The 55,602-nt window shown below is 65.3% G+C and carries 55 protein-coding genes (2 of these 55 only partly in view); 41 read left to right on the top strand and 14 right to left on the bottom strand.

The features are described 5' to 3' along the window. From OWC48_RS08905 to OWC48_RS08925, 5 genes are all read left to right on the top strand, one after another. On the top strand, window positions 1–2,039 hold the 3' portion of the coding sequence (locus OWC48_RS08905; protein ID WP_282519648.1) for an exopolysaccharide transport family protein. It extends 115 nt beyond the left edge of the window; the window shows 2,039 of its 2,154 coding nt (coding positions 116–2,154); its start codon lies beyond the left edge, outside the window; the stop codon is at window positions 2,037–2,039. Window positions 2,040–2,178: 139 nt separating this feature from the next. Beyond that, window positions 2,179–2,337: a hypothetical protein gene (locus OWC48_RS08910; RefSeq protein ID WP_166104648.1), complete on the top strand. Its 159-nt coding sequence runs from the start codon at window positions 2,179–2,181 to the stop codon at window positions 2,335–2,337. Window positions 2,338–2,513: 176 nt separating this feature from the next. Further along, window positions 2,514–2,837 (top strand): hypothetical protein, encoded by a 324-nt coding sequence (locus tag OWC48_RS08915; RefSeq protein WP_282519649.1) that lies wholly within the window; start codon window positions 2,514–2,516, stop codon window positions 2,835–2,837. Window positions 2,838–2,956: 119 nt separating this feature from the next. After that, window positions 2,957–4,276, top strand: a complete 1,320-nt coding sequence (locus OWC48_RS08920; RefSeq protein WP_282519650.1) for an aminotransferase class V-fold PLP-dependent enzyme — start codon at window positions 2,957–2,959, stop codon at window positions 4,274–4,276. 216 nt (window positions 4,277–4,492) lie between these two features. Continuing rightward, window positions 4,493–4,882, top strand: a complete 390-nt coding sequence (locus tag OWC48_RS08925; protein WP_282519651.1) for a hypothetical protein — start codon at window positions 4,493–4,495, stop codon at window positions 4,880–4,882. Window positions 4,883–4,922: 40 nt separating this feature from the next. Here OWC48_RS08925 and OWC48_RS08930 read toward each other — a convergent pair whose 3' ends face one another. Both OWC48_RS08930 and OWC48_RS08935 read right to left on the bottom strand, forming a co-directional pair. Next, entirely contained in the window at window positions 4,923–5,945 is a 1,023-nt protein-coding gene (locus OWC48_RS08930) for an LLM class flavin-dependent oxidoreductase (RefSeq protein WP_282519652.1), read from the bottom strand. 30 nt (window positions 5,946–5,975) lie between these two features. Then, the gene (locus tag OWC48_RS08935; RefSeq protein ID WP_282519653.1) at window positions 5,976–6,905 is read right to left on the bottom strand and encodes a LysR family transcriptional regulator; all 930 of its coding nucleotides are present in this window, start codon (window positions 6,903–6,905) and stop codon (window positions 5,976–5,978) included. A 119-nt stretch (window positions 6,906–7,024) separates the two neighbouring features. Here OWC48_RS08935 and styA point away from each other — a divergent pair, with 119 nt between their 5' ends. Beyond that, entirely contained in the window at window positions 7,025–8,275 is a 1,251-nt protein-coding gene (gene styA / locus OWC48_RS08940) for a styrene monooxygenase subunit StyA (protein ID WP_282519654.1), read from the top strand. 6 nt (window positions 8,276–8,281) lie between these two features. Beyond that, entirely contained in the window at window positions 8,282–8,785 is a 504-nt protein-coding gene (styB, locus tag OWC48_RS08945) for a styrene monooxygenase NADH-dependent flavin reductase subunit StyB (protein WP_282519655.1), read from the top strand. Window positions 8,786–8,796: 11 nt separating this feature from the next. Here styB and OWC48_RS08950 read toward each other — a convergent pair whose 3' ends face one another. After that, window positions 8,797–9,510, bottom strand: a complete 714-nt coding sequence (locus OWC48_RS08950) for a class I SAM-dependent methyltransferase (protein ID WP_282519656.1) — start codon at window positions 9,508–9,510, stop codon at window positions 8,797–8,799. Beyond that, the gene (locus OWC48_RS08955; protein ID WP_282519657.1) at window positions 9,507–9,965 is read right to left on the bottom strand and encodes an Rrf2 family transcriptional regulator; all 459 of its coding nucleotides are present in this window, start codon (window positions 9,963–9,965) and stop codon (window positions 9,507–9,509) included. The genes OWC48_RS08950 and OWC48_RS08955 overlap by 4 nt, the downstream gene beginning before the upstream one ends. Before the next feature lie 250 nt (window positions 9,966–10,215). On the opposite strand from OWC48_RS08955, the gene OWC48_RS47120 reads away from it, so the two are divergent. Further along, complete coding sequence (locus tag OWC48_RS47120) at window positions 10,216–10,299, top strand: hypothetical protein (protein ID WP_368860656.1); 84 nt, start codon at window positions 10,216–10,218, stop codon at window positions 10,297–10,299. A gap of 379 nt (window positions 10,300–10,678) precedes the next feature. Continuing rightward, complete coding sequence (locus tag OWC48_RS08960; protein WP_282519658.1) at window positions 10,679–10,972, top strand: DUF718 domain-containing protein; 294 nt, start codon at window positions 10,679–10,681, stop codon at window positions 10,970–10,972. 18 nt (window positions 10,973–10,990) lie between these two features. On the opposite strand, the gene OWC48_RS08965 is transcribed toward OWC48_RS08960, so the two are convergent. Then, entirely contained in the window at window positions 10,991–13,012 is a 2,022-nt protein-coding gene (locus tag OWC48_RS08965; RefSeq protein ID WP_282519659.1) for a YgiQ family radical SAM protein, read from the bottom strand. A gap of 308 nt (window positions 13,013–13,320) precedes the next feature. Here OWC48_RS08965 and OWC48_RS08970 point away from each other — a divergent pair, with 308 nt between their 5' ends. Continuing rightward, window positions 13,321–14,244, top strand: coding sequence for a DMT family transporter (locus OWC48_RS08970; RefSeq protein ID WP_282519660.1), 924 nt, complete (start codon window positions 13,321–13,323; stop codon window positions 14,242–14,244). 190 nt (window positions 14,245–14,434) lie between these two features. Next, complete coding sequence (locus OWC48_RS08975) at window positions 14,435–14,575, top strand: hypothetical protein (protein ID WP_282519661.1); 141 nt, start codon at window positions 14,435–14,437, stop codon at window positions 14,573–14,575. Between the two features lie 6 nt (window positions 14,576–14,581). Here the strand turns inward: OWC48_RS08975 and OWC48_RS08980 are convergent, their stop codons facing one another. Continuing rightward, entirely contained in the window at window positions 14,582–15,277 is a 696-nt protein-coding gene (locus OWC48_RS08980) for a GntR family transcriptional regulator (protein WP_282519662.1), read from the bottom strand. An 8-nt stretch (window positions 15,278–15,285) separates the two neighbouring features. After that, window positions 15,286–16,698, bottom strand: a complete 1,413-nt coding sequence (locus tag OWC48_RS08985; RefSeq protein WP_282519663.1) for an FAD-binding oxidoreductase — start codon at window positions 16,696–16,698, stop codon at window positions 15,286–15,288. A 178-nt stretch (window positions 16,699–16,876) separates the two neighbouring features. On the opposite strand from OWC48_RS08985, the gene OWC48_RS08990 reads away from it, so the two are divergent. From OWC48_RS08990 to OWC48_RS09025, 8 genes are all read left to right on the top strand, one after another. Continuing rightward, window positions 16,877–17,761, top strand: coding sequence for a dihydrodipicolinate synthase family protein (locus OWC48_RS08990; RefSeq protein WP_282519664.1), 885 nt, complete (start codon window positions 16,877–16,879; stop codon window positions 17,759–17,761). A 202-nt stretch (window positions 17,762–17,963) separates the two neighbouring features. Continuing rightward, complete coding sequence (locus OWC48_RS08995) at window positions 17,964–20,294, top strand: TonB-dependent siderophore receptor (RefSeq protein ID WP_282519665.1); 2,331 nt, start codon at window positions 17,964–17,966, stop codon at window positions 20,292–20,294. Window positions 20,295–20,357: 63 nt separating this feature from the next. After that, window positions 20,358–21,539 carry a PepSY domain-containing protein gene (locus OWC48_RS09000; RefSeq protein ID WP_282519666.1) on the top strand — a complete coding sequence of 394 codons (1,182 nt, stop codon included), beginning with the start codon at window positions 20,358–20,360 and terminating at the stop codon, window positions 21,537–21,539. 73 nt (window positions 21,540–21,612) lie between these two features. Further along, on the top strand, window positions 21,613–22,845 hold the full coding sequence (locus OWC48_RS09005; protein ID WP_282519667.1) for a rhodanese-like domain-containing protein: 1,233 nt from the start codon (window positions 21,613–21,615) through the stop codon (window positions 22,843–22,845). A 120-nt stretch (window positions 22,846–22,965) separates the two neighbouring features. Beyond that, the gene (gene serA, locus OWC48_RS09010) at window positions 22,966–24,210 is read left to right on the top strand and encodes a phosphoglycerate dehydrogenase (protein WP_282519668.1); all 1,245 of its coding nucleotides are present in this window, start codon (window positions 22,966–22,968) and stop codon (window positions 24,208–24,210) included. A 109-nt stretch (window positions 24,211–24,319) separates the two neighbouring features. Then, window positions 24,320–25,339 (top strand): patatin-like phospholipase family protein, encoded by a 1,020-nt coding sequence (locus OWC48_RS09015; RefSeq protein ID WP_282519669.1) that lies wholly within the window; start codon window positions 24,320–24,322, stop codon window positions 25,337–25,339. Window positions 25,340–25,342: 3 nt separating this feature from the next. Then, window positions 25,343–26,797, top strand: a complete 1,455-nt coding sequence (locus OWC48_RS09020; protein ID WP_282519670.1) for a GntP family permease — start codon at window positions 25,343–25,345, stop codon at window positions 26,795–26,797. A gap of 98 nt (window positions 26,798–26,895) precedes the next feature. Continuing rightward, entirely contained in the window at window positions 26,896–28,557 is a 1,662-nt protein-coding gene (locus tag OWC48_RS09025; protein WP_282519671.1) for a tannase/feruloyl esterase family alpha/beta hydrolase, read from the top strand. A 153-nt stretch (window positions 28,558–28,710) separates the two neighbouring features. Here the strand turns inward: OWC48_RS09025 and OWC48_RS09030 are convergent, their stop codons facing one another. Next, a complete protein-coding gene (locus OWC48_RS09030) occupies window positions 28,711–30,324 on the bottom strand; it encodes a DHA2 family efflux MFS transporter permease subunit (protein WP_282519672.1) in 1,614 nt (537 codons plus the stop codon). Beyond that, window positions 30,272–31,531 (bottom strand): HlyD family secretion protein, encoded by a 1,260-nt coding sequence (locus tag OWC48_RS09035; protein ID WP_282519673.1) that lies wholly within the window; start codon window positions 31,529–31,531, stop codon window positions 30,272–30,274. The genes OWC48_RS09030 and OWC48_RS09035 overlap by 53 nt, the downstream gene beginning before the upstream one ends. A 91-nt stretch (window positions 31,532–31,622) precedes the next feature. Between OWC48_RS09035 and OWC48_RS09040 the strand changes: the two genes are divergently transcribed. From OWC48_RS09040 to OWC48_RS09070, 7 genes are all read left to right on the top strand, one after another. Next, window positions 31,623–32,276, top strand: coding sequence for a TetR/AcrR family transcriptional regulator (locus OWC48_RS09040; protein ID WP_282519674.1), 654 nt, complete (start codon window positions 31,623–31,625; stop codon window positions 32,274–32,276). 45 nt (window positions 32,277–32,321) lie between these two features. Further along, window positions 32,322–32,771 carry a MarR family winged helix-turn-helix transcriptional regulator gene (locus OWC48_RS09045; RefSeq protein ID WP_282519675.1) on the top strand — a complete coding sequence of 150 codons (450 nt, stop codon included), beginning with the start codon at window positions 32,322–32,324 and terminating at the stop codon, window positions 32,769–32,771. Between the two features lie 10 nt (window positions 32,772–32,781). Then, on the top strand, window positions 32,782–33,552 hold the full coding sequence (locus OWC48_RS09050) for an enoyl-CoA hydratase (protein WP_282519676.1): 771 nt from the start codon (window positions 32,782–32,784) through the stop codon (window positions 33,550–33,552). 121 nt (window positions 33,553–33,673) lie between these two features. Then, complete coding sequence (locus OWC48_RS09055) at window positions 33,674–35,755, top strand: methyl-accepting chemotaxis protein (RefSeq protein ID WP_282519677.1); 2,082 nt, start codon at window positions 33,674–33,676, stop codon at window positions 35,753–35,755. A 117-nt stretch (window positions 35,756–35,872) separates the two neighbouring features. Continuing rightward, window positions 35,873–36,811 carry a dihydrodipicolinate synthase family protein gene (locus OWC48_RS09060; protein WP_282519678.1) on the top strand — a complete coding sequence of 313 codons (939 nt, stop codon included), beginning with the start codon at window positions 35,873–35,875 and terminating at the stop codon, window positions 36,809–36,811. A gap of 397 nt (window positions 36,812–37,208) precedes the next feature. After that, window positions 37,209–38,609: a selenium-binding protein SBP56-related protein gene (locus OWC48_RS09065; protein WP_282519679.1), complete on the top strand. Its 1,401-nt coding sequence runs from the start codon at window positions 37,209–37,211 to the stop codon at window positions 38,607–38,609. Between the two features lie 83 nt (window positions 38,610–38,692). Continuing rightward, window positions 38,693–39,301, top strand: coding sequence for a hypothetical protein (locus OWC48_RS09070; protein ID WP_282520073.1), 609 nt, complete (start codon window positions 38,693–38,695; stop codon window positions 39,299–39,301). A 3-nt stretch (window positions 39,302–39,304) separates the two neighbouring features. Here OWC48_RS09070 and OWC48_RS09075 read toward each other — a convergent pair whose 3' ends face one another. From OWC48_RS09075 to OWC48_RS09085, 3 genes are read right to left on the bottom strand one after another with little or no spacing between them, the layout of a single operon-like run. Then, a complete protein-coding gene (locus OWC48_RS09075; protein WP_282519680.1) occupies window positions 39,305–40,003 on the bottom strand; it encodes a DUF1045 domain-containing protein in 699 nt (232 codons plus the stop codon). 18 nt (window positions 40,004–40,021) lie between these two features. Then, the gene (locus OWC48_RS09080; protein ID WP_282519681.1) at window positions 40,022–41,215 is read right to left on the bottom strand and encodes an alpha-D-ribose 1-methylphosphonate 5-triphosphate diphosphatase; all 1,194 of its coding nucleotides are present in this window, start codon (window positions 41,213–41,215) and stop codon (window positions 40,022–40,024) included. Then, window positions 41,212–41,883, bottom strand: a complete 672-nt coding sequence (locus OWC48_RS09085; RefSeq protein WP_282519682.1) for a chloramphenicol acetyltransferase — start codon at window positions 41,881–41,883, stop codon at window positions 41,212–41,214. The genes OWC48_RS09080 and OWC48_RS09085 overlap by 4 nt, the downstream gene beginning before the upstream one ends. Before the next feature lie 174 nt (window positions 41,884–42,057). Here OWC48_RS09085 and phnC point away from each other — a divergent pair, with 174 nt between their 5' ends. The 4 genes from phnC to phnE (OWC48_RS09105) all read left to right on the top strand — a co-directional run bounded on the left by phnC (window position 42,058) and on the right by phnE (OWC48_RS09105) (window position 45,668). After that, complete coding sequence (gene phnC / locus OWC48_RS09090; RefSeq protein ID WP_282519683.1) at window positions 42,058–42,867, top strand: phosphonate ABC transporter ATP-binding protein; 810 nt, start codon at window positions 42,058–42,060, stop codon at window positions 42,865–42,867. A 59-nt stretch (window positions 42,868–42,926) separates the two neighbouring features. Further along, the gene (phnD, locus tag OWC48_RS09095) at window positions 42,927–43,862 is read left to right on the top strand and encodes a phosphonate ABC transporter substrate-binding protein (protein WP_282519684.1); all 936 of its coding nucleotides are present in this window, start codon (window positions 42,927–42,929) and stop codon (window positions 43,860–43,862) included. A gap of 76 nt (window positions 43,863–43,938) precedes the next feature. Then, the gene (gene phnE, locus OWC48_RS09100; RefSeq protein WP_282519685.1) at window positions 43,939–44,823 is read left to right on the top strand and encodes a phosphonate ABC transporter, permease protein PhnE; all 885 of its coding nucleotides are present in this window, start codon (window positions 43,939–43,941) and stop codon (window positions 44,821–44,823) included. Then, window positions 44,820–45,668, top strand: a complete 849-nt coding sequence (gene phnE, locus OWC48_RS09105) for a phosphonate ABC transporter, permease protein PhnE (RefSeq protein ID WP_282519686.1) — start codon at window positions 44,820–44,822, stop codon at window positions 45,666–45,668. Before phnE (OWC48_RS09100) ends, phnE (OWC48_RS09105) begins: the two co-directional genes overlap by 4 nt. A gap of 122 nt (window positions 45,669–45,790) precedes the next feature. On the opposite strand, the gene phnF is transcribed toward phnE (OWC48_RS09105), so the two are convergent. Then, window positions 45,791–46,522, bottom strand: a complete 732-nt coding sequence (phnF, locus tag OWC48_RS09110) for a phosphonate metabolism transcriptional regulator PhnF (RefSeq protein ID WP_282519687.1) — start codon at window positions 46,520–46,522, stop codon at window positions 45,791–45,793. A 120-nt stretch (window positions 46,523–46,642) separates the two neighbouring features. On the opposite strand from phnF, the gene phnG reads away from it, so the two are divergent. From phnG to OWC48_RS09155, 9 genes are read left to right on the top strand one after another with little or no spacing between them, the layout of a single operon-like run. Continuing rightward, a complete protein-coding gene (gene phnG / locus OWC48_RS09115; RefSeq protein WP_014491455.1) occupies window positions 46,643–47,107 on the top strand; it encodes a phosphonate C-P lyase system protein PhnG in 465 nt (154 codons plus the stop codon). Window positions 47,108–47,111: 4 nt separating this feature from the next. Continuing rightward, entirely contained in the window at window positions 47,112–47,720 is a 609-nt protein-coding gene (phnH, locus tag OWC48_RS09120; RefSeq protein WP_282519688.1) for a phosphonate C-P lyase system protein PhnH, read from the top strand. Window positions 47,721–47,724: 4 nt separating this feature from the next. After that, window positions 47,725–48,828: a carbon-phosphorus lyase complex subunit PhnI gene (locus OWC48_RS09125; RefSeq protein ID WP_282519689.1), complete on the top strand. Its 1,104-nt coding sequence runs from the start codon at window positions 47,725–47,727 to the stop codon at window positions 48,826–48,828. Then, window positions 48,825–49,721, top strand: a complete 897-nt coding sequence (locus OWC48_RS09130; protein ID WP_282519690.1) for an alpha-D-ribose 1-methylphosphonate 5-phosphate C-P-lyase PhnJ — start codon at window positions 48,825–48,827, stop codon at window positions 49,719–49,721. The genes OWC48_RS09125 and OWC48_RS09130 overlap by 4 nt, the downstream gene beginning before the upstream one ends. Continuing rightward, window positions 49,714–50,508 (top strand): phosphonate C-P lyase system protein PhnK, encoded by a 795-nt coding sequence (gene phnK, locus OWC48_RS09135; RefSeq protein ID WP_282519691.1) that lies wholly within the window; start codon window positions 49,714–49,716, stop codon window positions 50,506–50,508. Before OWC48_RS09130 ends, phnK begins: the two co-directional genes overlap by 8 nt. 22 nt (window positions 50,509–50,530) lie before the next feature. After that, the gene (gene phnL / locus OWC48_RS09140) at window positions 50,531–51,229 is read left to right on the top strand and encodes a phosphonate C-P lyase system protein PhnL (RefSeq protein ID WP_282520074.1); all 699 of its coding nucleotides are present in this window, start codon (window positions 50,531–50,533) and stop codon (window positions 51,227–51,229) included. An 11-nt stretch (window positions 51,230–51,240) separates the two neighbouring features. Further along, entirely contained in the window at window positions 51,241–52,398 is a 1,158-nt protein-coding gene (locus OWC48_RS09145; RefSeq protein ID WP_282519692.1) for an alpha-D-ribose 1-methylphosphonate 5-triphosphate diphosphatase, read from the top strand. Continuing rightward, complete coding sequence (phnN, locus tag OWC48_RS09150; protein WP_282519693.1) at window positions 52,395–52,991, top strand: phosphonate metabolism protein/1,5-bisphosphokinase (PRPP-forming) PhnN; 597 nt, start codon at window positions 52,395–52,397, stop codon at window positions 52,989–52,991. Before OWC48_RS09145 ends, phnN begins: the two co-directional genes overlap by 4 nt. A gap of 22 nt (window positions 52,992–53,013) precedes the next feature. Further along, a complete protein-coding gene (locus OWC48_RS09155) occupies window positions 53,014–53,625 on the top strand; it encodes a pyridoxamine 5'-phosphate oxidase family protein (protein ID WP_282519694.1) in 612 nt (203 codons plus the stop codon). Between the two features lie 177 nt (window positions 53,626–53,802). Here the strand turns inward: OWC48_RS09155 and OWC48_RS09160 are convergent, their stop codons facing one another. Beyond that, on the bottom strand, window positions 53,803–54,534 hold the full coding sequence (locus tag OWC48_RS09160; protein ID WP_282519695.1) for an SDR family NAD(P)-dependent oxidoreductase: 732 nt from the start codon (window positions 54,532–54,534) through the stop codon (window positions 53,803–53,805). 392 nt (window positions 54,535–54,926) lie between these two features. On the opposite strand from OWC48_RS09160, the gene OWC48_RS09165 reads away from it, so the two are divergent. Together OWC48_RS09165 and OWC48_RS09170 are read left to right on the top strand one after the other, a co-directional pair. Beyond that, window positions 54,927–55,148: a hypothetical protein gene (locus OWC48_RS09165; protein ID WP_282519696.1), complete on the top strand. Its 222-nt coding sequence runs from the start codon at window positions 54,927–54,929 to the stop codon at window positions 55,146–55,148. Between the two features lie 22 nt (window positions 55,149–55,170). Beyond that, window positions 55,171–55,602: the start of a sulfonate ABC transporter substrate-binding protein gene (locus OWC48_RS09170; protein ID WP_038957690.1), read on the top strand. It continues 522 nt past the right edge of the window; only the first 432 of its 954 coding nucleotides appear in the window; it begins with the start codon at window positions 55,171–55,173; its stop codon lies beyond the right edge, outside the window.

Raw genomic sequence — 55,602 nt, forward strand, 5'->3', positions numbered from 1 at the left:
TCAAGGGATCGCTGACCGTCACCGGTGCGCTCTCCTTCCTGCGCGAGAATGGCCGGCGCATCCTGACGCTGGCGCTGGCGCTGTTCGCCCTGGGCGTCATTGCCCTGATGGTCTTGCCGGTCCGGTATGCCGCGACAGCCCTGGTCGTCCTCGATCCCCGCGAGCTGCGCGTCACCTCGGAGCAGGACGTGCTGCCGGGCATCGGCCAGGATGCCGCGGCACTTCAGAGCCAGATCGAGATCGCCAAATCGGACGGCTTTCTCCGGCCCCTGATCGAGCAGCTCAAGATCGCCGACGACCCGGACATCGCGGGCGGTTACACCGACATGACGCGCCTGCTCGAAAAATTCCGCAACCGTCTCGATATCTCGCGCCGCGGGCTGACCTACGTCATTGCGATTTCATTCACCTCGAACAATGCGGAACGGGCTGCGCATTACGCCAATGCCATCGCCGAGGCGTTCGTCACGAGCCAAGGCCGTGTCCGCACCGAGGCGACGGACGAGGCGGCCGACTGGCTCAAGGACCGGCTGAAGGCATTGAACGAGCGCCTGCGCGCATCGGAAGATGCGGTTGCCGCCTTCAGGTTCGAGCACAAGATCCTCAATGCCGGCAAGGATTCCACGACCCAGCAATTGCGGGTGACCGACCTCAACCAGCAGGTCTCCGCCGCTCGCGCGCGCACCGAGGAAGCGAGGGCGCGTTACGAGCAGGTGCAGCGCGATCTCAAGGCCAATGTCGAAGGTCCGGTGAAGCAGGACCTCCTGAGCATGCTGCGCGCGCAGCGCTCGACCCTGAACGATCAGATCGCGCAGAAGAAAGCGGTGTACGGCGACCGCCATCCCGACCTCGCGATCTCCTACAGCCAGCTGGCTGACATCAACAGGCAGATCGAGGTCGAGCGGAAGAAGAACATCGACACGGCGAAGTCCGAATATGAGGCTCAGCTGGAGCAGCAAACCGCGCTGGAAAAGCAGCTCAGGACGGTCGAGACCCAGATGCTGGTCGACGGCCAGGCGCTCGTGAAGCTGCAGGAGCTGCAGCGCGACGCCGATGCCAACAAGAACATCTACGAGCAGTTCCTGTCGCGGTTCAAGACGACCAGCGAGCAGCGCCAGCTGCAGAGCTCCCAGACCAAGATCGCCTCGCTCGCCATTCCGCCGATGCGCTCGACGCGTCCGCCCCTCGCCTTGTTGCTCGCGGCGCTCGCGATCGGCTCGATCCTGACCTCGACGGCCGCCGTTGCGGCGATGGGAAACATGTCCGACAGGCCCGCGCCTGCCGAGGCTCCTGCTCAAGCTCCTGCGCGTGCGGAAGCGGCGGACGTACCCGATCGGCAAGTCCAGCGTCCGGCTCCGGCCGCGCGCCAGCCCGAGGCGATGCCGAACCTGCCTGTCTGGGCCCGCATTCCCGATCTGGGGCTTGGCGCCGTGGCCACCACTGTGTGGCAAAGGCCGATCACTGCCTCGGCCGAGCTCGATCTCGGCGCATATCTGCGTCCGCTTCTCGAGCGGATCGATCGCGCGCCGGTGCGTGGCTGCAAGGTCGCCCTCGTGCTGTCGGTCGGCAAAGGTGCCGGCGGCAACACCGTTGCGCGCTCGCTCAATCGCGCGGCGGTGAATCGGGGCATGATGAGCGTGCTGATCCGGCTCCAGCCGGAATTCGCCGGTCACCAGCCTCCTGTGACCGAATGGCAGGACGGCTCGACCACGGCAGGGCTGCAGTCGATCGACGAGCTGCTGAGCGCCGGCAGAAAAGCCGACGCGCGGCTAGAAGACGATATTCGTTCGGAATTCGATCTGATCGTCGTCCATGCGAGCAATCTCGCCCTGCAGCCCGACGCCATCGCGCTGGCCGCGCACGCGGATCTGATCATCCCGGTGGTGCGCGCCGGCGAGCTCGGTTCGGCGGCGATGCGGCGGGTCACCGCTGCGCTGTCGAGGTATGGCACCGTGCCGACCGGTCTCGTCGTCAATCACGCGCCGGCGGGTTCGGTGGCGCCTCACCCTGAGGGCAGCGCGTTAAGCAGGGCGGTTTGACGATGACGACCGGTGGCAAGGCTGCGGCTCGTGCCTGAGGCGCAGCAAGCGCACCTGTAATCTGCTTCACACGCGAACGCGCCGAATGACGCTAGATGAACCAGGGCCCGCCTCCGCGCGGCCTGGTTCGGAGCTGGCGATGATGGCTGCACTGGCAAAGGCGATATCCCGCGCGACGAGAACCAACGTTGATGTCGAAACCGTAAAGGTGCTCGTGATTTTCTCGGGCGCGGGCTTGCTGCTCTCTCTCGTGGCCGCGATGATCTACGGACAGGCCCTCAACGCCGCTTTGTTCTAAGATCGCGCGAGTCGGCTCCCTTACGACCCGAAGCAGGTCCTTATCCCCGGGAGCCCGCCCGAAGCGGGCGTCTCGAAGAATCGGCCTTGCATTCGAGCCGTCATTGACGCCGTGAGGCGGCGACCGCAGGATGCAGCGTCTCCAATGCGCGACTATCTCGGCTCGGGATTGCGGCGATGACCTGTCAAGCTCACTCCGTAACGCTGGTGCTCATTGCCCGAATACCGCCTGAGGGTATCGAGGCCTTCCGCGCCTACGAGGATGCCGTCTTGCCGCTACTCGCTGCGTTCAACGGGCGTGTGGAGCGTCGTCTTCGAAATCCGGATGGCACGATCGAGGTGCACATCGTCAGCTTCGCATCCGATGCGGACTTCCAGGACTATCGCAATGATCCCCGGCGCCTTGCGCAAGCCGGGTTGCTGGAAAAGTCGTCCGCGAAGCTGGAATTGCTTTCGATGGCGGACGTCTCGGAATGGCCGGTGACATCGGCGCAGGGATGATCGACGGCGCAATGACCGGGATGTAACCGGGCGCGCCGGGCATCATCGAACTGTCATCGCTTCGTCATGCGCGCTCTATGGATCGCTGCTCCCTTCGCCGCGCATCGTGGGGGGCTGATATGCATCTGAATGAGACAACGTCGTCCGACCGCCGGTCGATCCTGAAGGGCCTCGCGGCCGCAGCCGTGACGTCCCTGGCGGCACCGGCCATGGCAGCCGACGGGCTGCCGGCACAGCCGACCGGAGCGGCGGCCGCCATCGCCACCGACAATGCCTATTGGACGGCGGTGAGGGGGCTCTATGCCGTGACGCCGGATGTCGTCAATCTGGAGAACGGCTTCTGGGGCATCATGGCCGAGCCGGTGAGGCGCGAGTTCATTCGCCAGACCGACATGGTCAACTATCAGAACACCTACTACGCGCGGCAGCGCGCGGGTGCGGATTTCGAGGCCGTGCGCATCAAGGTGGCCCAAGCGATCGGCGCGGCGCCCGAGGAGATCGCGCTCACCCGCGGCGCGACCGAAGCGCTGCAGCTGCTGATCGGCGGCTACAACAAGCTGAAGCCCGGCGACAGCGTGCTCTACGCCGACCTCGATTACGATTCGATGCAGTACGCGATGAACGCGCTTAAGGCGCGTCGCGGTGTCGACGTGGTCAGGTTCGATGTGCCGGAGCCGGCCACCCGCCAGGCCGTGCTCGACGCCTATGCCCGTGCCCTCGAGGCGAATCCCAAGACCAGGCTTCTCCTGCTCACCCATGTCAGCCATCGCACCGGCCTCGTCATGCCGGTCGCCGAGATCGCCCGCATGGCCAGGGCCAAGGGCATCGACACCATCGTCGACGCCGCCCATTCCTGGGGACAGATCGACTTCAGGGTGGGCGAGCTCGACGTCGATTTCGTCGGCTTCAACCTGCACAAATGGATCGGCGCGCCGCTCGGCGTGGGCTTCCTCTACATCAGGAAGGATCGCCTCGCCGACATCGATCGCGACATGGGCGACGAGGATTTTGCGGAGACCGATATCCGCTCGCGGGTGCACACCGGCACGGTCAATTTCGCGACGGTGCTGACGGTGCCCGCGGCCGTTACGCTCCATCAGCAGATCGGCGCCGCGGCAAAGCAAGCCCGCCTCCGCTATTTGCGTGATTACTGGGTGAGCCGCGCCCGCGGATTCAAGGACATCGAGATCCTGACGCCGGATGAGGTCGGCTCATATGGCGCGATCACGTCCTTCCGTCTCGCCGGCAAGACCAGCAAGGCGGACAACGAGGCGATCGTCGTGAAGCTGAGGGACAGCCACAAGGTCATGACGGTGCGCCGGACCGGCGTCGCCAAGGGCCAATGCATCCGTGTGACGCCGGCGCTCTTTACCGACGAGGCCGATCTCGACCGCCTCGTCGAGGCGCTCGCCGTCGTCACCGGTACCAAGACGGGGTAGGCCCGGGCGCGGGACTGACATCGCCACGAATTCGCGGGACTTCATCCTCTGCGCATCTGACCAATGTCAGATGCGGGGCGTCCACGAGCCCCGGCCGCCCCATTTTATCGGCCCACGGTCTGGTTTATCTCTGTCACTCCGGTGCCCTGCGCAAGGAGGAGACGCGTGCTCGACTATATTCTCAGATTCGTGACGCTCGGATCGATCATCGTTGGCTTGGCCGCGATCTATGCGGCGCTACACACCAACAATCGGCGTCTGGGCGCGGACATCTTCCTTCGATATTCCGACCGGGTTTCCGACCTGCGACGACGCCTTCCGGTCGCGGCATTCCTCGAGCGAGGGGCTGCCGGCGACATTGAGATCACACCGGAAGAGCGCCGGGCGGTACACGAGATCATTCACGCGATCTTCGAGCTCTACGAACTCAAGGTGCATGGCTTCTTTCCGCCGGCGATCTGGAAGATCAGGGAGCCCGATATCGAACGGCTGCTCTCGCTGCCGGTCTTTCAGCAGGAACTCGCAGGCCTGGAGGGCCGATATACGAGACATCCGCGTCTGACAGCCTGGCTTGAGAAGATCAGGGGTCAGCAAGAGACCGCCTGACTTGCGCAGTGAATCGGTCGCAGTGAATCGGTTGGTGGTCTCACCGCCAGCCAAGCGCCGGCGCGACGTGCTTCAAGATCGCCTCGATCGCATGCGCGCAATAGTCGACGCCGAGCTGGTTCGGAATCGTCAGCAGCAGCGTGTCGGCCTCGGCGATTGCCTCATCCTGCTTGAGCTGCTCGATCAACGCTTCCGGCTCAGCGGCATAGGAGCGGCCGAAGATCGCGCGCGTTTGCGGGTCGATGAAGCCGATCTGGTCTTCGCCGCCGCGCTCCCCGCCGAAATAGGCGCGGTCGCGATCATTCATCAGCGCGAAGATGCTGCGGCTGACCGACACGCGGGGCTCGCGGGTGTGGCCGGCTTCCTTCCATGCGGCGCGATAGGTGCGGATCTGGGCGGCCTGCTGCACATGAAAAGCTTCGCCGGTCTCGTCGTTCTTCAGCGTCGAGCTCTGCAGATTCATGCCGAGCTTTGCCGCCCACACTGCGGTCGCGTTCGAGCCGGCGCCCCACCAGATCCGTTCGCGCAAGCCCTGCGCATGCGGCTCGAGCCGCAGCAGTCCCGGCGGATTGGGAAACATCGGCTGCGGATTGGGCTCGGCAAAACCTTCGCCGCGCAACAGGTCCAGGAAGACCTCCGCGTGGCGCCGGCCCATGTCGGCATCGCTCTGGCCGTCGGCCGGGCGATAACCAAAGTAGCGCCAGCCGTCGATCACCTGCTCCGGCGAGCCGCGGCTGATGCCGAGCTGGAGCCTCCCGCCGGCGATGAGATCGGCGCTGCCTGCATCCTCGATCATGTAGAGCGGGTTCTCGTAGCGCATGTCGATCACGGCCGTGCCGATTTCGATTGTGCTGGTTTTTGCGCCGACGGCGGCGAGCAGCGGGAAGGGCGAGGCCAGCTGGCGCGCGAAGTGATGCACGCGGAAATAGGCGCCGTCCGCGCCGAGCTGTTCCGCCGCGACGGCCAGCTCGATGGATTGCAGCAGCGTGTCCGCCGCCGAGCGGGTCTGCGACTGCGGCGAGGGCGTCCAGTGTCCGAAGGACAGAAATCCGATCTTTTTCATGGGCGTCATTTAATGATGGCAGGGGCGGCGTCAACCGCCTGCGCCGGCGGCGGGGGTATGCGACGGGGCTGGCGTGAAATGCTCGGCGCGGTCAACCAGGAGATCCAGAAAGCTTCGCGCGCGCAGCGACATCCACTGCGTCTCCGGATAGACCGCATGCAGGGGCAGCGCGGCGATGGTGTAGTCCGGAAGCACATGCTCGAGCTCGCCGCTGCGAAGACCCTCCGCGGCATTCCATTCGGGCAGGATCGCGATGCCGAGATGCTGCATCGTCGCCTCCTGCATCGCATCGGCGTCGTCGACATGAATGGGTCCGTTGATCGATGCGACGTGACGACCATGCTCGGATTCGAAGGCCCATTGGTGCGCCGGCGACATCCGTGAATAGACGATGCACTGGTGCGAGCCGAGATCGTCAGGCGTCCGCGGCAGCGGGCGGCCGTGCAGATAGGTGGGTGTCGCGACCAGATGGCGCTGCACGGTCCCGAGCCGGCGGGCGACCAGCGTGCTCGGCTCCAGGTTTCCTATGCGCAGCGCCAGCTCGATGCCTTCTTCCACCAGATTGACGAACCGCTCGCTGAAGCGGATGTCGACCCGCACTTCCGGGTAATTCCGAACGTACTCGGCGATGACAGGCATCATGTAGCGCCGTCCGAACGACGACGGCACGCCGATCCGGAGCGTGCCGGTGGGGCGGGGTGCGGCCTGCTCGACACTCGACCGCGCCATGTCGAAGCTGTCGAGGATCTGCCGCGCGAGATCGTAGATCCGGTGCGCCTCGGCCGTCGGCTTCAGTGTGCGCGTCGTGCGCGAAAACAGCTGCGTGCCGAATTCGCTTTCAAGCATCGCAATGCGCTTGCTGATCGCGGGCTGGCCGATCCCGAGCTCCTTGGCCGCAGCCGAGAAGCTGCCGCCCTCCAGGGCGCGAACGAAAGCGCGCAGGCAATCGATCCGGTCCATAATTCATTCCTGTTTGGAATAAATTATATCCCATTTATTCCGTAGTGCGCAATCCGGAGGGCCGTTAGGCTCCCTCAAAACAAGCCATCACAGGGCAAGGAAACAGGGGAGGAGACCACGTGGCACGCAACATCGGAATCGTCGGCGCCGGCATCGCCGGCCTGCATCTCGCGCTCTACCTGCAGAAACATGGCGTGGACGCCACTGTTATCACCGACCGGCCGCCCGAGGACTATCGCGACATCCGCCTGCTTAACACCGTCGCGCATCACCATGTGACGATCGCGCGCGAGGACTATCTCGGCGTCAATCACTGGAGCGATCCGAAGGACCATTATTACTACCACGACCATTTCTTCAATTTTCCGCAGCCGCTGAGCTTTCGCGGCGATTTCTCGAAGCCGAGCCGCGCCGTCGACTACCGGATCTATCTTCCTGCCCTGATGCAGGATTTTGTCAGCCGCGGTGGCAAGATCGAATACCGCCGCATCGAAGAGCGCGACATCCGTCCGCTGGTCGCCCGTTTCGATCTCCTGGTCGTCTCGACCGGCAAGGGTCCGCTGGGCCAGCTCTTCACTTACCGGCCGGAGCACACGCCCTATTCGCAGCCGCAACGGCGGCTGTGCGTCGGGCTTTACACCGGCGTGCGGCAGCCCGATCCCATGAACGTCACGCTCTCGGTGTCTCCAGGACATGGCGAGATGATCGTGATCCCGACCATTACGTTCGGCGGTGTCGCCAACGCACTGCTGATGGAGAACGTGCCGGGCGGCGACATGGAGGAACTGGCCACGCTCAGCTACGACGACAACCCGAAGCACTTCTTGAAGGTGCTGCTGGGCAAGCTCGAGAAGCATCACCCGACGACCTACGACCGCATCGACACCGCGCGGTTCGATCTCGCGCAGCCGCAGGACCTGCTGCAAGGCGGCGTGGTCCCGACGGTGCGCAACACTGTGGTCGAGTTCGACGACGGCAAATGCGCGATTGCGCTCGGCGACGTCCATGCGATCGTCGATCCCATGATGGGCCAGGGCGCCAATATCGCATCCTATGCGGCCTTCGTGCTCGGCGAGGAGATCGTCAACGCGGACGCGCTCGACGTACGCCTCTGCGAGAAGGTCGAGCTGAAACGACAGGATCGCGTGCTGGCGGCCTCGCGCTGGACCAATGTGATGCTGCAGCCGCCGACGGAAGCGCTGGGCATGCTGATCGGCGCGATGAGCCAGAACCCGGCGCTGGCCAACGAGTTCACCGAGAATTTCAACTACCCGGACCGGCAGTGGGATCGCATCTGCACGCCGCAGCGCATCCAGGCCTGGATCGAACGCATGTCGGCGCCATCAGAGCCGGTCAGGGCGATTGCGTGAGGACCGATGCGAGTGGGGACTGACATCCAGCGCGCCAATCCGGCGTCGTTCCGCGAAGCCGCGTCGCGCTTTGCGACCGGCGTCGCGGTGCTGACCGCGCTGGACGAGCACGGCCGGGTCTGCGGCATGACCGCGAACAGCTTTGTCACCGTCAGCCTGTCCCCGCCGACCGTGCTGGTGTCGGTCATGCCGGGACGCATGCACCGGGCGATCTCGGCGACAGGACGCTATTGCGTCAACGTCCTGCCCGAGCATGGCCGGGACCTGTCGCGGCACTTCGCGAGCCAGCCGAACACCGGCGCGGCGCCGGATTACGACATCGTCGACGGCCTGCCGCGCCTGTCCAGCTGCATGGCCTGGTTCGCCTGCGAGGTCACACGCCACGTCGATGTCAGCGACCACACGCTGATCATCGCCGAAGTCTCGAACTGCGACTACCACGACACCACGCCGCTGGTGTTCTTCTCAAGCCGGTATCATCTCGGGCCGGGCGTGCCGGTGGATCGGTGAGGGGGCGGGCCTCAGGCGTAGGCCACCCAGCCGCGGAACGTGAAGCCGGTGTAGAACAGGGTTGGGTCGGAGAAGCCTGCGTCGCGCAAGATTGCTTCGTCTCGCGCTGGCGCCAGGATGCTCAATTGCCCGTCGACCGCTTTGCGGGCGGCAGCAGCCTTATCGGGCTCGAGTCCAGATGCGGCGAGAAAGGCAGAATACCGCGAGAGCCAAAGCGGCCGTTCATCGTCGTCACCTGGGATGCTGAAATGGGCCGCAACGAACGCCGCGCCTGGCTTGAGGCGGCGGCGGATTTCGGACGCCATTCGCAGCCGTTCCTCGACATCGACGAAGTGCAGGGTCAACAGGCACGTCGCGCCGTCGAATGGCCCCTCTGGCGCAACGTCAATATAGCCCTGATGCAGATGCGCGCGCGACGCGAGCGGGCCCAGCGTCTGCTTCGCGAGATTCAGCATCGCCGCGGACGGGTCCACGCCATCAAAGGTCCAGCGCGGCTGCGCTTGCGCAAAGGCATTCAGCTCCAGGCCGCCGCCGGCGCCAAGAACGAGTATTCGCGCATCTTCACGCGCGCGCTCGCCCAAGAGGATCGCCGCCATGGACAGCATCGAATTGTAGCCGGGAACGAACCGTGGCGGCCCTTCGGTGTACTTCGCCACCATCTGCGGATCGGAGAACGCGTTTTGAATGTCGGTCACGATGTTGTCCTGCTGAATAGAGTTCATCATGCGTGATGGGCGCTCATGCCTTGAAGCTTTCGGGATCCGAGGCGTTTGCGCAGATCGTCACCCAGCATCGCCAGCGTCACCTCGCCCAAGCGCGACAGCAGCAGTGCCTCTGCATCGTCAAAGGCCTGATCGAGCGCCGCATTGACGGCTTGCTCGACAAGGCAGCCCGGCGCCTCCGTCCTATTGCCCATGGCCAGAAGCGAGGGGCTGCCGAGCGCGGCGTAGACATCGCGCAGCGTCACCTTCGAAAGATCGCAAGCCAGCGTCCAGCCACCGCCGTGCCCCTTCTCGGACCGGACGTAATTGAGGTCCCGCAGGCCCGCCATGATGCGGCGGATCACCACCGGGTTGGTGTCCATGGCCTTCGCCAGGGTCTCTGAGGTGAAGGGGCCAGGCTGCTGCGCCATGTGCAGCAGGACGTGGAGAACCCCTGATAATCGGCTGTCTCGTTTCATGTAACTTCTTATGTTACATGATGGCGCCGAGGTCAACTGGTTTTGGTGCGTGCTGTTCCGATCTCACGAAGTCCGAGTATTCTACGATTTTCCCGCGCGACCGTCGAAATTCTGGCGATCGTTGCCAAATCGGAGGCTGAGTCATGCCTCACACAGGTCGGAGATCCGGAGTGAAAGAGGTCCCGCTCTCCGTGATCAAGGATGATCTGTCCCGCTATCTCCGTGAGGCCCAGAGACGCAGGAGATTGTCATCACGCGTCACGGCAAGCCGGCAGGCGTGTTGATTGGATTCGAGCCGGAGGAAAGATTGGTTCGAATACCGCTTGGAGCATGATCCTCGCTTCCTGCAGCGCGTCGAACAGGCGCGGAACAGCCTGCGCGCGGGACGCGGCGTGAAGCTTGAGGATATCGATACGGAGTAGCGCTGGGGGCTTGCCGACGCCATGCGCCGATGATGCCATTATGCTCCAGTTTTGCCCGACGGGTCAAGCTATTTTCTGTTTTTCGGAAATTTCGTGCGAGAGCAACCAACCCAGACGTGACGGCGATTCAACCCGCCGTCGTTGCGCTTTAAGCCTTTGATTTCGCTATCGCCGGCTACTGTGCATGGGGTTGTTTTCGACTTTTTTTGTTTTGGGGTGCAAAAATATCTGTCCGAACCCGACTTGGTCCGGCGCTCGCCTTTTCATCAATCCATTTTCGGGAGGCGCATCATGCAAGTCTATAACGTGGTGAAGTTCAAGGTGAAGGCCGGTGAGGAAGCCGCCTTCCTTGATGCGCATCGGGACGGCAAGGCCAAATGGCCGGGTCTCGAACACGGCGTCATCATCAAGACCGGCGAGCAGACATTCTGCCTCATCGGCACGTGGGCCAGTCAGGACGCGCTGGTTGACGCGCGATCGGCGATGATCAAGACGCTCGACAGTTTCAGGTCGGTGCTCGAGGACCAGGGCAACGGGCGCGGCGTGACGGATGCCGTGTCCGGGGCGGTGGTGCTCGCAATGTAGCAGGCGGCTGGCCGCCTGCTACTTCATCACCCGCAAGCCCTTGGTCGTGAAGCGCTGCGTCTTGCCGCCGGGACGGAGCGGGCGCCTGGTGCCGGCGGCCTTGCCGGTGCCGGGCGGCTGGTGCGCGGGCACGAGCTGGTCGGGGCGGGAGCCGATCAGATCGGCGCGGCCCATTTCCTTCAGCGCCTCGCGCAGCACCGGCCAATTGTCGGGGTCGTGGTAGCGCAGGAACGCCTTGTGCAGGCGGCGCTGGCGCAGCCCCTTGATGGCCTCGACCTTGTCGCTGCCGCCGCGTCGCACGCCGCGCAGCGGGTTGACGCCGGTGTGGTACATCGCGGTTGCGGTTGCCATCGGCGAGGGCAGGAAGGTCTGCACCTGATCGGCGCGGTAGCGGTTCTTCTTGAGCCAGAGCGCGAGGTTCATCATGTCCTCGTCGGTCGTGCCCGGATGCGCCGCGATGAAGTACGGGATCAGGTAATATTTCTTGCCGGCCTGCTCGGCCGCGGCGTCGAACATCCGCTTGAACTGGTTGTAGGCGCCGATGCCGGGCTTCATCATCTTGTCGAGCGGACCGCGCTCGGTATGTTCGGGCGCGATCTTCAAATAGCCGCCGACGTGATGGGTGACCAGCTCCTTGATGTATTCGGGGCTCTCGACCGCGAGGTCGTAGCGCACGCCGGAGGCGACCATCACCTTCTTGATGCCCTTGGTCTCGCGCACCTTGCGATACAGCCGGATCAGGTCGTCATGCGAGGTGTTGAGGTTCGGGCAGATCTCCGGGAAGACGCAGGACGGCCGCCGGCACGCGGCCTCGACCTTCGGGTCCTTGCACGCCATCCGGTACATGTTGGCGGTGGGGCCGCCGATGTCGGAGATCACGCCGGTGAAGCCCGGCGTCTTGTCGCGGATTTTTTCGATCTCGCGCAGGATCGATCCTTCAGAGCGGTTCTGGATGATGCGGCCTTCGTGCTCGGTGATCGAGCAGAAGGTGCAGCCGCCAAAGCAGCCGCGCATGATCGTCACCGAGAACTTGATCATGTCCCAGGCGGAGATTTTGGCCTCGCCGTAGGACGGATGCGGCGCACGCGCGTAGGGCAGGTCGTAGACCGCGTCCATCTCGTCGCTGGTCAGCGGGATCGGCGGCGGGTTGAGCCAGAGATCGCGATCGCCGTGACGCTGCACCAGCGGCCGTGCATTGCCGGGATTGCTCTCCCGATGCAGCACGCGTGACGCGCGCGCATAGGCTTCCTTGTCCTGCTCGACTTGCTCCAGCGCCGGCAGCCGGATGACGGTCGCACCCTTCTGGCGCGTTGCGCCCTCGTCGGCGGAATCGAGATCGTCGGCGTGCAGCTCGGAATAGTCCTCGGGCACGCGGCGGAACAGCGCGACGCCCCTGATGTCGCTGAGCTCGCGCGGCGCTTCGCCGGCGGCAAGACGGTTGGCCACCTCGACGACGGCGCGCTCGGCATTGCCGTAAAGCAAGAGGTCGGCCTTGGCGTCGGCCAGCACCGAGCGGCGCACCTTGTCGGACCAGTAATCGTAATGCGCGATCCGGCGCAGCGACGCCTCGATGCCGCCGAGCACGATCGGCACGTCCTTGAACGCCTCGCGGCAGCGCTGGGCGTAGACGACGGTGCAGCGGTCCGGCCGCTTGCCGCCTTCGCCGCCGGCCGTATAGGCGTCGTCATGGCGCAGGCGGCGGTCCGCGGTGTAGCGGTTCACCATCGAATCCATGTTGCCGCCGGTGATGCCAAAGAACACCTTTGGCTTGCCCAGCGTCTTGAACGGCTCGGCCGAATGCCAGTCGGGCTGCGAGATGATGCCGACCCGAAAGCCCTGTGCCTCCAGCAGCCGCCCGATGATGGCCATGCCAAAGCTCGGATGGTCGACATAGGCATCGCCCGTCACCAGCACGATGTCGCAGGCGTCCCAGCCGAGCGCATCCATCTCGGCGCGGCTCATGGGAAGGAACGGCGCCGGCTTGCGCGGGCGCGCCTGCGCCATCAGGGGCTTTTCGGCGGTCATGATCTGGGTGTCCATGGCGCACAGGCATAGGACTCCGGCGGCGCAAATTCAACCGACGGACACGTGAAGATTCGCGGTTCCGCCAGGAGCAATCCGGCCCGCGTGAGCGCGTTAACCGTTTGCGAGCCCCTGCCGGACGTCGGCAGTCGTGGCCGGTTCGCGGCCATGCCGGCGGACCATCCGTACGGCGTCCTCGACGAGGCGGAGATTGGTCGCCGTCGAGCCCAGCACCGCCGCCCGGAACGGTGCGCGTGCCGCATATGCATATGAGCGATCCCTCTTCCGGGTTCTCACCGGGGCCGACATCGGATATCCGATTGCCCATGGGCAAGGAAACTTCTGACGGCGCGGCGCCGTCCACCGAGGCCTGGCTCGGTGCGGTTGCGCTGATCGGCTTCATCCTGGTGGCGACCGCGCAGGCCTCAAATCAGATTCTGGCGCGCGGGCTTGCGGGGTCGGTCCCGCCCTTCGCGCTCGCCTTCTTCCGCTGGAGCATCGTTGCCATCGGGCTCGCGCCGATCGCATTCGCCGAAATCCGCGCCGGCCGCGTGCCACTTGGCAAGAACATCTGGCCGATCCTCGCCGCCGGCTTCATGGGCATGTTCCTCTGCGGCGGCCCGGTCTATGCCGCGGGCATCTCGACGACGGCGATCCACATCGCGTTGATCATGGCGCTGTCGCCGATCACGGTGCTGATGATCTCTGCGGTGCTCGGCATCGAGCATGTCGGCCCGCTGCAATGGCTCGGCACAGCGCTTGCGCTCGCCGGCGCCTTGCTCATCATCTCCGGCGGTCATCCGGAGACCTTGTTCGCACTGGAGACGGCAGCGGGCGATGGCCTGGTCGTGATCGCGATGCTCGGCTGGTCCGGCTACACGCTGCTGCAATCGCGCGCGGCGCCCAAGGCGTCGCTGCTGGCGCGCATGAGCCTGTTCGCAGGCGCCGGCGCGCTGTTCTCGCTGCCGCAGGCGCTGATCGAGATGTGGACCACGCCGGCGCAGGTCTTCAGCACGAAAGCGGTGTCGGCTTATGTCTTCGCCGGGATCGTTCCCGGGCTGCTCGCCTATGCCGGCTTTGCCTGGCTCGGCGGCAAATTCGGTTCGGTCCGAACCTCGCTCGTGCTTTATCTCGGACCGATCGCGAGCGCCCTGCTGTCGTTCGCAATTCTCGGTGAGCCGCCAAAACTGATCCATCTGTTCGGCGGTGTGCTGATCCTCGGTGGGGTCTGGGCGAGCCTGCGCAAATAGTTCCATCGCTCGGAGTTGTGGTTCATTCGCAGGAACCAACGGCCTCCGCGAACATTCTGATCAAGGGACCGGTGCGAGCCATGCTCGCGCGCGACCCGACCATCCCGGCGCCAGTGCCGTAACCGGATTTTGCCTCGACGCTTCGTTTCGGGGCGATGGGGGACTTGTGAGTACGGTCATAGAGAACTTGTTGTCACGGAAGCAGAAGCTTGTGGAACAGCTCGAGAAGGCGCAGTCGGTCGACGATCGCGACAAGATCGAGCACCAGCTCGAACAGATCAACACCGCGCTGGATTTTCTGGACAGGCCGGGATCGAGAGACGCGCGGTAGAAGCGCTCAGTCCGGCTTCAGCGCCTCCACTTTCAAGGCCTCCACTTTCAAGGCCTTGGCGTAGACCAGGCCGGAATTGGTGATGTGCGTCGTCATCAGCGCTTCGAAGGCGGCGAACTCGCCGCGCGCGAACAGATCGAGCAGCTTGCGATGCTCGTCGAACGACGAGCGGGTGCGCACGTCGATCGGCGACGTCAGATTGGTGCGCAGCGCGGCGACGCGGCCCGAGACGAGCTGGTAGGATTCGATGAGATAGCGGTTGCCGCAATGCGCAAACAACCCTTCGTGAAAGCTCGCATCGGCGCGGCCATAGGCGATGTTGTCCTTTGCCGCGATCGCCGGCTCCATCGCCGCGATTGCCTCGCTCATCGTCGCAATTGCGCCGTCGCGATCGTGACGGAACGCGAGCTCGGCGGCCTTGGGCTCGAGCGCGATCCGGAAGGTGCAGAGCGCAGTGATGTCCTCCGCGCTCGGCGTGAACACGAAGCTGCCGACCTGCGGCCGGATCACGACCAGGCCCTGCGCCTGCAACTGGCCCATCGCCTCGCGCACCGGCGTGCGGCTGACACCGAAGGAATTCGCCACCATCTCCTCGGAGATGGCGGCGCCGAGCGCGAACTCGCCGTCGATGATGGCCTGGCGCAGCCGCAGCACCACCCGCTGCGACAGCGATTTCGGCGTATCGAGCTTGAGCGATCGCATCTGCTGTCTCAGATCACCTTGCCGGGATTGAGCAGGTGATCGGGATCGAGCGCGGCCTTCAGCGTCCGCATCAATGCGATCTCGGCTTCGCTCCGGGCGTGGCCCAGCCACTTCTTCTTCAGCGTGCCGATGCCATGCTCGGCGGAGACGCTGCCGCCCAGCTCGCGCACCAGGCCGTAGATGATCGCGTCCATCTCTTCCTTCGGCTGCTGCTCGACGGAAAGACCGGTGACCCAGGACACGAGATGCAGATTGCCGTCGCCGATATGGCCGTAATAGACGCTCTCGCACCCCTTGATGCCGGAGGCCAACGCGGCCTTGCAGCGTGTGACGAACTCGTCCATCCGCGCCACCGCAAGCCCGATGTCGTAGGAGATGTGCGGACCCAGCACCTGGCCGAACTCGGCGCAGATGTCGCGCACGCGCCAGAACGCCTGCGTCTGCGCCAGCGATTGCGCCACGGCGGCATCCGCGAGCAGCCCGCGCTCCATCAGCTCTTCGAGCCAGGCCTGGAAACGCGGTGCATCCAGGCTCTCGTCGGTGCCTTGGGCCTCGACGAGCACGTAGAGACCGTGGCCTGCGGCGACCGGCGGCTTCACCCCGGCGCGCGTCGTGATCACGTCCCAATAGTCCGGCCACATCACTTCGAACGCCGACAGCAGCGGGCCGAGCCCGCTGCGCGCGGCATCGAGCAGGGCGATCACCGCGGCATAGTCCTTCAGCGCGCACAGCGCCGCCATGGTCGAGCGCGGTTTCGGGAACAGGCGCAACACCACGCGGGTGATGATGCCGAGCGTACCTTCGGAGCCGATGAAGAGATGCTTGAGGTCATAGCCGGCGTTGTTCTTCATCAGCTTGTTGAGGCTGGTGATGACGGTGCCGTCGGGCAGCACCACCTCCAGGCCGAGCACCAGTTCGCGCGTCATTCCGTAGCGGATCACGCGGTTGCCGCCGGCATTGGTGGAGAGATTGCCGCCGATCGCGCAGGAGCCGCGCGAGCCGAGATCGAGCGGAAAGAAGAAACCGGCTTCGTCCGCAGCCTTCTGGATCGTCTCCAGCGGCGTGCCCGATTTCACCGTCATCGTCATTGACGCCCGATCGATCTCCTCGATGCCGGTCATGCGCTCGAGCGAGATCGCGACCCAGCCTGCGTCGGGTGAAGCGCCGCGGCACAGCCCGGTCAATCCGCCCTGCGGCACGAAGGGCAGCCGCGCCTGCCGGCAGGTCGCAAGCGCATCCGCAACGCCTTGCGCATCGACCGGTCGGATCACCGCAAGCGGCGTTTGCGGCAGGCTCGCGCTCCAGTCGTTGCAATTGCGTGCGGGCACGTCGGTGCCGATCAGCACGGCGGCCGCGCCGAGCTTGTCGCGCAGGGCGCCAAGCAACTGATCGGGACGCTCAATGGGGCTCACCATGTTCATGCGAGACCTCCTCGGATCTGGCTGCGTCTCATGCGCGCCATGACGGTGGAAAGGATTTGCGTCCGTCTTGTATGTAAGGTACAACATAAAAAGTAAAGCAAAAACAAGGCTCGGAAGGCCTCCTAAGATCGTTCGAGATCAGGGGCTTAGTCCGGGACCGCAGCTAATGGGTGGTGAGATGACGGAGGTAATTCGCGGGTTCTGGGTGGCGTCGGTGACGCCGCTGGCGACTGATGGCAGCGTGGACTCCGCCAAGCTCGCCGCTCACGCCAGGCAGCTTTTCAGCAAGGGCGTCGATGGTGTCGTGCTGTTCGGCACCACTGGCGAGGGCACCTCCTTCAACGTCACTGAGCGTGTCGCGACCATCGAGGCCGTGCTCAAGGCCGGCGTCGCGCCCGAGCGGATCGGCATCGGCGGCGGCTTTCCCGCCATCACCGACAGCATCGCACTGACGCGCGCCGTGCTCGGCCTCGGCTTGCGTCACGTGCTGTATCTGCCGCCCTATTTCGACCGTGGTGTCACGCCCGAAGGCATCGAGGATGCTTTTGCCGCCATCATCGACGGCGTCGCCGACGATCGCCTGCGCGCTTCGCTCTATCACATCCCGCAGGTCTCCGGCGTTGCGATCCCGACCAGTGTCGCGGCGAACCTGCGCAAGCGTTACGGCAAGGTGGTTGCGGGCCTGAAGGACTCCAGCGGCGACTTCAAGCAGTTCCAGGCATTCCGTACTGCTGCTCCCGATCTCGCCATCACTGTCGGCAACGAAGCCGACATCACCCGCGCGATCGCCGCCGGCGGCGCCGGCACCATCTGCGGCATGGCCAACGTCCTGCCCGAACTGGTCAAGGGCATGGTTGACGGCAAGGATGTCGAGGCGCGCATGCAAGCTGCGCTCGATGTCGTGCTGAACACGCCGTCGTTCCTCGCGACGCTGAAGGCAATCCTCGCCGCACAGACGGGCGACGCCGGCTGGCTGCGCGTGCGCCCGCCGTACCGTGCCTCATCCGATGGTGCGGCGCTCAAGCGAAAGATTGACGAGCTGATTGCTCCTGCCATCGCGTGAGATGTAAAGCCTTCGTGACACGTTGCCGCGAATTCGCGTGCAGCGTGTTGCGATCGCTGCGACATCAATGGGTGATTGCCGTTCGGTGCGCTGATGCGCTTAGAACGATTCAACACTAGAGCGATTCAAGCTCGCCTACGGTTCTCTTCGATCCCGCCGACTGTTACAGGCGCACACTTCAATGTTCTTGACTTGAAGTGGAATGAAAGTGCGTGCCCCCGTGGATGGCCAGCGCGTCAGCGGCCATCGTCATCGTGCCGGCAAGAGCCGTGCAGGTCTTCTCCTCGGCGCAGCGGTGCTGCTCGTCGAATCCCCCTCGAACACGACGAGTGCGCTGGCGCAATCGGCGTTGCCACCAGTGACAGTGGAAGCGCCGGTGCAGCGACCGAAACCGGCGCGCGCGTCGGGACAGTCTCTACGCCGCGCGCAAGCCGCGGCACGCCAGCGCAATGCCACGGTCGCCCCCGCAGGACCGACGCTCGCGGAGCGCGCCGCCGCGGAGGGCGCAGCGCAACAGGCTGCCAAGCTCGGCTACCGCGCGATGCCGAGCTCGACCACGCTGCGCAGCGGCGCCTCGCCGCTCGATACCTCGCAGACCGTCAACGTCGTGCCTGAACAGGTCTTGAAGGACCAGCTCCCGCGCAACATCGACGACGCGTTGATCAACATCAGCGGGATCACCCAGACCAACACGCTCGCGGGAACGCAGGACGCCGTGATCCGCCGCGGCTTCGGCGACAACCGCGACGGTTCGATCATGCGCAACGGCATGCCGCTGGTGCAGGGCCGCAGCCTCAATGCCGCGGTCGAGAGCGTCGAGGTGCTGAAGGGACCGGCCTCGCTGCTCTACGGCATCATGGATCCCGGCGGCATCGTCAACACCATCAGCAAGCGGCCGGAGCTGTACCAGCACGGCTCGGTTACGCTGCTCGGCTCAACCTACGCGAACAATCGCAACGGCGCCGACGGTACGCTCGACATCACCGGTCCGATTGGTGACCAGGGCCTTGCCTATCGCTTCGTCGGCTATGGCGTCAGTGAGGACTATTGGCGCAACTTCGGCCGCCATCGGGAAATGCTGGTGAACCCGTCGCTAGCCTGGTACGGCGACACCACGACGGTTCAACTCACCTACGAGCACCGCGAGTTCATCACTCCGTTTGACCGGGGCACTGCCTTCGTCAAAGGCGCTCCGCTGGCGATCCCGAAGACGCGCCGGCTCGACGAGCCGTTCAACAACATGTGGGGGACCTCCGACCTGGTGCAGGCCTCGGTCGAGCAGAAGCTGGACGACAATTGGAAGGTCACGGCGGCCTACAGCTACAACACCGAGACCTTCAGCGCCAATCAGCTTCGCATCACCGGCGTCAATGCCACGACCGGCGTCGAGACCCGCAGCAACGACGGCACCCGCAACTCGCTGAGCAACGCCAGTTACGGCACCTCCTATCTGCAGGGTGACGTCTGGGTGGGCGGCTTCCGCAACGAGATCTTGTTCGGCGGCGAGGCGCTATATCGCACGATCGATCGCCACGATCTGATTCGCCAGGCGACCCCGAGCTTCAATTTCTACAACCCGGTCTACGGGCTGGTCGTGCCGGGCACGACGGTTTCGCCAGTGGACAGCGAGCAGACCGACAAGCTCGGCACCCGCGGCTTCTTCGCCCAGGACACGTTCCATCTGACCAACTGGCTGTCCGTGGTCGGCGGCGTACGCTGGATGGAATACGAGCAGCTCGCCGGAAAGGGCCGCCCGAACTTCATCACGAACACCAATTTGGCGGGCGACAAGGTGTTGCCGCTCGGCGGGGTCATTTTCAAGCTGAACGAGCAGCTCTCGTACTACGTGAGCTATACGCAATCGCTGAAGCCGACATCGGTCATCGCGGCGTTCACCACCGGCTTCGTCGTGGACTCCACCATCGCGCCCGAAGAGGGAACGCAATGGGAGACCGGCCTGAAGTTCGATGTCAACAAGCGGCTGTCGGGCACCCTGGCGGTCTACGACATCGAAAAGAAGAACGTGCTGGTGCTGGACGATATCGGTGGCGGCAAGTCGGCGGCGCGCACGTCGGGCGCAGCCAGGTCGCGCGGCGTGGAATTGGACGTGACCGGCAAGCTGAGCGATCAATGGAGTATGATCGGAAGTTACGGCTATACCGACGCACGGCTGATCAACGATCCCGTTGTCGGCAACGCCAAGCTGTTCAACGCCGCCATGAACACGGCTTCGCTCTATCTCGTCTACGATTTCGGCGATGCACTCCCCGGACGTCTGCGGCTCGGCGGCGGCGCGCACTATGTCGGCGACCGCCCGGGCGATGCAGCCAACACGTTCTTCATGCCGGCCTATACCGTGGCGGACATCTTCGCGACCTACGACACGAGAATCGACAACCTGCCGGTGACCTATCAGTTCAACGTCAAGAACGTGTTCGACAAGCTCTACTATACCTCCAGCACCGGCAACGCTTTGAACGTCGCGATCGGCGATGCGCGCCGGGTGTCGCTGTCGGCGACGGTGAAGTTCTAGCGATGGCTGAGCGGCACACCCGCGCAGATCCACTGATCTCGCTGATCAAGAAGGCCGGCTTCGATGCGTAGGGTGGGGCATCATATCAAGGTCGCTCTGCACCAGATTCACTCGATCGCGGGCCTCGTGCTCGCGCTGCTGCTGGCCCTGATCGCGCTGACCGGCGCGATCATGAGCTTTGAGGACGAGATCGGCGATCATCTCAACGCCGGCCTCATGCAGGTCGCGCCGCGCCAGGCACCGGCGTTGATGCCGGACGAACTGGTGGCTCGGCTGAAGGCGGGGCAGGACCTCGGCAGGGTCTCGGCCGTCACGCTGTCGAGCGATCCGGCCGCGGCGGTGCGTGTCCGCTTCGCGCGCGACGAGCAGGGCGCGCGGCCGACATCGCTCTATGTCGATCCCTACGATGCGCACGTGCTGGGTGCGCCGCGTGGCGAGGAGTTCTTCGCGACCGTGCGCAGGCTGCATCGATGGCTGCTGATCCCCGGCGACGCCAAGGGCTGGGGACGCCAGATCACCGGCATCGCCGCGCTCGGCCTGATCGTCATGCTCATCTCGGGCCTCGTGCTGCGCTGGCCGCGCCGCGCCGGCAGCGTGAAGATGTGGCTGAAACCCAATCTCGGGCTCAGCGGGCGTGGACTGCACCGTTCGCTGCACGCGGTGATCGGAACCTGGGTGCTGCCGGTCTATCTGGTGATGACGCTGACCGGGCTGTGGTACTCATTTGACTGGTACAAGGACGGGGTGGTCTGGCTGCTGTCGCGTCCGCATGTTGCCGCCGCGAAGATGCAGCCAAAGCAGCCGCGCGCCGCAGGGCGTTCCGAGCCGGTTCAGGCGGTCGGATTTGATCCTGCGTGGGCGACGCTCCAGCGCGAGGAGGGCGATCGTTTCGCCAAAGCGCTGCTGACGCTGCCAACTGGTCCGGGCACGGTCATCCGGATCCGGTCGTGGGCGAAGGACACGACGCTCGATACCACACGTGACGAATTCCGCGTGGATGCCGTCACCGGTCAGATCGTCTCGGCGGAGCGCTACGCCGACAAGACGTTTGGCGAGAAGATCATCGCGAACGTGCTCGACATCCATCGCGGCGCGTTCCTGGGTTGGCCCGGCAAGCTCGCCTTCATGATTGCAGCAGCGTTGATGCCGCTGTTCTCGGTCACCGGCATTTTGCTTTATCTGTCGCGCCGCAGGCTGCGGCGCCCCGCGCAGCCGCCGCTCGGGCGGCTGGTTCCGGGCGAGTGAGCGGCCGCGAAGGCTAGCCAAGCGCGCGACAATCGTTCAAAAGCCCTTGGCCGTACTTGCCAGGGTTCACGCCATGAAGCTCCCCACCGTCACCCCCGCCGATATCCGCCGCGCGCTGCTGCTCCGCGAGGAGATCGCGCTGCTCGATCTCAGGCACGAGGCCGGCTTCGCCACCGGGCATCCGCTGTTCGCCGCCAACATGGCCGCGGACCGGATCGCGATCGAAGCCGAGGTGAGGCTGCCGCGCAAGGACGTCGCAATCGTGCTCTATGATGACGGCGAGGGGCTTGTTGAGGCCGGCGCCGAGCGGCTTGCCGCGCTCGGCTACACCAATGTCAGTGCGCTCGAAGGCGGACTGAAGGCCTGGCGTGCGGCGGGCTATCAGGTGTTCGAGGACGTCAATTCCTATTCGAAAGCGTTCGGCGAGCTGGTCGAGGCGCGGCGGCACACGCCGTCGTTCAGCGCCGACGAGGTGGCAGAGCTCATCGCGGACAAGGCCAACATCGCGATCCTCGATGTTCGCCGCTTCGACGAATATGCGACCATGAACATCCCGGGCTCGGTCAGCGTGCCTGGCGCTGAGCTGGTGCTGCGGGCAGGGCAGGCCGCGCCCGACCCTGAAACCACCATCATCGTCAATTGCGCCGGGCGCACGCGCTCGATCATCGGCACGCAGTCGCTGATCAATGCCGGCGTGCCCAACAAGGTGCGGGCGCTGCGCAACGGCACGATCGGCTGGACGCTGGCGCGGCACACGCTCGATCACGGCGCCGGCCGGCGTGGCGCGATCGGGCCGTTCGAGGGCGGCCCGGCCAATGCGCGCGACGTCGCCTATCGCGCCGGTGTTCGCCATATCGGCGCGAACGAGGCGAAGGCGCTCGCAGCGCAGACCGATCGCACGCTCTATCGTTTCGACGTGCGCGACGCAGAAGAGTATGCGGCTGGCCATCTCCGCGGCTTCCGGCATTATCCCGGCGGCCAGCTGGTCCAGGAAACCGACATGGCCGCGCCCGTGCGCGGCGCGCGCATCCTCCTGACCGACGACAAGGGCGTACGTGCCGACATGACGGCATCCTGGCTCGCGCAGATGGGCTGGGAGGTCTACGTCCTCGAAGGCGGTTACAATGGTGAGCTCGAGGTCGGCCCGCCGCGCGTGCTGCCCAAGCCCGACCCGGCGCATCGTTACCGCCGGCCCTACGAAGGCACTGACGTCGCCGAGCGCGCGATGCAGGCCTATCTCGACTGGGAATACGGTCTCGTCGAGCAACTCCGGCTCGACGGCACGCACGGGTTTTACGTCATTTGACCGGGCGGCCACCGTAAACGCTTACCGCCCCGCCATCTTCTCCCCATATCCAAACCCTATTGTGCTGCATCTCCCCCGCGGTCTATGAGCTGCGGCAAAGCTGTGACCTACGGAGATTCCATGCCAGCCCCAGGCCAAAGCCCCGAGCGGAACGCGAAGGCGCTGTTGCTCGAAGGCGTCAATGACAGCGCTGTCGACCTGTTCCGGAGCGCGGGCTTCGCCAATGTCGAGCGATTGACCAAGGCGCTGGACGGCGAAGACCTGCGGCGCGCGCTGAAGGGCGTGTCGCTGCTCGGCATCCGCTCGCGCACCCAGATCACCGATGAGGTGCTCGCGGCCGCCGACGGGCTTCTCGCGGTCGGCTGCTTCAGCGTAGGCACCAACCAGGTCGACCTCCTGGCGGCGCGCAAGCGCGGCATTCCCGTGTTCAACTCGCCGTTCTCCAACACCCGCAGCGTCGCCGAGCTCGTGATCGGCGAGATCGTGATGCTGCTGCGTCAGATCTTTCCGCGCTCGGTGTCCGCCCATGAAGGCGGCTGGGACAAGTCCGCTGCCGGCAGCCGCGAGGTGCGTGGCCGCACCCTCGGCATCGTGGGCTATGGCAATATCGGCTCGCAGCTTTCGACCCTTGCTGAAGCCATGGGCATGCGCGTGATCTATTACGATCGCACCGACAAGCTCCGACACGGCAATACCGAGCCGGTCGAGAAGCTCGAAGAGCTGCTGACGCAGAGCGACGTCGTCAGCCTGCACGTGCCGGAAACGCCGGAGACATCAGGCATGATCGGCGAGAAGGAGCTGCGCGCGATGAAGCCGGGCTCATTCTTCATCAACAACAGCCGCGGTACCGTGGTCGATCTCGATGCGCTCGCAGGCGCCTTGCGCGACGGTCACATCGCGGGCGCTGCGATCGACGTGTTCCCGGTTGAGCCGTCCTCGAACGCGGAACGATTCAAGAGCCCGGTGCAGGGCCTCAACAACGTCATCCTCACCCCGCATGTCGGCGGCTCGACCGAGGAGGCGCAGGAGCGCATCGGCGGCGAGGTCGCGCGCAAGCTGGTCGACTATTTCATCACGGGATCGACCATGGGCGCGGTGAACTTCCCGGAGGTGCAGCTGCACTTACGTCCCGCCGGCGCGCGCTTCAGCCATGTCCATCGCAACGTGCCGGGCATGCTGCGGCGGCTGAACGAGGTCTTCCTCCAGCGCGACATCAACATTGTCGCGCAATATCTGGAGACCGCCGGCGACCTCGGTTACGTCGTGCTCGACGCCGATCTCGGGGGTGAGGATTCGGCCGCGCTGCTTGCGCAGATCCGGGCGCTCGAGGGCACGGTTGGCGCACGGCTGGTATTCGAGCACTAGAACGCTCCACGTTCCGGTTGCAATCTGTAGCCACGGCTCTCTACACTGCTGTCATCTTCGGGTACTAAAAAGCACGTCGAATTTGAGCTTCAGTTGCGTGGGTGCCGCCATGGAACGGGACGCCGTACTAATCGATCTCGCGCTTCAAGGTGGCGGTTCGCACGGCGCCTTCACCTGGGGCGTGCTCGACCGTCTGCTGGAAGAGAAGTGGCTCACCATCGCCGCGATCTCCGGCACCTCCGCGGGCGCGATGAACGCGGCTGTGCTCGCAGACGGATGGATCGCGGGTGGCGCCGAGGGCGCGCGCGACGCGCTCGAAAAATACTGGCACCGCGTCTCGAAGGCTGCCGCCTTCAGCCCGCTCCAGCGCTCGCCGCTCGATCGCCTGATGGGGCGCTGGACGCTCGATACGTCGCCAGCCTACATCCTCACCGATTTGATGTCGCGGGTGCTCTCGCCCTATGATCTCAATCCGACCGGCTACAATCCGCTGCGCGCGGTGCTGGCCGAGAGCATCGATTTCGAACGCCTCGCGCGCTCGCCGATCCAGCTGTTCATCACCGCGACGCGGGTGCGCACCGGGCGCGGCCGCATCTTCCGAAATGCCGAGATCACGGCGGACGTGCTGCTGGCGTCGGCCTGCCTGCCGACCATGTTCCGTGCGATCGACATCGACGGCGAACCCTATTGGGACGGCGGCTTCGCCGGCAACCCCACGATCACGCCGCTCATTCGCGAAAGCGATGCGCACGACACGATCCTGGTGCAGATCAATCCGACCGAAACGCTCGAGGAGCCGCGGACGGCTGCGGAGATTCTCAATCGATTGAACGAGATTTCGTTCAATTCGCCCCTGATGAAGGAATTGCGCATGATCGCGCTGCTGCGCCAGGCGGCCGACCCCGGCAGCGGCGAGGGCGCGCGCTGGGCAAAGATGCGGACCCACCGCGTCAAGAGCGACATGCTGGCGAAGTTCGGCGCGTCATCCAAGCTCAACGCCGAATGGGAGTTCGTCTCGATGCTGCGCGCCGAGGGGCGCCTGGCGGCCGAGACCTTTCTCGACGAGCACGGCGCGGATATCGGCCAGCGCTCGACCGCCGATCTCGACGTCCTGCTGTCGGAGTGCTGAGACATGGGTCTTCTCGGCCTCCTCGTCGGGCTCGCCCTGCTCGTCCTGTTCGCTTTTCGCGGCTGGAGCGTGCTTCTGCTGGCGCCGTTCGCAGCGCTCGTTGCCGCGTTGTTCGGCGGCGAGCCGCTGCTTGCGAACCTGACCCAGGTGTTCATGGTGCATGCGGCGGGATTTCTGGCGCAGTTCTTCCCGATCTTCCTGCTTGGCGCGGTCTTCGGCAAGCTGATGGACGATAGCGGCGCGGTCACGTCGGTCGCCGCCTTCATGGCGGAGCGCCTCGGCGAGCGTCGCGTGATCCTGGCGGTGGTGCTCGCCGGTGCCGCGGTGACCTATGGCGGCGTCAGTCTGTTCGTTGCGTTTTTCGTCATCGTTCCCATGGCCCGTTCGTTGTTTCGCGCGGCTTCGATCCCGCGTCGCCTGATCCCGGCTGCGATCGTGCTGGGGACGTCGACCTTCACCATGTCGGCCTTGCCGGGCACGCCGTCGATCCAGAATGCGATCCCGATGCCGTTCTTCGGCACGACGCCGTTCGCAGCGCCGGGCCTCGGCATCATCGCCTCCCTCATCATGCTCGTGACAGGGTTGTGGTGGCTGCACCGCGCCGAAGCCGCGGCGCGCCGCGCTGGAGAAGGTTATGGCGACGATATCGAGGGCGCGACCGAGCGCGCCGCCGCCGACGAGCTCGTGCGCGAGCGCGCCACGACCGCGCGCGAGTTCGATCCGGCGGAGCTCCAGCACGGTCAGCGCAGCGAGCGGCCGTCGCCCGTGTGGAGTGCGATCGCGCCGCTGATCGTCGTCGTCATCGTGAATCTGGTGATGTCGCTCATGGTGCTGCCGCGACTCGATGTCAGCTATCTCGCCGAGCAGCGTTTTGGTGAAACGACGCTCGCGGCGGTCGCGGGCGTGTGGTCGGTCGCGGTCGCGCTGACTGCGGCCATCGTCACGACCATCGCGCTGAACCGGGCTCGCTTGCCGGCGCTTCGCCGCACCATGGACGCCGGGGCCAATGCATCCGTCCTGCCTGCGTTCAGCGTGGCGAGCCTCGTCGGATTCGGTGCGGTTGTCGCCTCGCTGCCGGCGTTCACGATCGTGCGCGACTGGGTGCTTGCGATCGAAGGCGGACCGCTGGTCTCGCTGGCGGTTGCGACCAACATCCTGGCCGCGCTGACCGGGTCGGCGTCAGGCGGCCTGACCATTGCGCTGGACGCTCTCGGCCAGACCTATGTCGAGCTCGCCGCGCGCACCGGCATCGCCCCTGCGCTGATGCACCGCGTGGCGGTGATCGGCTCGGGGACGCTCGACATCCTGCCGCACAATGGCGCGGTGGTCAGCCTGCTTGCGATCTGCGGCCTGACGCATCGCGACAGCTATTTCGACATCGTGATGGTCGGCATCGTGACGTCGCTGCTGGCGCTGGTCGCCGTGATCGCATTGGGCAGCGCGCTGGGATCGTTCTGAGCAGAATGCGAACGTAAGCGATTGACGGAACGGCGAAGGTTGCATTCAATGCGGCCAACTGACCAAATCCAATAAACAGCGAACGCCGGGTGGAAACGATGACGCGAAAGAGAGCGAAGCTCTGTGCATGGCTCGTGGGTGCGATAGCCGCCATGAGCGCGAGCAGCACGTTCGCCGCGACGCTGGCGGAGGATGCGGATACGGTCTGCAAAGGGCTCATCGGCGGCGCCGATGCCGTGAAGATCGATTCCGCGACATTGCTGGCACCGTCACCTCTCGCGGTCGCCGAACGCGGGCCGACGCCGTCGGGGCGCGTCACGCCCGCCAATCCCGCCTTTTGCAAGGTGCTCGGCCATATCGACCCCATTGATCCCAAGGCGCCGCCGATCAAGTTTCAGGTCAACCTTCCCGTCGAATGGAACGGGCGCTCCGTCCAGTATGGCGGCGGCGGCTTCAACGGCGTGCTGATCACCGGCCTTGGGCTGCCGCCGGCCTATCCGTTTGACAAGCCGTCGCCGCTGACGCGCGGTTTTGTCACCTACGGCACCGATTCCGGCCATGAGTCCAAGCCGGGCGAGCCGCCGCAGGTCTTCGCACTCAACGACGAAGCCTTCGAGAATTTCGCTCACCGCGCCTACAAGAAGGTGCGCGACGCTTCTGTCGCGCTGATGGAGCGCGCCTACGGCAAGAAGCCGGAAAAAACATACTTCATGGGCTCGTCCGAGGGCGGGCGCGAAGGCCTGACCATGGCTCAGCGCTACCCCGACGATTTCGACGGCATCTTCGCCCGCGTGCCCGTGATCAACTGGGTCGGCCTGCAGCATGCCGGTACGCGCTCGGGCCTTGTGACCATGGGCGAGGGCTGGATCAATCCGGCGCAGGTCAAGCTCTTTGCCGGTGCGGTGCGGTCGGCCTGCGACAAGGCCGACGGCTCCGATAACACGCTGGTGCACGATCCCGTGGCCTGCAAGGCGGCGTTCAAGGTCGAGACGTTGCGCTGCGAGGCCGGCAAGACGGGCGACCAGTGCCTCACCGAGGCGCAGATGAAGGCCGTGAACACGCTGCACGCGACCTACAAATTCCCGTTTCCGCTCGCCAATGACCTCGATGACTATCCGGGCTGGGGCGTCTCGGGCGAGGACACGCCGGCGATCGGTCCGACCGGCGGTTGGTCCGCGTGGTGGCTCGGCAGCGCGCCGCCGGCGCAGCCGCCCGCACCCAACAACGGCATCGCTTGGATCTACGGCGCCGGCGGCATTCAATATGTGTTCGCCCGCGATCCCAAGCTCGACGTCAGCACCTACAAGGTGGAGGACCACAAGGCGCGGCTGATCGAGGTCTCGAGCCTGATGGATTCGACCGACCCCGATCTCAGCCGTTTTCGCGGCCGCGGCGGCCGGCTGATCGTGCTCGAGCACATGGCCGACTATGCCCAGAGCCCCTATGCCGGCATCCGCTATTTCGAGAGCGTCGAGCGCAAGCTCGGCAAGGCCGAGACGGCGGAATTCGCGCGGCTCTACACCGCGCCCGGCGTCGACCATGTCGGCTCCGGCGCGCCGGCCAATGTCGACATGCTGAGCGCGTTGGTGGATTGGGTCGAGAAGGGCAACGCGCCCGGCGATCTCGAAGTCAGCGAGCAGAAGGTCGAGGCGCCGTCGTTTGCCGTGTTGCGCGCAATGCCGCTGTGCCGCTGGCCATCCTGGCCGCGTTACAAGAGCGGCCCGGTGGCGGAGGCGGCGAGCTTCACCTGCGCGCCGTGAGGCGGCTCTTCACCTCTCCCGCTTGCGGGGAGAGGTCGGATCGCTCTTGCGATCCGGGTGAGGGGGTACAGGTCCCTCGACGATCTCACGTGTGGAGAGAGGCCCCTCACCCCGACCTCTCCCCGTAAGAACGGGGAGAGGGGGAAGAAGAGCCTAATGCGCCGGCCCACCGGCCGCCTTCACGCGCTGGGTCAGCACCACCGCGATCGCGGCGATCACCAGCACGATACCGATCACCGCAAACGCATCGGAATAGCCCATCACCAGCGCCTGGCGTTTCACCGTCTTGCCGAGCGCGATGATGGCCTGCTCGCGCGCGGCGTGGGGGTCGGGCACGCCGTGGGCCATGAAGTAATCCGTCATCTGCGCGATGCGGGTGCGGACTTCCTCGCGGCCGAGCGTGACCGACTGGCCGATGATGTTGGAGTGGAACTGCTCGCGCTTGGTGATGATGGTCGCGAGCGTCGCCGTGCCGATCGCGCCGCCGAGATTGCGGAACATGTTGCTGATGCCGGAGGCCGCGGCCGCGTCCTGCGGCGCGATGCCGCCGGTCAACACCGAGGTCAGCGGCGTCAGCACCATGGCCTGTCCCACGGCACGCACGATGTTCGGAATCCAGAGCTGGTCGCCGGCATAGTCCGGCGACATCGCCGTGTTCATGAAACAACTATAGGCGAAGATCAGAAGGCCGGTGATGGCGATGTAGCGCGTGTCGAAGCGCTGCATCAGCTTCGGGATCAGCGGGATCAGCACGAGCTGCGGAAGGCCGGTCCAGGCCAACACGTTGCCGATCTGCTCGGCATTGTAGCCTTGGGCCTGGCCGAGATAGGCGGGCAGGATATAGACCGAGCCGAACAGCGCGAAGCCGACCATCGTCATCGCAACGGTGCCAAAGCCGAAATTGCGCTGCGTCAGGAGGCGCAGCCGGATCAGCGGCTTTTCGATCGTGAGCTCGATCGTGACGAACAGCGTCAGGCTGACGGCCGCAATCACGGCGAGCTTGACGATGAAGGGCGAGGAGAACCAGTCGTCCTTGTTGCCTTCTTCCAGCACGGCCTGCAGTGCCGACAGCCCGATCGCCATGGTGAAGATGCCGGCCCAGTCGCCTTCCTTCAACAGACCGAGCTGCATCTTCTGCTTCTCCAGCGTCAGATAGAGCGCCGCGACCATCACCGCTGTCGGGATCACGTTGACGAAGAAGATGGTACGCCAGCCGTAGTTCTCCGTGAGATAGCCGCCGATGGTCGGGCCGATCGCCGGGGCAAAGGTGACTGACAGCGCGAAGATCGCGAGCCCCACCGGTTGCTGCGGCTTCGGCAGCTTGGTCAGCACCAGCGTGAACGCCATCGGGATCAGCACGCCGCCGGCAAAGCCCTGCAGGCCGCGCATCGCGATCATCGACGGCAAATCATGGGTGAAGGCACAGGCGACCGAGAACGCGGCGAACAGCGTCGCGCTCGCCAGCATGTAGCGGCGGAACGAGAACACGCGGCTCAAAAAATCAGTCAGCGGGATCACGATGATCTCGCCGATCAGATACGACGTCGAGATCCAGGAGCCGTTGTCGGCGCCGGTGCCGATGCCGCCCTCGATGTTGGCCAGCGAGGCATTGGTGATCTGGATGTTCAGGATCGCCATGAACGAGCCGATCATGGCGGCGAGCACGGCGATCCAGATCGCGGCACTCGCGCGGTTGGGGTCGGCTATCGCCGGATCAGGCGTCGCGACCGGTGTTGCTGGCGTCGAAAGTGAGAGGCTGTTTGACATGGCACGACCCTCCGGAAACGAGCTTCGCCTTTACGTTTGTCTTGGGCGTCACGGCCGCATTCGCGGTCGGCGCGGTCGAACGTGTTGCAATGGTCGGGATCACGGACATGCCGGGCCGCAGCGCGATCGCAGAGTGCGTTTCGGCATCGAGCGCGATCTTGACGGGGATGCGCTGCACCACCTTGGTGAAATTGCCGGTGGCGTTGTCGGGCGGCAGTAGCGCGAATTCCTGGCCGCTGGCCGGCGCGATGGAATCGACGTGACCGTGAACGACCTGACCGGGGAAGGTGTCGACCTCGATATCGACGGCCTGGCCGGCCTGCACGTGGGTCAGCTGCGTCTCCTTGAAATTGGCGACCACATAGGCGCCCTCGGCCGGCACGATCGCCATCAGCTGCGTGCCCGCCTGCACGAACTGGCCGACGCGCAAGGAGCGGTTGCCGACCACGCCGTCGATCGGGGAGACGATCGTGGTGTAGCCGAGATTGAGCTCGGCCTGACGCTGGAGTGCGGCCGCGCGTGCGGCGGCGGCCCTGGCTTGCAATATCTCGGCGTTGAGGAGATCGACCTGCTTCAAGGCGGAGGTGAGATTGGCGATATCGCGCTGGATTGCCGCGTCTGCGCCGGCGTCGCGCGCTTGCGCCTGCTGCGCGTTCTGCACGCTGCCGAAACCCGTTGCCGCAAGATCGGTGTAGCGCTTGTTCTCCTGCTTGGCGAAAACCTTCGCGGCAGTGTCGACATCGATGGTCGCTCTTGCCGCCGCGATCACGGCCTCTTGGACCTCGAGCTGCGCTTGCTTGCTTGTCACCGTCGCATTCGCTGCGGCGACATCGGCCTTGGCCTGGTCGAGCGCGACGCGGAAGTCGCGGTCGTCGATCCTGGCGAGCACCTGGCCGGCCTTCACATGCTCGTTATCGCCGACCAGGACGCGGTCGAGGTAGCCGCTGACCTTCGGCGCGATCGTGGTGTTGTCGGCCTTCACATAGGCGTCATCGGTGGAGACGAGGTACTGCCCGACGGTCCAGTAATCGTAGCCGTACCAGCTCGCGCCGGCCAGCGCGACGATCGCGGCACCCATCAGCAACAGCTTGCGGAGATTGAGCTTTTGCCGGCGGACGCCGGTCGGTGCGGTGGGCAGCACGCCCTCCGGCACGGTCGCTGGAATAGCGGTTTGGGTCGCAGCAGATGGGGTGGTGTGGACGGACATGGCCGGCTCCCCTGAATTAGGAAACTTGACGATTTCCAAAATGAGACTAGCTTTGGAATTGTCAATGGAATGACAGGCGTCATTTAAAAGCATGGCTCAGGCAAAACCCTCAGGTGAATGCCGCCCCCGCGGGCGGCCACAACTGCGCAGCGACGAGGAGACGAGGCGGATCGTCTTCGACGCCGCGCGCCACGCCTTCGCCGTCGACGGCTATGCCGCGACCAGCACCGAAGAGCTGGCACGCCGCGCCGGCATCTCGACCAAGACGCTCTATCGCCTGTTTCCGGGCAAGGCCGCGCTGTTCGAGGCGATGTGCGCGGACAGGCTCGAGCGGCTGCTCTCCGCCGTCGATCTGCAAGGAAGCGACGAGGTCGATATCGAGACGGGCCTGCGTGCCGCGTTGCTGGCCTGCGCCGATCTCGCGCTCGATCCCGAGGTCGTGGCGCTGCAGCGCATGGTGCTGCAGGAATCCGCCGCGTTCCCCGAGCTCGCCGCCAACTTCTACAACAACGGCATTTCCCGCACCGTGAAGGCGCTTGCCGGCTGGCTGCGCGTCCAGGTCAAGCGCAAGCGCATCGCCATCGACGATGCGGAGGAAGTTGCCGGCATGCTGATCGGCATGGTCGCATCGGCGCCGCAGCGCGCGGCGATCTATGGCGGCATGCCGCTGCCGTCACGCAAGCAGATCGAGCGCCGCGTGCAGACCTGCGCGGTCCTGTTCCTCGATGGCTGCCGCGCCGCGTAGCGGTCTCCCTTTGACAATCCGGTTCGGCTCGGTTATCTATTTCGCATGCGAAATAAAGAAGCCGCAGCGAGGCATCATCGGCTTATTTACCTCCTGAACGTCGCACAGCGCCGCTTGCAGCGCTGGATGGCGGCGCAGCCGCAGAACGAGGTCACGCCGGCACAGGCGGGGCTGTTGTTCATCCTCGGCAAGCAGGACGGCGTCCTGATGGGCGAGGCAGGCGCTGCGCTCGACATGGGGCCGGCCGGCATCTCAGGCCTCGTCGATCGCAGTGCTGCGGCGAGGCTGGTCGAGCGGCGGGCCGATCGTGAGGACGGTCGGGCCTGGCGCGTATGGCTGACGCCGAAGGGGCGCACCGTGCTGGCGCAGGCGAAGACCGATGCGGCGCAGATCAACGCGGCGCTGACGGACGGATTTACCGGCGCGGAGATCGACATCGTCGCGCGCTGGCTGACCAGCATTCAGACGAAGTTTCCAAGAGACCCAGAGGAATAAGGAGAGAGCAATGACCGAGCACGTCCGGATCGAGAACAACAACGGAATTCTCACCCTCACGCTGGCGCGTCCCGACAAGAAGAATGCGCTGACGGATGCGATGTACGGCAAGCTCGCCGACACCATCGAATCCGCCGAGTTCGATCCGTCCGCCCGCGTGATCCTGATCCGCGGCGAGGGCGATATGTTCACCGCCGGCAACGATGTGGGCGAATTCGCCGCCGTCGCAGCCGGCAAGTCCGAAGGCAGCCGCAACGTCGTGCGCTTCATCCAGTCGCTGGCGCGCTGCACCCGGCCGCTGGTCGCCGCTGTGCAGGGCCGCGCCGTCGGCGTCGGCACCACGATGCTGCTGCATTGCGACCTCGTCGTGCTCGCCGACAACGCGCAATTGTCGACGCCCTTCGTCAGCCTCGCGCTGGTGCCGGAGGCCGCCTCCAGCCTGCTGATGCCGGCACGCATCGGCTATGCCCGCGCCTACGAGATGTTCGCGCTGGGCGAGACCGTACCGGCCAGGTCGGCGCTGGAATGGGGCCTTGCCAACCGCGTGGTGCCGCTCGGCAAGCTCGATGCCGAGGCGCTTGCGCTCGCCCAGCGTCTTGCCCGCCAGCCGGCCGGCGCGCTCACGGCCACCAAGAAGCTGATGCGCAATGGCGAGGCTCTGGTCGCGCAGATGCAGGCCGAAGGCGAGCAATTTGCCCAGCGCCTGCGCACGGCGGAAGCGCGTGAGGCCTTCACCGCTTTCGCCGAGCGCCGGCCGCCGGATTTCACCAAGGTCGCCTGATTTCGCTAGTCTTAAAGCGCTTACAGACCGGGCACTCCCGGCAATTTGACTAAAACCTTAACCGATCCTTGGCATGTCGCAATGCAGGGTGGCCGGCAATACAATGCAGGCCCCCTGACTCATGGCAATGTTTAAGAAATCGGTAAGCTCGCTTCTTCTGACCTTGATGGCTCTGCTTGCGGCCGGTGCGCTGGCCTCTACGGCGATCCAGATGTTCGGAGCGTTCGGTCGCTACAGCGACAGTCTCGAGACGGCGCGGCTCGCCGCTGCCGACAAGGCGATCTTCCATGGCGTGCTCGCGTTGCGCAACAATCGTGGCGATGCCCAGAGCGCCATCCTTGGCGAGGACGATCCCAAGGCAAAACTCGCCGAAGCCGAAAAGGCCGAGCAGGGCGGCTATGAAGGGATCAGCGCTGCACTCTCGACCGTCGATTTCGCACGCCGCGACGAGCTCGCCGGCACGCTGAAGCAGCGCTGGAACGAAGCCGCGCCGCAATTCCAGCTGTTCTACGACGAGGCCAAGCTTCCGCGCGCCGAGCGCAAGATGGAGCGAACCAATTCCTGGTACGACGCCGTCACCAAGGTCATCGATACGGCGAACCTCGCCTCCACCGCGGTGTCGAACCGCGCCTGGATGAACGATCCCTACATCGCCCGCATGATTCAGGTCCGCCGCTTCGCCTGGCAGGTGCGCGACCGTTATGGGGTCCATTGTTCGTCGCTTCGATCGAACATCAACAGCAGCAAGCCGCTCGACGACGCCCAGAAGCGGTCGGTGGCGCAATGGGACGGCACGATCGCCTCCGGCTGGGCGGGCATGGCCGAGTTGCTGGCTGCGCCCGACGTGACGGCGGAGCTGGTGACGGCAGCGTCGGACGCGAAGACCAAGACCGATGGCGTCCTGAAGCAGATCGGCGATCTCACCAAGAATCTCGACGGCAGCGGCAAGCCCGCGATGCCCGCGTCGGAGTGGAACACGCTGTGCCAGTCGCCGTTCCCGCTCATTGTCGGGGTCGCGACCAAAGCGCTGGATCAGTCGATCGCGCGTGCCGAGGCCGTGCAGGCCAAGGCCCTCACCAATCTCATCGTGCAGTCGCTCGCGTTTCTGCTCGCGCTCGCCGTGACCCTCGCCGGCGTGTACGTGGTGCGCAATCGCCTGATGCGCCCGGTCCGCGCCATCCTCGACGCCATCGCGCGAATCGGCGCCCGCGATTACGCGACGCCGGTGCCGCAGTCGAAATATCCGGACGAGTTCGGGACCATGGCTGCCGCGCTCGAGAGCCTGCGCGAGAGCGCGGCGACCGCCGAGCGGCTGGGCCAGGAACGCGAATCGCAGCAGGCGCTGCAACTCGCCCGTTCCGGTACCGTGGACGACGCGTGCCGCAGCTTCGACGACACCGTGCAGGCGGTGATCCACAGCGTCGCTGCATCGACGAGGGACCTCGATGCCACCGCGACCGATGTGCGCACGCTGGTTTCGGAATCGACCAGCCAGACCGCGGCAGTCTCGTCCGCGGCCGAGCAGGCCACCAACAATCTCGAGACCATCGCGGCCGCGACCGAGGAACTCTCCGCATCCGTCGGCGAAATCTCCGCACAGGTGCAGTTGAGCGCCCGCGAGGCGCGCGAGGCCGTTTCGCAGGCCGAGCGGACCAACGCGACGGTCGAGATCCTCGATCAGACCGCGAGCCGGATCGGCGAGGTCGTGAAGATGATCAACGCCATCGCCGGTCAGACCAATCTCCTGGCGTTGAATGCGACCATCGAAGCGGCGCGAGCGGGCGAGGCCGGCCGTGGCTTTGCCGTGGTCGCCGGCGAGGTCAAGAGCCTCGCCGCGCAGACCGCAACCGCAACCGAAGAAATCTCGCGCCAGGTCGAGGAGATCCAGGGCGCGACGGGCCAGGCCGTGACCGCCATCCGCTCGATCGGGGGCGCCATCAGCGGCATCGACGAGAAGATGACGGCGATCGCAGCCGCCGTCGAGGAGCAGCGCGCGGCCACCACCGAGATCTCGCGCAACTTCCAGCAGGCAGCCCAGGGCACCCGCGAGGTCACCGACACCATCGGCAGCGTCGCCAGGCTCAACCAGGAAACCGGCAATGCCGGCACGGTGCTGTCCGAATCCGTGAAGAAGATGTCGGGCGATGCCGATCGTCTTCGCGTCGCGGTCGAGGGCTTTTTAGGGGCCGTGAAGACCGCATAACTTCGATCGTCATCCGTCTAGGCGTCGTGCGAACGGCATTGCCGCCGCTTCACGCGGCGGGTACATCTGTGCGGCTGCGGGAGCGCAGCAACAGACGTATCAAGGATGGAGAGTTCGATGCCGGCCACCCCACACAACGCCCAGCGCCCCTATCGCGGCGTGTTCCCGGTCGCGCCCACCATCTTCGACGAGCGCGGCGAGCTCGACCTCGAGGGCCAGCGCCGCTGCATCGATTTCATGATCGATGCGGGCTCGAATGGTCTCTGCATCCTCGCCAATTTCTCCGAGCAGTTCGTGCTCACCGATGCCGAGCGCGAAACCGTGATGCATGCGGTGCTGGAGCACGTCGCGGGCCGGGTTCCCGTGATCGTCACCACGACGCATTTCAGCTCCGCCGTCTGCGCCGCGCGCAGCCAGCAGGCCGAGGCGGCGGGGGCCGCCATGGTCATGGTGATGCCGCCCTATCACGGCGCGACCTTCCGCGTGCCCGAGAAAGGCATCGTCGAATTCTTCAAGGTGCTCTCTGGCGCGATCAACATTCCGATCATGATCCAGGACGCGCCTGTCGCCGGAACGCCGCTGTCGGTCGAGCTGCTCGCGCGGCTGGCGCGCGACTTCGCCAACATCCGCTATTTCAAGATCGAGGTGCCGGGCGCGGCGGCAAAGCTGCGCGGCCTGATCGAGGCGGGCGGCAAGGATATCGAGGGACCGTGGGACGGCGAGGAAGCCATCACGCTGCTCGCCGATCTCGACGCCGGCGCCACCGGCGCGATGACGGGCGGCGGCTATCCCGACGGCATCCGCCAGATCGTCGATCCCTATTTCGCCGGCAAGCGCGAGGAGGCAAAGGCCGCCTATGAGCGCTGGCTGCCGCTGATCAACTATGAAAACCGCCAATGCGGCCTGATCGCCTGCAAGGCCATGATGCAGGCCGGCGGCGTGATCAAATCGGACGCCGTGCGCCATCCGCTCCAGCAGCTGCACCCGGCGACGCGGGCTGGGCTGCTGGAGCTCGCGAAGGAGCGGGATGCGCTGGCGTTGCGGTGGGGGAAGTAGCGGGCCACTTGCTCCACTGTCGTCATTGCGAGGCGCGAAGCGACGAAGCAATCCAGAATGTGTCCGCGGAGACAGTCTGGATTGCTTCGCTCCGCTCGCAATGACGGAAACTTGTTGGAGCAATCGCCTTTCCCGACGTCGTCCCGGCCCCCGGTGTGCAATTGCGCACTAGGCCGGGAGGACACCGAGCCTGATCCCGCCGGCTTCCATCGGCTGAAGGCGTCGAATTGGCGCGGTTGGGGCGGTTTCCCGCGGTCCGGCGATGACATATTGTACGCTCCTTGCACGCTCGCCGACTGGGTTCGCGGAGCTTCTCAAGACGTCGCTGAGCGGCTCTTCATTATGCCGCTATTCCGAGCCAGGTTGGAGCGAGCCGACGAAACAGGGAGGCAGTGCCATGACGATGAGGCCGGATCCCACCTTTCACGCATCGCCCAAGCTGGCGATGGAAGCGCCTGCAGAGAACTTTGCCTACACGCTGCTGCTCAGTCCGGATTTCTCAAAGCCGGATGCTCTCGCGGTCATCGACGTCAAGCCGGGATCGCCGATCTACAGCCAAATCGTCCACACGGTGACGATGCCCAACAAGGGCGATGAGTTTCATCACTTCGGCTGGAATGCCTGCTCCTCCGCCTTGTCGCCGCTCGCCGGACATGCCTTCATCGAGCGGCGCTATCTCATCATCCCCGGAATACGCTCGTCGCGGATCTACATCATCGATACCAAGCCCGATCCGACCAAAGCCAAAATCCACAAGATCATCGAGCCCGAGGAAATCTTCAAAAAGACCGGCTACTCGCGGCCGCATACTATCCATTGCGGGCCGGACGGCATCTATGTGAGCACGCTGGGCGGCGGCGGCAAGGACGGCACTAACGGGCCTCCAGGCGTCTTCATCATGGATTGCGAGACGTTCGAGGTCCTTGGACGATGGGAGATCGACCGCGGTCCGCAGACACTGCACTATGATTTCTGGTGGAACCTGCCGCGCGACTACATGGTGACGAGCGAATGGGCGTTGCCGCCGCAGTTCGAGAACGGGATCGTCGCGGAAGATCTGCTGGCGAACAAATATGGCCATCGTCTCCACTTCTGGGATCTCCGCGCCCGTCGCAACGTGCAGACCATCGACCTCGGCGCCAATCATCAGATGGCGCTGGAGGTGCGGCCCGCGCACGATCCGGTTCGCGAATACGGCTTCGTTGGCGTTGTGGTCGACACCACCAACCTCGAAGCATCGATCTGGACCTGGTGGCGCGAAGGCGGAAAATTCCATGCGGAGAAGACGGCGACGATCCCGCCCGAGCCCGCGCCAAAGGAGAAGCTCCCGCCGCTGCTGCAGGGATTTGGCGCCGTGCCGCCGCTGGTGACCGACATCGACCTGTCGATGGATGACCGGTTTCTCTATGTCTCGTGCTGGGGCACGGGTGAAATGCGCCAGTACGATGTGAGTGACCCGCGAAAGCCGAAGCTTGCCGGCTCGGTTCACATCGGCGGCATCGCGCGCCGCACCCCCCATCCGAACGGCAAGGCATTTGCGGCCGGTCCGCAGATGGTCGAGATCAGCCGCGACGGCAAGCGCGTGTACTGGACCAATTCGCTGTATTCCACCTGGGATGACCAATTCTATCCCGATGGAGTTCCGGGCGTGGAAGTCATGGCCAATGTCGGTCGCGACGGCGGCCTCGAACTCGCCAAGGACTATTTCGTGAGCTTCCCCGACGGATATCGTGCGCACCAGATCAGGCTGGAGGGCGGCGATTGTTCGACGGACTCCTTTTGCTACCCGTCGGCCTAGACTGGCAGCACGGGAGTTGGCCGCTCGGCTGGCTGTGGCTCGCTCTTGTCGCGAGCGGTCTCTATCACGGCGTCAATCCGGGAATGGGATGGCCGCTCGCCGTGTCGGCCGGCCTCATGGACAAGAGCCCGCGCGCGCTGTTCCGCGCGTTGTGGGCTCTGGCGGCCGGTCATCTCCTGGCAACATTTCTCGTGCTGCTGCCATTCGCGTTGCTGCTCGTGCTGGCCGAGTGGCAGCGTTCGATCCAGCTCGGTGCGAGCCTTCTCGTCATCGGCTTCGGCGTCTATCGGCTGGTCGAGCGGCGCCATCCGCGCACGCTGGCACGAATTCCGCCCACGCAATTGGCGCTCTGGTCATTCGCCGTTGCCATTGCTCACGGCGCGGCCTTGATGCTCGTGCCGATCTATCTCGGGCTCTGCCAGGCGTTCGAGCTCGATGCCGGCCATGAGGCGGCGGGCGCGCTGATGAAGGCAAGTCTTCTGAAGACAAGTCTCGGGATGGCGGTGCTGGTGTCCCTGGTGCACGTTGTCGCCATGGTCAGTGCCGGCGGATGTCTGGCATGGCTGGTCTACCGCTATCTGGGATTGAGGTTCGTTGCGCGAAGCTGGTTCAATCTGGATGCAATCTGGGCGACCAGCCTCATTCTGGTTGGCGTCGTGGCGCTCGCCTTTAATCTCGCGAGCTGGCGCTGAGGCCTACTTCGCCAACGCCCACTCGCCGACAAAGCGGAAGCGCGCCCTGGCATCATTCTGCTTGAACAGCGCGATCCGGTCGACCAACAGCGTATCGAGGCCGAGCGTCGCAAACCTCGCGCGCAGCATCTCCAGGATCGGCCCGCGCCGTTCCGCATCCAGCCGTCCCGTCAGCGTCATGTGGAAGCGGAATTCCTCCATCACGTAAGGGTAACCCCAGCGGTCGAGATAGTCGCGCTGCCGCTCGGTGAGCTTGTCGGGCTTGCGCCGCGCGCGGTCCTCCGCCGTCATGGGCGCGCGGAAGTCGTCGAATTCGCGGACGCAATCGGCGGCAAGTTGCTGGAGCGCGCCCACCGGCTCGGTCGGAATCACCGCGATGAAGCCGCTGATGGAGTCGACGACCGGGCGGATTGACGGCATCGGCGGCGCCTTGCCGGCAAAGGCCGCGCAAGCTGCGACGAGCTCGGCTTCAGTCCTGCCGCGCGCCAGCGCCATCGGCGCTTTCAGCGTGCCGTGGAAACCGTATTTGCGGGGATCGGCCGTGACGTCGCGCCAATCCGGCGCAACACGCGATGCGTCGGCAGGGAACGGCACTTCGTCACCGGTGTAGACATCGTAACCGAGCAGCTCGGCGCCGAAGCGGGAGAGGGCGCTGTCGGCGCCGGCGGCAAAGTAGATCGCGTAGCGGGGAAAATCAGTCATCGCCTGAGCATAACCGGTTCAGGCCGCAACGACAGCCTCGCGCGGCGTCGCTGCCGCCGCGAGCAGTCGCGTCGCATCGGTGAGATGCACGAGCTTTCCGCCTGATACCACCGCGATCAGCCGCGGCCGCAGCGGCGCGCTGTCGTCGACCAGCAGCATGTCGGCGCGGCATCCTTCTGCGAGCACGCCGCGATCGGCAAGGCCGGTCGCGCGGGCCGGTCCCGCGGACACCAGGTTCCAGGCCTCGGTCAGCGGCAGCACGCCGTCGGCGGCGAGGCGAAACGCGGCGAGCAGCTGCGCCGGATAGTAATAGTCCGACGCCAGCACCGAGCAGAGCCCCTTCGCGATCATGTCGGATGCCCGGGTCCAGCCGGTATGGCTGCCGCCGCGCACGACATTCGGCGCACCGTAGACGATGGCATCGCCCGCGGCCGCGGCCGCTCGCGCGGTCTCCTCGTTGATCGGAAACTCCGCGATGTCAGCGCCCAGCTCGCGAAACTCCTGCCGCATCGCCGGTGTCGCATCGTCGTGCGAGAGCATCCGCACCTCGGCCGCGCGAGCAGTCGCGGCGAGCCGCGACACGGAAGCCGGCACTTCACTGGCGCGCGAAAGCACACGCTCGACGAGCCGGTCGAATTCCTCGCCCGAGAGGCCGGTGCGCTCGACCATGCGGTTGCGCTTGCGCGGCTTGGCCATGTCGGCAACGGTGCCGTCCATGTGGTCGTTGAAGGCGAACAGGTCGACGCGGCCCTCGGCGAGCCATTGGCCGATCTCGGTCTCGGCATCGAGATTGTAGGTCTCGTGGCGCAGGTGGAAACGCGTGTCGGCGGCGAATTGCGGGCGTTGCCGCTCGATCGCCTCCATCAGGGCGCGCGCATTGCCGGCGCTGCGCAGGCCAGGCTCCCACGAGCAGGTCGTGGCGTGAAACACGGTGGTGATGCCGTTGCTGATCGCCTGGCGGTCACTGTCGGCGAGCGCGACGTCGATCGGGAAGTCGACGCCGGCGCGCGGCATCATCTGCCGTTCGAAGGCATCGCCATGCAGATCGACGATGCCGGGCAGCACCAGCAGGTTGCGCGCATCGATCGCCAGCCGCGCACGGCCGCGAGAGGCATCGACCTGCGCAATGTCCGCGCCGGACACCAGAATGGAAGTTTCGACGAGCTCGGAGCCGATCAGGGCCCGGCCGCCCTCGAGGAAGATGTCTGTCAAGCGACCGCGCTTCGTTTGCTGGCAGGGGAACGGGTGAGGGAGCTTGCCCGTGCTTCATATGCCGAGAGGAATTCTTCAATCCCGAGCTTGCGGAAATCGGGCAGTGCTTCACGCAATTTGTCGTGATCCCAGTCCCACCAGGCGAGCCGGGCCAGCCGTCCGGCGACGTCTTCCGAGAACCGCCGCCGCACGATGCGCGCCGGATTGCCGGCGACGATGGTGTAGGCCGGCACGTCCTTGGTGACGATGGCGCCCGCCGCGATCACGGCGCCGGTGCCGATGTTGCGGCCCGGCAGCACGATCGCGCCATGGCCGATCCAGACGTCATGGCCGATATGGACGTGATGCTGGCGCCGCCAGTCGAAGAACTCGGTGTCGTCGCTCTCGCCTTCGAAGTAGGCGCTGGAACGATAGGTGAAATGCGCCTGCGTGGCGCGATGCATCGGATGATTGCCGGGATTGATGCGCGTCATCGCCGCGATCGAGCAGAATTTTCCGATGGTGGTGTAGGTGATCTGGGCGTCGTTCACGACATAGGAGTAGTCGCCCATCGCGACTTCATGCAGGACGGTGCGCGCGCCGACTTCGGTATAGGTGCCGAGCCTGGTCTCATGCAGCTTCGCCGAGGGGTCGATGGTCGGTTGAACCGAGAGTGTTTTGCCGGCCATGCTACATCCGATAGGTCGAGGGCGGGCGTACCTCTTCGAGCGGCCTGATGACAGCGTCATGACGATGTGATGACAGGGGAGGAGGTGTGTTGGATCGCCGCACCGCGATCCGTGTGTCACACAAGTGTCAAGTGCCAGCGTTAGCGGTGGCAGCCAGCTACTCTGGAGCCCTCTATGCTGGTGGTTGAAGGTCTGACGTGCCGCTTTGGCGCAAAAGCCGCGGTGGACGACGCTTCGTTTCAAATCTCCCCCGGCGGCTTCGTCGGTGTGATCGGGCGCTCCGGCGCTGGCAAGTCGACCATGCTGCGCATGATCAATCGCCTGGCGACGCCGACGCAGGGCCGTATCCTGTTCGACGGCCTCGACGTCACCGCGCTGCGCGGCAAGGAATTGCGGCAGTGGCGGGCGCGCTCGGCGATGATTTTCCAGCAGTTCAACCTGGTCGGCCGGCTCGACGTGTTGACCAACGTCCTGATGGGCCGCCTCGCCACCATGCCGGCGTGGCGCTCGCTGACGCAGACCTGGCCCGAGCACGACAGGGCGCTGGCGATGTCGGCGCTCGAACAGTTCGATATCGCCTCGCTCGCCGCCCAGCGCGCCGACCAGCTCTCCGGCGGCCAGCAGCAGCGCGTTGCGATCGCCCGCGCGCTGGTGCAGCAACCCGACATCATCCTCGCCGACGAGCCGATCGCCTCGCTCGACCCGCGCAACACCAAGATCGTGATGGATGCGCTGCTGCGCATCAACAAGCATTTCGGCATCACGGTGCTCTGCAACCTGCATTCGCTCGATCTGGCGCGCAGCTATTGCGACCGCCTGATCGGCATGGCGCAGGGTCGTGTGGTGTTCGACGGCGCGCCGGCCGAGTTGACCGACCATGTCGCGCGCGAGCTCTACGATCTCGAAGCCTCCGACGTCATGGGCGGAATGCCTGTGCCGGCGCCTGAGGGCGTGCCGGCGCTCGGAACGGCCGCAGCCGCCTGAGCTGCGCCTGTAGTTGCCAATTTTTGCGTCAACCGACCCCAACCGATGAAGAGGGTATCATGATCACTCGCAGACTGGTTCTTGCTGGCGCCGCCGCGCTCGCGTTCACGGCTTCGGCTTCCGCCGACGATTGGAAAGCCAAATATCCCGAACTGACCTTCGCGGTCATTCCGGCGGAAAACGCCTCGGGCGTGACCGAGCGCTGGGCGCCGTTCATGAACTATCTCTCCAAGGAATTGGGCGTGAAGGTCACGCTGCGCATCGCCAACGACTACGCCGCCGTCATCGAAGGCCAGCGCGCCGGCAACATCCATATCGCCAGCTACGGCTCGGCGTCGTTCGCCCGCGCCCGCCTGACCGGCGTCAAGACCGATGCCTTCGCCAACGACATCAACGCCGACGGTTCGACCGGCTACTACTCGGTGTTCTTCGTCAAGGCGAGCAGCCCCTACAAGAGCGTCGACCAGCTCAAGGGCAAGAACCTCGGCCTCGTCGACCCGAACTCGACCTCCGGCAACAACGTGCCGCGCTTCGAGCTCGACAAGATGGGCATCACGGATGCCGACACCTATTTCAGCAAGGTCGTCTTCACCGGCAGCCATGAGAACGCGATCCTGGCACTGGCGCAGGGCACGGTCGACGTTGCGGCCAACCAGTGGACCAGCGATGACGATTCCACGCTGGCGCAGATGCTGACCAAGGGCATGCTGAAGAACGCCGACGGCTCGCCGATGAAGAAGGACGATTTCCGCATCATCCACAAGTCGGCGCCGATCATCAACGGCCCCTACGCTTACAATTCCGACCTGCCGGAAGAGGCCAAGGCGGCGATCGCAAAGGCGTTCTTCGACGCGCCGGCCAAGGACAAGGCGGCCTTCGATCGCCTCCAGGACGGCCAGAAGAAGGGTTTCCATCCCGCCACCACCAAGGACTGGGATGGCACGATCGAGCTGATCAAGTTCGTCGATGCACTGCGTAAGAAGAAGGCGTCCTGAGTTTCAGGACGATAGCACTGGAGCCGGGTCGATGGACCCGGCTCTTTCTCTTTGATCGACCATTTTTCCTGGCCAGATGACCGTCGCGGTTTCGATCCTCCCCGAGCAGCAGCTCGCCGTGCTCAACGCGGCCTATCGCCAGGCGGTCGCGCGCAAGCGGCTCCGACTCCTGTTGGGGCTGGTGATCTTTGCCGCGGCGCTGTTTCTTGCCGCCATCGGCGCGGAAGTGAACCTGCGCACCTTCTTCGCCCATTTCGGCAATTTCATCAGCTATTTCGACCGCATCCTCACGCTCGACAGCGGCCAGCGGGTCTGGACCGATGCCGGCGAGTGGCTGTGGGGCTGGCGCAAATGGCTGAAGATGCTGGGCGAGACGCTGCTGATTTCCTATGTCGGCACGCTGATCGGCGCGACCTTCGCCTTCGCCTTGAACTTCTTTGCGGCCGAGAACACCTCGCCGTCGCCCTGGCTGCGCTTCGTGGTGCGTCGCCTGCTCGAATTCGCCCGCACCGTGCCGGGCATCGTCTTCGCGCTGATCTTCGTGATCGCGTTCGGCCTCGGGCCGATGGCCGGCGTGCTCGCGATCGCGATCCACTCCACCGGCGCGCTCGGCAAGCTGTTCTCCGAGATCGTCGAGAATGCCGACATGAAGCCGGTCGAAGGCATCCGCTCGACCGGCGCGAGCTGGCTCTCCTGCATGCGCTTCGCCGTGGTGCCGCAGGTGACCGCGGGCTATGCCAGCTACGGGCTGCTGCGCTTCGAGATCAATGTCCGCGAGGCCTCCGTCATGGGCTTCGTCGGCGCCGGCGGCATTGGCCAGGAGCTCGTCGTCGCCATCCGCAAGTTCTATTACTCCGACGTCAGTGCCATCCTGCTCACCATCATCATCACGGTCTTCATCATCGACATCACCACGGGCTGGCTGCGCGGCCGTCTGTTCGGCAAGGAGGCACGGACGTGACGGGGCCGCGGCAGGTCGACACGCGAGCGCTTCGCGCGCGCTACCCCGACGTGTTCGACCGCCCCGCCTCGGCGCGGCTCGCGGTGCCGGCGATGATCGTCGCGGCGTTTGCGATCCTGGTCTACGGCCTCGTCGATCTCGACTTCTCACCGTCGCGATTCTTCGCAGGGCTGAGCCAGCTCGGCTGGATCAGCCTGATGATGATCCCGCCCGATCCCGGCTCTTCGCTGCCGGTCTATCTGAAGGCGTTGGGTGAGACGCTGTCGATCGCGCTGCTCGGCACGACGCTCGCCGCGCTGTTCGCGCTTCCGGTCAGTCTGCTGGCCGCGCGCAACGTCATACCCTCGCAGATCCTGCGCTTTCCTATCAGGCGGTTTCTCGATTCGATCCGCGGCGTCGACACGCTGATCTGGGCGCTGGTGTGGATCAATGTGGTCGGGCTCGGTCCGTTCGCCGGTGTGCTCGCCATCGCCGTGTCGGATTTCGGCGCGTTCGGAAAATTGTTTTCGGAGGCGATCGAGGGCGCCGACCAGAAGCAGGTCGAAGGCGTCCGCGCCTCCGGCGGCAGCGCTTTGCACGAGATCCGCTTCGGCCTGCTGCCGCAGGTCCTGCCGGTGATCGCCGGCCAGGTGCTCTATTTCATCGAATCCAACACGCGCTCGGCCACCATCATCGGCATCGTCGGCGCCGGTGGCATCGGCCTCCAGCTCGCCGAGCAGATCCGCGTGCTGGAATGGCAGAGGGTGTCGTTCCTGATCCTGATGATTTTGGTCGCAGTGGCCGCGATCGATTTCATATCGAGCAAGCTGCGGTTTGCGATTATTGGGCGGCGGGCTGTCGCCTGAGCAAAGGTGTCGTAGGGTGGGCAAAGCGAAGCGTGCCCACCACTGCCGATAGCTTGGAAAGATGGTGGGCACGGCGCAAGTGCGCCTTTGCCCACCGTACGATACCTGCGCGAGCGGGTAGATCACCCGTTCTCCACCAGAAACTCCACCCGCTCCGCGGCAAAGCGCGAGTGCTTCGTCACCAGCGGCTTGCCGGCGAGATCGTGGTCGGTCGCGTCGACCACCAGGATCGGCCGTCCGAGCGGCAGATCGAGTCGTGCGGCATCGGTCGCGTCCACGATGCCGGCGGTGATCCGGGTCGCGCCGCGGCTGTAGTCGCGGACGCCGTAATGCTCGAGCAGTTTCGTCATTGAGCGCGTCGCGGCGAACACCTCGCCCGCGCCCGGAAACAACTCCGCTGACAGCCAGGTGGTGGAGACGCAGATCGGCGTGTGGTCGGCGAGGCGGATCGCCTCGATCCGCACCAGCGGCGCGCCGGCCTTCAATCCCAGTTCGCGCGCCAGTTCGCGGGTCGCGACGTCATCGGACGCCTCGATCAGCCGGCCATGCGGTTCGCGGCCGTCGGCGCCGACGATCTCGGAGAAGCGGGTGCGCGAGCGCAAGGGATAAGCAAGGCGCTGCGCCTCGACATAGGTTCCGCTGCCGCGTTCGGCGCGCACGAGGCCGCGCTCGGCAAGTGCAGCCAGCGCGCGCCGCACGGTGTGGCGGTTCACGCGATAGGTTTCGGCGATCTCCATCTCGCCCGGCAGCTTGTCGCCGGCCGCAAAGCGGCCGTCGGCGATGCCGCGCTCGATGCCATCGGCAACGAGGCGCCACAGCGCGACGCCCGAAGAGGCTGAGTCCTGCATGCTCATGTCGCCGAGAAGCCTACTTCAGAAATCACACGTTTGTCACGAAACAGTCATGGCGCTTCCGTATCAAGTTGTCTATTATCATAGACAACTTGGATTCGGCAAGTTCTGCAGAAAGTTTCGGTGGATTTGGTGACCCAGCACAACAACCAGCAAGTCCAGCGCAAGGCCGCGATGGCCGTGCTGGCGCACGCGGAGGCGGGCGAGATCGCCGCTCGCCTCCGCGCTCTCGCCCTGCCGGCTCATCAGGAGCTGCGCGCGCCGGAAAACGGTCTCGTCATGCTGCGCGGCCGGGTCGGCGGCGACGGCGCGCCTTTCAATCTCGGTGAAGCCACGGTGTCGCGCGCCGCGGTCCGGCTCGCGAGCGGCGAGGTCGGCTTCGGCTACACGCTGGGGCGCGATGGCGAGAAGGCGCGGCTGATCGCGCTGTGCGACGCGCTGGCGCAGTCCAGTGATTTCGGCGAGGCGGTGGAGCGTGACGTTATCGCGCCGTTGCGCGAGCAGCTTATGATCCAGCGCAAGCAGGCGGCGGCCGAGACCGCCGCGACGAAGGTTGATTTCTACACCATGGTGCGCGGTGAGGGGTGAGGCCATGACCACGATTGCGGAACTTCCGCCGGGTTTCGTCGACAAGGTCTTGTCGGCGCAATCGACCTTTCGTTCCGTCATGGACGCGATGGCGCGGCCGGGCTCGGTCCAGCGCATCGTACCGATGGCGGGAGTGCCCGGGCCAACGATGCGCGGCACTGCCGCGATCGCGCTGACGCTGTTCGATCACGACACGCCGCTCTGGCTCGATGCCCGGATGGCGGAGAGGTCGGACGTGGTGAAATGGCTCAAGTTCCACACCGGCGCGCCGGTGGTGCAGGACTCCTCGATCGCGAGTTTCGCCCTGATCAGCGACGGCGCGGCGCTGCCGCCGCTCGAGCGCTTCGCACTGGGTACGAACGAGTATCCGGATCGCTCGACCACGGTGATCCTTCAGGTCGAGAGCTTGGACTCAGGGCGCAGTTTCGAACTGCGTGGCCCCGGCATCGACGGTGTCGCGACACTTCAGGCCTCGATCAGGCCTTTCGACTTGTTCGAACGGCTGCGGTTCAACGAGGCGCTGTTTCCGCGTGGCATCGATTTGGTGCTGGTCGCCGATGATGCCGTGGTTGCGATCCCGCGCACCACGCGTGTCGTGAACAAGGGAAGCTAGTCGCATGTATGTCGCAGTCAAAGGCGGCGAGCGCGCCATCGAGAACGCCCATCGCCTGCTCGCCAATGCGCGGCGTGGCGACCAGAGTGTTTCCGAAGTCACGCTCGATCAGATCTCGGAACAGCTCGGCCTCGCCGTGGACCGCGTCATGAGCGAAGGGTCGCTCTATGACCGCGAGCTCGCGGCGCTCGCCATCAAGCAGGCGCGCGGCGATCTGATCGAGGCGATCTTCCTGGTCCGCGCCTTCCGCGCCACCCTGCCGCGCTTCGGCGCCAGCGAGCCGGTCGACACCGGCGCGATGCGCGTGCAGCGGCGGGTGTCGGCGACCTTCAAGGACATTCCCGGCGGCCAGATCCTCGGGCCGACCTTCGACTACACGCATCGTCTGCTCGATCCCTCGCTGGGCCAGGGTTTTGTGCCTGAAGTGCCGGCGACGGCCGAAGCTTCGACGGCGCCCACGCCGCGCGTGACCGATATTCTGGGCCGCGACGGGCTGATCGAATCCTCGCCGCGGGCCGAAGACGGCGCCAGCGTCGGCGATCTCACGCGCGAACCGCTGAACTTCCCGGCCGATCGCGACCTGCGCCTGCAAAACCTCGCACGCGGCGACGAAGGCTTTCTGCTGGCGATGGGTTATTCCACCCAGCGCGGTTACGGCCGCAACCATCCCTTCGTCGGCGAGATCCGCTTCGGCGAGGTCGAGGTCGAATTCTTCGCGGAAGACGTCGGCTTCGCCGTGCCGCTCGGCTCGATCGAGCTCACCGAGTGCCAGATGGTCAACCAGTTCAAGGGCTCGGCGACGGAAGCGCCGTGCTTCACCCGCGGCTATGGTCTCGCCTTCGGCCAGAGCGAGCGCAAGACCATGTCGATGGCGCTGGTCGACCGCGCGCTGCGTGCCCGCGAGCTCGGCGAAGACGCCGTGGCCCCTGCGCAAGATGAAGAATTCGTGATGTCGCATTCGGACAACGTCCAGGCGACCGGCTTCGTCGAGCATCTGAAGCTGCCGCACTATGTCGACTTCCAGTCCGAACTCGGGCTCCTGCGCAAGCTGCGCAAGGAGTTTGCCGAGGCCAATGCGCCCGATGCCATGAAGGAGGCCGCGGAATGAACGCGCCCGCCTACAATTTCGCCTATCTCGACGAACAGACCAAGCGGATGATCCGCCGCGCTATCCTCAAGGCGATCGCGATCCCCGGCTATCAGGTGCCGTTCGCCAGCCGTGAAATGCCGATGCCCTATGGCTGGGGCACCGGCGGCGTGCAGGTGACCGCGGCGATCCTCGGGCCGCAGGACGTGCTGAAGGTGATCGACCAGGGCTCCGACGACACGACGAATGCGATCTCGATCCGCAAATTCTTCGCCAAGACCGCGGGCGTCGCCACGACCACGGCAACAGAAGATGCAACCGTGATCCAGACCCGTCACCGCATCCCGGAGACGTCGCTGCACGCGAATCAGGTGCTGGTCTATCAGGTGCCGATCCCGGAGCCGCTGCGTTTCCTGGAGCCGCGCGAGACCGAGACGCGGCGCATGCATGCGCTGGCCGAATACGGCCTGATGCACGTAAAACTCTACGAGGACATCGCCCGCTTCGGCCACATCGCCACCGCCTACGCCTATCCGGTGAAGGTGAACGCGCGCTACGTGATGGACCCGTCGCCGACGCCGAAATTCGACAATCCCAAGATGGACAACTGCCCGGCGCTGCAATTGTTCGGCGCCGGCCGCGAGAAGCGCATCTATGCGATCCCGCCCTATACGCAGGTGGTGTCGCTCGATTTCGAGGATCACCCGTTCGAGCCGTACCGCTTCAACGCGCCCTGCGCGCTGTGCGCGGCCGAGAATTCCTATCTCGACGAGATCGTCATCGACGACAAGGGCGGGCGGATGTTCGTCTGCTCGGACACCGACTATTGCGAGGGCCGCCAGGCCGCCGGCCATCACGGCAGCCTCAGCGCCGCGCCGTACAAGGAGAAGGCGCAGGAGGGATCAAATGGCTGAGGAGATGCTGGAGAACGATCAGTCACTGCTGGTCGCGGAGTCGCTCAGCAAGTCCTATGGCCGCATCGCCGCGTGCCGCGACGTCTCCTTCTCGCTCTACCCCGGCGAAGTGCTGGCGATCGTCGGCGAGTCCGGCTCGGGCAAATCGACGCTGCTGCAAATGCTATCGGGCCAGCTCGCGCCGAGCGCCGGCCAGGTGTCATACCGGATGCGCGACGGCATCACCCGCGATCTCACGACGCTGGGCGAAGCCGAGCGGCGCTTCCTGTTCCGCACCGACTGGGGCTATGTGCACCAGGATCCCGCGCAGGGCCTGCGCATGGCGGTCTCGGCTGGCGCCAATGTCGGCGAACGGCTGATGGCGGTGGGCTGGAATCACTACGGCCGAATCCGCGACACCGCGTCGGACTGGCTCACCCGCGTCGAGATCGACATCGCGCGCATCGACGATGCGCCGCGCACTTATTCCGGCGGCATGCGCCAGCGTCTCCAGATCGCGCGCAACCTCGTCACCGAGCCGCGGATGGTATTCATGGACGAACCGACCGGCGGCCTGGACGTGTCTGTCCAGGCTCGCCTGCTCGACCTCGTGCGCAGCCTCGTCGCGGAACTGCACCTCGCCGTCATCATCGTCACCCACGATCTCGCGGTGGCGCGGCTGCTGTCGCATCGCGTGATGGTGATGAAGGGCGGCCGCGTCATCGAGACTGGTCTCACCGACCAGGTCCTCGACGACCCCCGCGAGCCCTATACCCAGCTCCTCGTCTCCTCGATTTTGCCGCCATGAGCTTGCCAACATGAGCCCTCCGATGACCGCCATGATCGACATCGCCGCCGCGAAAAAGACCTTTACGATGCACCTGCAAGGCGGCATCGAGCTGCCTGTCGTCAGCGGCGTGACCTTCCACGTCAACCCGGGCGAATGCGTCGTGCTCGCAGGCCCGTCCGGTGCCGGCAAGTCGTCGATCCTGAAGATGATTTTTGGCAACTACCGCTGCGACTCCGGCCGTATCGGCATTCGCCATCGCGGCGCTGTGGTCGATCTCGCCACCGCCGAGCCGCGGCAGGTCCTCAATATCCGCCGCTCCACCATCGGCTATGTCAGCCAGTTCTTGCGGGCGGTGCCGCGCGTTGCGACCATCGACGTCGTCGCCGAGCCCCTGATCGTGAACGGCCTGGCGCGCGCGGAGGCGCAGCAGCGCGCCGGCGAGTTGCTGCATCGTCTCAACATTCCTGAAAGACTCTGGCAGCTTCCGCCCGCGACCTTCTCCGGCGGCGAGCAGCAGCGAGTCAACATCGCGCGCGGCTTCATCTCGGACCTGCCGATCCTGCTGCTGGACGAGCCGACCGCTTCGCTCGATGCGGCCAACCGCGCCGTCGTGGTCGATCTGGTCGCCGAGAAGAAGCGCCAGGGCGTCGCCATGGTCGCCATTGTCCATGACGACGAAATCCGCCATCTGATTGCCGACCGTATTGTTGACGTCACCAGCTTTGCCGCCGCCGCCTGAAGGAAATGGAAATGAACGCCAAGCCGAAAGAATCTGTGATCGCCAACGCCAGGATCGTGCTGGCTGACCGGGTGATCGAGCAGGGCTGGCTCGCTCTCGCCGACGGACGCATCGCCGAGATCGGCGAGGGCAGGGCCCCCGCGGGTGCGGAGGATGCCGGCGGTGACCTCATCATGCCGGGCCTGATCGAGCTCCACACCGACCATCTCGAAGCGCATTACGTGCCGCGCCCAAAAGTGTTCTGGAATCCGGTCGCCGCCGTCATCTCCTATGACGGCCAGCTCGCGACCTCAGGCATTACGACGGTGTTCGACTCGCTCCGGGTCTGGCGCGAGGACGGCGCCGAGGAAGTCGATGGCCGCGCCGGCGTGCTTGCCGCCGCGATCACGACCGCGCGCGATGCCAACCTGCTGCGCGCCGACCACTTCCTGCATCTGCGCTGCGAAATTCCGATGCCGAGCGTGGTGGAGGAGGCCAAGGAGCTGATCGACCGTCCCGACGTCAAGCTGATGTCGCTGATGGACCACACGCCCGGCCAGCGCCAGTTCCGCGACGAGGTCAAGCTGCGCGACTATTACCGCGGCAAGGGCGGCGGCAAGACCGATGCCGAGCTCGACGAGCTGTTCGCGAAGCGCTTCGAGTATCAGCGGCTTTATGCAGCGGCCAACATGCGCGAGATCGTCTCGCTGGCGCACGAGTACAATATTCCGCTCGCGAGTCACGACGACACCACCGAGGAGAACGTCGCGGACGCCGTGCGCGATCGCGTGTCGGTGGCGGAATTTCCGACCACGCTCGAGGCCGCGCGCGGCCTGCATCAGGCCGGCATCGACATCCTGATGGGTGCGCCGAACGTCGTGCGCGGCGGCTCCCACTCCGGCAACATCGCCGCGGTCGATCTCGCCCGCGAGGGCCTGCTCGACATCCTGTCGTCGGACTACATCCCGTCCAGCCTCCTGATGGCCGCGCTGCAATTGCCAGAGCATGTGCCCGCGATCAGCCTTCCGGCGGCGGTTCGCACCGTGACGAAGGCGCCTGCCGAGGCGGTTGGCCTGTCGGATCGTGGCGAGGTCGCGATCGGCAAGCGGGCCGACCTGATCCGCGTGCATGTCGCAGGCGACGTTCCCGTGGTCCGCAGCGTCTGGCGCGAAGGACACCGCGTCGCATGAGCGAGACCGCGACCATGGCACACGATGAGGCCGGCGGGATCGGACCCGGGCGGCTCGTGCTCGTGGTCGGTCCCAGCGGTGCCGGCAAGGACACGCTGTTGCGGCTCGCACAGGCTGCCTGCATCGACGATCACGACATCGTCTTTCCGCGCCGTGTCGTGACGCGCGAATCCTCCGAAGCCGAAGACAACATGGCGATGAGCCAGGACGAATTCCGCCGCGCCCGCGAGCACGGCGACTTCGCCGTGCACTGGGAAGCGCATGGTCATTCCTACGCTCTTCCGCTCGAAATCAACGATGACATTCTTGCCGGCCGGGCCGTCGTCGCCAATGTCTCGCGCACGGTGATCGGCGCGCTGCGCCAGGCCTACGCCAACGTCGTCGTGGTCGCGATCACGGCGCCGCCGGACGTGCTGGCGCAGCGGCTTGCCGCCCGGGCCCGGCACAGCGACGGCAATATCGCAGATCGCCTCGCGCGCAGCGTCGACGACGCATCGGCCAATGCCGATGTCACCATCCTCAACGCGGGCAGCGCGGACTATCACAGCCGCCAGCTCGTGCGCGTGATCAGGAACTTAGGCTGGCACGAATAGCCGGCGCAACAAGGAGAACGGAATGTCGGTGATTGAAACGGTCGAACAGCTGGAGGCCATCTACGGCGCCACCAACGATGCCTCGACCCTGAAAGTCGCCGACCACGTTACCCCGCTCTACCGCATCTTCATCGAGAAGGCCCCGTTCGCCGCGCTCGCCACCATCGGGCCGGAGGGGATCGACTGCTCGCCGCGCGGCGATCTCCCCGGCTTCGTCCGGATCCATGATCCGAAGACGCTGATGCTCCCGGATCGCCGCGGCAACAACCGGGTCGATTCCTTGCGCAACATCGTGCGCGATCCCAGGGTGTCGCTGATGTTCCTGATCCCCGGTTCCGGCAACGCGGTGCGGGCCAACGGCCGCGCCCATCTCTCCGTCGATCCCGAGCTGCTCGCCTCGTTCAAGGTCGAGGGCAAGGCGCCGCGCAGCGTCATGGTGATGAATGTGGACGAAATCTATTTCCAGTGCGCCCGTGCCATCGTCCGCTCCGACCTCTGGAATCCCGATAAGCGGATCGATCCGAAAACGCTGCCGACGCCCGGCCAGATCCTCGCCGAGACGAGCGAGAATAAAGTGGGTGGCGCGGAATATGATCGCATCTGGCCGGAACGGGCTGCTGCGACGATGTGGTAGCTCTCTCTTACCCTCTCCCCCTGTGGGAGAGGGTGGCTCGCCGCGATAGCGGCGAGACGGGTGAGGGGTATCTATCCTCACGAAAAGCGTTGTTCGCGGATAGAGACCCCTCATCCGGCGCTTCGCGCCACCTTCTCCCACAAGGGGAGAAGGGAAGAGGACATCGCGGCTCCGTTCTCAATTAAACGCCATCCCGCCACTCAGCGCGATGGTCTGCCCGGTCATGTAGGCATTGTCGACCAGCAGCATCACGGCTTTCGCCACCTCATCGGCCGTGCCGAAGCGGCCGAGCGGAATGCGGCTGACGAGGCCGGGCTGGCCGCTCATCATGTCGGTCTCGATCAGTGATGGCGCTACCGCATTCACGGTGATGCCTTCCTTCACCAACCGCGCCGCATAACCGCGCGTAAGGCCCTCCATGCCGGCCTTGGATGCATTGTAGTGCGGGCCGATCGAGCCGGCACCGCGCGCCGCGCCGGAGGAGATGTTGACGATGCGGCCCCATTTCCGCGCGCGCATCTCCGGCAGCACCGCCTGCGTGCACAGGAAGGCGGATTTCAGGTTGACCAGGATGGTGCGGTCGAAATCGTCCTCGGTGAGATCGTCGACGCCGCGCGTGATGGCGATGCCGGCATTGTTGACGAGGATGTCGATCGGCCCGAGCCCGGCCGTGACGCGCTCGACCATTGCAGCCACGGCATCCCGCTGCGAGACGTCGGCGGCAACGACAATGGCGCGACCGCCTTGCTTGCCGATTTCGCCTGCCAGCTGCTCGGCCTGTCCGATCTGCTCCCGGCAATTGATCGCCACCGCCGCGCCGGATGCGGCCAGGGCGCGACAGACGGCTGCGCCAACTCCGCGCGAGCCGCCGGTGACGAGCGCGGTGCGCCCCTTCAGATCATCCGCCATGTCCGGATCTCCCAAATTGTCTGTTCTGACGTTGCGCGAGCGTACCATGTCCGCCGCCCGCGCCTGTTGAACTCATCGCGAGATGAATCCGTCTGTCGGTGCTTGCGCCGGGAGAAGCGCGCCAGCGCGCTCGTGCCAAATATGGATAGCCATTTCATTGACCGAACGCACCAATCGCTCGATATTCGCAGCATCGAAACTGCTCCTCGAGCTTGATGCCGCGATATGAGAACGGATCACCAGCGTAATCCCAGCGACATGCACGCGTGCATGACGCGGCGCTGTTTCTCGGCGGCAACCGGCGCCTGTTGTTGTTGCTGATCGCCTCCTAGCAACCTCCCACAGCACAGATCCCACGACAGGAACGCCGAGATTCCGGCGAACGAGCAGTCATGTCCCAAATCCAGTCCAACGCCTACATTATTGAAATCCACGACCGCGCCGCCGGTATCATCACAAGAGATGAGCGCGGCTTCCGCTTCTTCTCCTCCGAGCGCCTGTTCGACAGCCTCGAAGGCCGCCAATTCCGCTCGGCGCGCGAGGCCGAACGCGCAGCCCGTGCGGTGTTTTCGGAGCGGAGCCGCCGCGCCAATTCCTCACTCTTCGCCAACTGAACCTGACGCAAAGGACCGCAACATGATTGCACGACGACATATCCTGACCGCAGCGCTTCTCCTCGCAACCGCCCTGGCCGCACCAGCACGCGCCGAGGACAAGCCGGCGGAAATCCGCATCGGCACCCAGAAGGGCGGCTTCTTCCCGGCGGTACGCCAGCGCCAAACGCTCGAAAACGCCTTCAAGCCGCTGGGCATCGAGGTCAAATGGATCGACTTCCAGTTCGGTCCGCCGCTGCTCGAGGCCATCAACGTCGGCAGCGTCGATTTCGGCTTCGTCGGCGACACCCCGCCGATCTTTGCACAGGCCGGCGGCGCAAAAATCAAATATGTCGCGGCCGTGAAGTCCGAGGGCGACACCCAGGCGATCATCGTGCCGAAGGATTCGCCGATCAAGACGCTGGCCGATCTCAAGGGCAAGCGCGTCGCCTTCGGCAAGGGATCGAGCGCGCAC

This window comes from Bradyrhizobium sp. Arg816, assembly GCF_029989365.1.
Classification (GTDB): Bacteria; Pseudomonadota; Alphaproteobacteria; order Rhizobiales; family Xanthobacteraceae; genus Bradyrhizobium.

What these genes read in the sequence shown, in the direction of transcription:
- OWC48_RS09025 (WP_282519671.1), top strand. Translation starts at nt 26,896, where the DNA reads ATGACGCGAAAGAGAGCGAAGCTCTGTGCATGGCTCGTGGGTGCGATA.
- phnD (WP_282519684.1), top strand. Translation starts at nt 42,927, where the DNA reads ATGATCACTCGCAGACTGGTTCTTGCTGGCGCCGCCGCGCTCGCGTTC.
- OWC48_RS09040 (WP_282519674.1), top strand. Translation starts at nt 31,623, where the DNA reads ATGGCTCAGGCAAAACCCTCAGGTGAATGCCGCCCCCGCGGGCGGCCA.
- OWC48_RS09085 (WP_282519682.1), bottom strand. Translation starts at nt 41,883, where the DNA reads ATGGCCGGCAAAACACTCTCGGTTCAACCGACCATCGACCCCTCGGCG.
- OWC48_RS09000 (WP_282519666.1), top strand. Translation starts at nt 20,358, where the DNA reads ATGCGTAGGGTGGGGCATCATATCAAGGTCGCTCTGCACCAGATTCAC.
- OWC48_RS08920 (WP_282519650.1), top strand. Translation starts at nt 2,957, where the DNA reads ATGCATCTGAATGAGACAACGTCGTCCGACCGCCGGTCGATCCTGAAG.
- OWC48_RS08930 (WP_282519652.1), bottom strand. Translation starts at nt 5,945, where the DNA reads ATGAAAAAGATCGGATTTCTGTCCTTCGGACACTGGACGCCCTCGCCG.
- serA (WP_282519668.1), top strand. Translation starts at nt 22,966, where the DNA reads ATGCCAGCCCCAGGCCAAAGCCCCGAGCGGAACGCGAAGGCGCTGTTG.
- phnL (WP_282520074.1), top strand. Translation starts at nt 50,531, where the DNA reads ATGACCGCCATGATCGACATCGCCGCCGCGAAAAAGACCTTTACGATG.
- styB (WP_282519655.1), top strand. Translation starts at nt 8,282, where the DNA reads ATGCGAGTGGGGACTGACATCCAGCGCGCCAATCCGGCGTCGTTCCGC.
- phnC (WP_282519683.1), top strand. Translation starts at nt 42,058, where the DNA reads ATGCTGGTGGTTGAAGGTCTGACGTGCCGCTTTGGCGCAAAAGCCGCG.
- OWC48_RS09130 (WP_282519690.1), top strand. Translation starts at nt 48,825, where the DNA reads ATGAACGCGCCCGCCTACAATTTCGCCTATCTCGACGAACAGACCAAG.
- OWC48_RS08935 (WP_282519653.1), bottom strand. Translation starts at nt 6,905, where the DNA reads ATGGACCGGATCGATTGCCTGCGCGCTTTCGTTCGCGCCCTGGAGGGC.
- OWC48_RS08910 (WP_166104648.1), top strand. Translation starts at nt 2,179, where the DNA reads ATGATGGCTGCACTGGCAAAGGCGATATCCCGCGCGACGAGAACCAAC.
- OWC48_RS09065 (WP_282519679.1), top strand. Translation starts at nt 37,209, where the DNA reads ATGACGATGAGGCCGGATCCCACCTTTCACGCATCGCCCAAGCTGGCG.
- OWC48_RS09050 (WP_282519676.1), top strand. Translation starts at nt 32,782, where the DNA reads ATGACCGAGCACGTCCGGATCGAGAACAACAACGGAATTCTCACCCTC.
- phnE (WP_282519685.1), top strand. Translation starts at nt 43,939, where the DNA reads ATGACCGTCGCGGTTTCGATCCTCCCCGAGCAGCAGCTCGCCGTGCTC.
- phnH (WP_282519688.1), top strand. Translation starts at nt 47,112, where the DNA reads ATGACCACGATTGCGGAACTTCCGCCGGGTTTCGTCGACAAGGTCTTG.
- OWC48_RS09145 (WP_282519692.1), top strand. Translation starts at nt 51,241, where the DNA reads ATGAACGCCAAGCCGAAAGAATCTGTGATCGCCAACGCCAGGATCGTG.
- OWC48_RS09060 (WP_282519678.1), top strand. Translation starts at nt 35,873, where the DNA reads ATGCCGGCCACCCCACACAACGCCCAGCGCCCCTATCGCGGCGTGTTC.
- OWC48_RS09070 (WP_282520073.1), top strand. Translation starts at nt 38,693, where the DNA reads ATGGGATGGCCGCTCGCCGTGTCGGCCGGCCTCATGGACAAGAGCCCG.
- OWC48_RS09035 (WP_282519673.1), bottom strand. Translation starts at nt 31,531, where the DNA reads ATGTCCGTCCACACCACCCCATCTGCTGCGACCCAAACCGCTATTCCA.
- OWC48_RS08990 (WP_282519664.1), top strand. Translation starts at nt 16,877, where the DNA reads ATGACGGAGGTAATTCGCGGGTTCTGGGTGGCGTCGGTGACGCCGCTG.
- OWC48_RS09055 (WP_282519677.1), top strand. Translation starts at nt 33,674, where the DNA reads ATGGCAATGTTTAAGAAATCGGTAAGCTCGCTTCTTCTGACCTTGATG.
- OWC48_RS08915 (WP_282519649.1), top strand. Translation starts at nt 2,514, where the DNA reads ATGACCTGTCAAGCTCACTCCGTAACGCTGGTGCTCATTGCCCGAATA.
- OWC48_RS09005 (WP_282519667.1), top strand. Translation starts at nt 21,613, where the DNA reads ATGAAGCTCCCCACCGTCACCCCCGCCGATATCCGCCGCGCGCTGCTG.
- OWC48_RS08995 (WP_282519665.1), top strand. Translation starts at nt 17,964, where the DNA reads ATGAAAGTGCGTGCCCCCGTGGATGGCCAGCGCGTCAGCGGCCATCGT.
- OWC48_RS09165 (WP_282519696.1), top strand. Translation starts at nt 54,927, where the DNA reads ATGTCCCAAATCCAGTCCAACGCCTACATTATTGAAATCCACGACCGC.
- OWC48_RS09045 (WP_282519675.1), top strand. Translation starts at nt 32,322, where the DNA reads ATGCGAAATAAAGAAGCCGCAGCGAGGCATCATCGGCTTATTTACCTC.
- phnK (WP_282519691.1), top strand. Translation starts at nt 49,714, where the DNA reads ATGGCTGAGGAGATGCTGGAGAACGATCAGTCACTGCTGGTCGCGGAG.
- OWC48_RS08950 (WP_282519656.1), bottom strand. Translation starts at nt 9,510, where the DNA reads ATGATGAACTCTATTCAGCAGGACAACATCGTGACCGACATTCAAAAC.
- OWC48_RS09015 (WP_282519669.1), top strand. Translation starts at nt 24,320, where the DNA reads ATGGAACGGGACGCCGTACTAATCGATCTCGCGCTTCAAGGTGGCGGT.
- phnF (WP_282519687.1), bottom strand. Translation starts at nt 46,522, where the DNA reads ATGAGCATGCAGGACTCAGCCTCTTCGGGCGTCGCGCTGTGGCGCCTC.
- OWC48_RS08980 (WP_282519662.1), bottom strand. Translation starts at nt 15,277, where the DNA reads ATGCGATCGCTCAAGCTCGATACGCCGAAATCGCTGTCGCAGCGGGTG.
- OWC48_RS09075 (WP_282519680.1), bottom strand. Translation starts at nt 40,003, where the DNA reads ATGACTGATTTTCCCCGCTACGCGATCTACTTTGCCGCCGGCGCCGAC.
- OWC48_RS08955 (WP_282519657.1), bottom strand. Translation starts at nt 9,965, where the DNA reads ATGAAACGAGACAGCCGATTATCAGGGGTTCTCCACGTCCTGCTGCAC.
- OWC48_RS09030 (WP_282519672.1), bottom strand. Translation starts at nt 30,324, where the DNA reads ATGTCAAACAGCCTCTCACTTTCGACGCCAGCAACACCGGTCGCGACG.
- OWC48_RS08965 (WP_282519659.1), bottom strand. Translation starts at nt 13,012, where the DNA reads ATGGACACCCAGATCATGACCGCCGAAAAGCCCCTGATGGCGCAGGCG.
- OWC48_RS08960 (WP_282519658.1), top strand. Translation starts at nt 10,679, where the DNA reads ATGCAAGTCTATAACGTGGTGAAGTTCAAGGTGAAGGCCGGTGAGGAA.
- OWC48_RS08985 (WP_282519663.1), bottom strand. Translation starts at nt 16,698, where the DNA reads ATGAACATGGTGAGCCCCATTGAGCGTCCCGATCAGTTGCTTGGCGCC.
- OWC48_RS09020 (WP_282519670.1), top strand. Translation starts at nt 25,343, where the DNA reads ATGGGTCTTCTCGGCCTCCTCGTCGGGCTCGCCCTGCTCGTCCTGTTC.
- OWC48_RS09125 (WP_282519689.1), top strand. Translation starts at nt 47,725, where the DNA reads ATGTATGTCGCAGTCAAAGGCGGCGAGCGCGCCATCGAGAACGCCCAT.
- OWC48_RS09160 (WP_282519695.1), bottom strand. Translation starts at nt 54,534, where the DNA reads ATGGCGGATGATCTGAAGGGGCGCACCGCGCTCGTCACCGGCGGCTCG.
- phnN (WP_282519693.1), top strand. Translation starts at nt 52,395, where the DNA reads ATGAGCGAGACCGCGACCATGGCACACGATGAGGCCGGCGGGATCGGA.
- OWC48_RS08970 (WP_282519660.1), top strand. Translation starts at nt 13,321, where the DNA reads ATGGGCAAGGAAACTTCTGACGGCGCGGCGCCGTCCACCGAGGCCTGG.
- OWC48_RS09155 (WP_282519694.1), top strand. Translation starts at nt 53,014, where the DNA reads ATGTCGGTGATTGAAACGGTCGAACAGCTGGAGGCCATCTACGGCGCC.